General features: G+C 44.6%; 61 protein-coding genes and 1 pseudogene (2 of these 62 cut by a window edge). 7 read left to right on the top strand and 55 right to left on the bottom strand.

Annotated features, from left to right (window positions below):
• The 7 genes from QFZ80_RS11845 to QFZ80_RS11815 all read right to left on the bottom strand — a co-directional run.
• Positions 1-218: the beginning of an ATP-binding protein gene (locus QFZ80_RS11845; RefSeq protein WP_307546465.1), read on the bottom strand. The gene continues 670 nt to the left of window position 1, outside the view; the window shows 218 of its 888 coding nt (coding positions 1-218); it begins with the start codon at positions 216-218; its stop codon lies off the left edge, out of view.
• A gap of 71 nt (positions 219-289) precedes the next feature.
• Positions 290-502 carry a hypothetical protein gene (locus QFZ80_RS11840; RefSeq protein ID WP_307546466.1) on the bottom strand — a complete coding sequence of 71 codons (213 nt, stop codon included), beginning with the start codon at positions 500-502 and terminating at the stop codon, positions 290-292.
• Between the two features lie 190 nt (positions 503-692).
• Positions 693-1,391, bottom strand: coding sequence for a hypothetical protein (locus QFZ80_RS11835; RefSeq protein ID WP_307546467.1), 699 nt, complete (start codon positions 1,389-1,391; stop codon positions 693-695).
• Between the two features lie 21 nt (positions 1,392-1,412).
• On the bottom strand, positions 1,413-1,574 hold the full coding sequence (locus QFZ80_RS11830; RefSeq protein ID WP_307546468.1) for a hypothetical protein: 162 nt from the start codon (positions 1,572-1,574) through the stop codon (positions 1,413-1,415).
• A gap of 138 nt (positions 1,575-1,712) precedes the next feature.
• Positions 1,713-2,192, bottom strand: a complete 480-nt coding sequence (locus QFZ80_RS11825) for a hypothetical protein (protein ID WP_307559014.1) — start codon at positions 2,190-2,192, stop codon at positions 1,713-1,715.
• A 38-nt stretch (positions 2,193-2,230) separates the two neighbouring features.
• Positions 2,231-2,866, bottom strand: coding sequence for a trimeric intracellular cation channel family protein (locus QFZ80_RS11820; RefSeq protein WP_307546470.1), 636 nt, complete (start codon positions 2,864-2,866; stop codon positions 2,231-2,233).
• A gap of 16 nt (positions 2,867-2,882) precedes the next feature.
• Positions 2,883-3,959 carry a Gfo/Idh/MocA family protein gene (locus tag QFZ80_RS11815; RefSeq protein WP_307559012.1) on the bottom strand — a complete coding sequence of 359 codons (1,077 nt, stop codon included), beginning with the start codon at positions 3,957-3,959 and terminating at the stop codon, positions 2,883-2,885.
• Positions 3,960-4,233: 274 nt separating this feature from the next.
• On the opposite strand from QFZ80_RS11815, the gene QFZ80_RS11810 reads away from it, so the two are divergent.
• A complete protein-coding gene (locus QFZ80_RS11810) occupies positions 4,234-4,455 on the top strand; it encodes a hypothetical protein (protein WP_171647013.1) in 222 nt (73 codons plus the stop codon).
• Here QFZ80_RS11810 and kapB read toward each other — a convergent pair.
• Genes kapB through QFZ80_RS11795 form a run of 3 tightly spaced genes read right to left on the bottom strand, consistent with a single transcriptional unit; the run spans position 4,452 to position 5,709 of the window.
• Positions 4,452-4,841: a kinase-associated lipoprotein KapB gene (gene kapB / locus QFZ80_RS11805; protein WP_307546471.1), complete on the bottom strand. Its 390-nt coding sequence runs from the start codon at positions 4,839-4,841 to the stop codon at positions 4,452-4,454. The two genes, QFZ80_RS11810 and kapB, sit on opposite strands and share 4 nt — an antisense overlap.
• Before the next feature lie 27 nt (positions 4,842-4,868).
• Positions 4,869-5,189, bottom strand: a complete 321-nt coding sequence (locus QFZ80_RS11800; RefSeq protein ID WP_307546473.1) for a thioredoxin family protein — start codon at positions 5,187-5,189, stop codon at positions 4,869-4,871.
• A 1-nt stretch (position 5,190) separates the two neighbouring features.
• Positions 5,191-5,709, bottom strand: coding sequence for a hypothetical protein (locus QFZ80_RS11795; RefSeq protein WP_307546474.1), 519 nt, complete (start codon positions 5,707-5,709; stop codon positions 5,191-5,193).
• A gap of 72 nt (positions 5,710-5,781) precedes the next feature.
• On the opposite strand from QFZ80_RS11795, the gene QFZ80_RS11790 reads away from it, so the two are divergent.
• Positions 5,782-5,994, top strand: a complete 213-nt coding sequence (locus tag QFZ80_RS11790; RefSeq protein ID WP_307546475.1) for a hypothetical protein — start codon at positions 5,782-5,784, stop codon at positions 5,992-5,994.
• Positions 5,995-6,057: 63 nt separating this feature from the next.
• Here the strand turns inward: QFZ80_RS11790 and QFZ80_RS11785 are convergent, their stop codons facing one another.
• The 26 genes from QFZ80_RS11785 to QFZ80_RS11660 all read right to left on the bottom strand — a co-directional run bounded on the left by QFZ80_RS11785 (position 6,058) and on the right by QFZ80_RS11660 (position 34,781).
• Positions 6,058-7,671 (bottom strand): ABC-F family ATP-binding cassette domain-containing protein, encoded by a 1,614-nt coding sequence (locus QFZ80_RS11785; RefSeq protein WP_307442170.1) that lies wholly within the window; start codon positions 7,669-7,671, stop codon positions 6,058-6,060.
• A gap of 117 nt (positions 7,672-7,788) precedes the next feature.
• A complete protein-coding gene (locus QFZ80_RS11780) occupies positions 7,789-9,762 on the bottom strand; it encodes an ABC transporter ATP-binding protein (RefSeq protein WP_307559010.1) in 1,974 nt (657 codons plus the stop codon).
• Positions 9,759-10,808: a M42 family metallopeptidase gene (locus QFZ80_RS11775; protein ID WP_307546477.1), complete on the bottom strand. Its 1,050-nt coding sequence runs from the start codon at positions 10,806-10,808 to the stop codon at positions 9,759-9,761. The genes QFZ80_RS11780 and QFZ80_RS11775 overlap by 4 nt, the downstream gene beginning before the upstream one ends.
• A gap of 264 nt (positions 10,809-11,072) precedes the next feature.
• Positions 11,073-11,363, bottom strand: coding sequence for a Dabb family protein (locus QFZ80_RS11770; protein WP_307546478.1), 291 nt, complete (start codon positions 11,361-11,363; stop codon positions 11,073-11,075).
• A 13-nt stretch (positions 11,364-11,376) separates the two neighbouring features.
• Complete coding sequence (locus QFZ80_RS11765; protein WP_307546479.1) at positions 11,377-12,933, bottom strand: ABC-F family ATP-binding cassette domain-containing protein; 1,557 nt, start codon at positions 12,931-12,933, stop codon at positions 11,377-11,379.
• 201 nt (positions 12,934-13,134) lie between these two features.
• Positions 13,135-14,628 (bottom strand): DUF6382 domain-containing protein, encoded by a 1,494-nt coding sequence (locus QFZ80_RS11760; protein ID WP_307546480.1) that lies wholly within the window; start codon positions 14,626-14,628, stop codon positions 13,135-13,137.
• 13 nt (positions 14,629-14,641) lie between these two features.
• Positions 14,642-15,151 (bottom strand): A24 family peptidase, encoded by a 510-nt coding sequence (locus QFZ80_RS11755; protein ID WP_307546482.1) that lies wholly within the window; start codon positions 15,149-15,151, stop codon positions 14,642-14,644.
• Between the two features lie 34 nt (positions 15,152-15,185).
• Positions 15,186-15,851 carry a TadE/TadG family type IV pilus assembly protein gene (locus QFZ80_RS11750; RefSeq protein WP_307559007.1) on the bottom strand — a complete coding sequence of 222 codons (666 nt, stop codon included), beginning with the start codon at positions 15,849-15,851 and terminating at the stop codon, positions 15,186-15,188.
• Positions 15,852-15,867: 16 nt separating this feature from the next.
• Positions 15,868-18,159 carry a hypothetical protein gene (locus QFZ80_RS11745; protein ID WP_307546486.1) on the bottom strand — a complete coding sequence of 764 codons (2,292 nt, stop codon included), beginning with the start codon at positions 18,157-18,159 and terminating at the stop codon, positions 15,868-15,870.
• A 14-nt stretch (positions 18,160-18,173) separates the two neighbouring features.
• Positions 18,174-19,202: a TadE family protein gene (locus QFZ80_RS11740; RefSeq protein WP_307546488.1), complete on the bottom strand. Its 1,029-nt coding sequence runs from the start codon at positions 19,200-19,202 to the stop codon at positions 18,174-18,176.
• On the bottom strand, positions 19,168-19,395 hold the full coding sequence (locus tag QFZ80_RS11735) for a Flp1 family type IVb pilin (RefSeq protein ID WP_171647036.1): 228 nt from the start codon (positions 19,393-19,395) through the stop codon (positions 19,168-19,170). The genes QFZ80_RS11740 and QFZ80_RS11735 overlap by 35 nt, the downstream gene beginning before the upstream one ends.
• A 15-nt stretch (positions 19,396-19,410) precedes the next feature.
• Positions 19,411-20,265, bottom strand: a complete 855-nt coding sequence (locus tag QFZ80_RS11730) for a type II secretion system F family protein (RefSeq protein WP_307546490.1) — start codon at positions 20,263-20,265, stop codon at positions 19,411-19,413.
• A gap of 16 nt (positions 20,266-20,281) precedes the next feature.
• Positions 20,282-21,154, bottom strand: a complete 873-nt coding sequence (locus tag QFZ80_RS11725; RefSeq protein ID WP_307546492.1) for a type II secretion system F family protein — start codon at positions 21,152-21,154, stop codon at positions 20,282-20,284.
• Positions 21,151-22,413 (bottom strand): TadA family conjugal transfer-associated ATPase, encoded by a 1,263-nt coding sequence (locus QFZ80_RS11720; RefSeq protein ID WP_307559005.1) that lies wholly within the window; start codon positions 22,411-22,413, stop codon positions 21,151-21,153. Before QFZ80_RS11720 ends, QFZ80_RS11725 begins: the two co-directional genes overlap by 4 nt.
• Complete coding sequence (locus tag QFZ80_RS11715) at positions 22,410-23,525, bottom strand: nucleotide-binding protein (RefSeq protein WP_307559002.1); 1,116 nt, start codon at positions 23,523-23,525, stop codon at positions 22,410-22,412. Before QFZ80_RS11715 ends, QFZ80_RS11720 begins: the two co-directional genes overlap by 4 nt.
• Before the next feature lie 259 nt (positions 23,526-23,784).
• The gene (locus QFZ80_RS11710; protein ID WP_057302375.1) at positions 23,785-24,297 is read right to left on the bottom strand and encodes an acyl-CoA thioesterase; all 513 of its coding nucleotides are present in this window, start codon (positions 24,295-24,297) and stop codon (positions 23,785-23,787) included.
• A gap of 106 nt (positions 24,298-24,403) precedes the next feature.
• Complete coding sequence (locus tag QFZ80_RS11705) at positions 24,404-26,044, bottom strand: serine/threonine protein kinase (RefSeq protein ID WP_307555549.1); 1,641 nt, start codon at positions 26,042-26,044, stop codon at positions 24,404-24,406.
• Positions 26,045-26,130: 86 nt separating this feature from the next.
• On the bottom strand, positions 26,131-27,168 hold the full coding sequence (locus tag QFZ80_RS11700; RefSeq protein ID WP_307546498.1) for an SAM-dependent methyltransferase: 1,038 nt from the start codon (positions 27,166-27,168) through the stop codon (positions 26,131-26,133).
• Between the two features lie 23 nt (positions 27,169-27,191).
• Entirely contained in the window at positions 27,192-27,965 is a 774-nt protein-coding gene (locus QFZ80_RS11695; protein WP_307546500.1) for an ABC transporter ATP-binding protein, read from the bottom strand.
• A gap of 21 nt (positions 27,966-27,986) precedes the next feature.
• Positions 27,987-28,340: a cyclic-phosphate processing receiver domain-containing protein gene (locus tag QFZ80_RS11690; RefSeq protein WP_307546502.1), complete on the bottom strand. Its 354-nt coding sequence runs from the start codon at positions 28,338-28,340 to the stop codon at positions 27,987-27,989.
• Between the two features lie 42 nt (positions 28,341-28,382).
• On the bottom strand, positions 28,383-29,210 hold the full coding sequence (locus QFZ80_RS11685; RefSeq protein ID WP_307546504.1) for a deoxyribonuclease IV: 828 nt from the start codon (positions 29,208-29,210) through the stop codon (positions 28,383-28,385).
• A 15-nt stretch (positions 29,211-29,225) separates the two neighbouring features.
• Positions 29,226-30,035, bottom strand: coding sequence for an Fpg/Nei family DNA glycosylase (locus QFZ80_RS11680; RefSeq protein WP_307546506.1), 810 nt, complete (start codon positions 30,033-30,035; stop codon positions 29,226-29,228).
• Between the two features lie 458 nt (positions 30,036-30,493).
• Entirely contained in the window at positions 30,494-31,870 is a 1,377-nt protein-coding gene (locus QFZ80_RS11675) for a ribonuclease H-like domain-containing protein (RefSeq protein WP_307559000.1), read from the bottom strand.
• On the bottom strand, positions 31,867-32,079 hold the full coding sequence (locus QFZ80_RS11670) for a hypothetical protein (protein ID WP_307442138.1): 213 nt from the start codon (positions 32,077-32,079) through the stop codon (positions 31,867-31,869). Before QFZ80_RS11670 ends, QFZ80_RS11675 begins: the two co-directional genes overlap by 4 nt.
• Entirely contained in the window at positions 32,076-34,322 is a 2,247-nt protein-coding gene (locus QFZ80_RS11665; RefSeq protein ID WP_307449670.1) for a DEAD/DEAH box helicase, read from the bottom strand. The genes QFZ80_RS11670 and QFZ80_RS11665 overlap by 4 nt, the downstream gene beginning before the upstream one ends.
• A gap of 165 nt (positions 34,323-34,487) precedes the next feature.
• Positions 34,488-34,781: a hypothetical protein gene (locus tag QFZ80_RS11660; RefSeq protein ID WP_307442137.1), complete on the bottom strand. Its 294-nt coding sequence runs from the start codon at positions 34,779-34,781 to the stop codon at positions 34,488-34,490.
• A 77-nt stretch (positions 34,782-34,858) separates the two neighbouring features.
• Here QFZ80_RS11660 and QFZ80_RS11655 point away from each other — a divergent pair, with 77 nt between their 5' ends.
• Positions 34,859-35,461: a nitroreductase family protein gene (locus tag QFZ80_RS11655; RefSeq protein ID WP_307442135.1), complete on the top strand. Its 603-nt coding sequence runs from the start codon at positions 34,859-34,861 to the stop codon at positions 35,459-35,461.
• A gap of 104 nt (positions 35,462-35,565) precedes the next feature.
• Here QFZ80_RS11655 and QFZ80_RS11650 read toward each other — a convergent pair whose 3' ends face one another.
• From QFZ80_RS11650 to QFZ80_RS11640, 3 genes are read right to left on the bottom strand one after another with little or no spacing between them, the layout of a single operon-like run.
• Complete coding sequence (locus QFZ80_RS11650; protein WP_307442134.1) at positions 35,566-36,561, bottom strand: metal-dependent hydrolase; 996 nt, start codon at positions 36,559-36,561, stop codon at positions 35,566-35,568.
• 35 nt (positions 36,562-36,596) lie between these two features.
• Complete coding sequence (locus QFZ80_RS11645; RefSeq protein ID WP_307442132.1) at positions 36,597-37,589, bottom strand: lysophospholipid acyltransferase family protein; 993 nt, start codon at positions 37,587-37,589, stop codon at positions 36,597-36,599.
• A gap of 20 nt (positions 37,590-37,609) precedes the next feature.
• The gene (locus tag QFZ80_RS11640; RefSeq protein ID WP_307558998.1) at positions 37,610-38,380 is read right to left on the bottom strand and encodes a GNAT family N-acetyltransferase; all 771 of its coding nucleotides are present in this window, start codon (positions 38,378-38,380) and stop codon (positions 37,610-37,612) included.
• A 200-nt stretch (positions 38,381-38,580) separates the two neighbouring features.
• Between QFZ80_RS11640 and QFZ80_RS11635 the strand changes: the two genes are divergently transcribed.
• Positions 38,581-39,318 (top strand): class I SAM-dependent methyltransferase, encoded by a 738-nt coding sequence (locus QFZ80_RS11635; RefSeq protein WP_307558996.1) that lies wholly within the window; start codon positions 38,581-38,583, stop codon positions 39,316-39,318.
• 77 nt (positions 39,319-39,395) lie between these two features.
• Here the strand turns inward: QFZ80_RS11635 and QFZ80_RS11630 are convergent, their stop codons facing one another.
• Both QFZ80_RS11630 and QFZ80_RS11625 read right to left on the bottom strand, forming a co-directional pair.
• A complete protein-coding gene (locus QFZ80_RS11630; protein WP_307546524.1) occupies positions 39,396-40,085 on the bottom strand; it encodes an LrgB family protein in 690 nt (229 codons plus the stop codon).
• Entirely contained in the window at positions 40,075-40,425 is a 351-nt protein-coding gene (locus tag QFZ80_RS11625) for a CidA/LrgA family protein (protein WP_307546526.1), read from the bottom strand. Before QFZ80_RS11625 ends, QFZ80_RS11630 begins: the two co-directional genes overlap by 11 nt.
• Before the next feature lie 134 nt (positions 40,426-40,559).
• On the opposite strand from QFZ80_RS11625, the gene tlp reads away from it, so the two are divergent.
• Positions 40,560-40,775, top strand: a complete 216-nt coding sequence (gene tlp, locus QFZ80_RS11620; protein ID WP_057302361.1) for a small acid-soluble spore protein Tlp — start codon at positions 40,560-40,562, stop codon at positions 40,773-40,775.
• A 45-nt stretch (positions 40,776-40,820) separates the two neighbouring features.
• Here tlp and rnz read toward each other — a convergent pair whose 3' ends face one another.
• Both rnz and metH read right to left on the bottom strand, forming a co-directional pair.
• The gene (gene rnz / locus QFZ80_RS11615; protein WP_307546529.1) at positions 40,821-41,750 is read right to left on the bottom strand and encodes a ribonuclease Z; all 930 of its coding nucleotides are present in this window, start codon (positions 41,748-41,750) and stop codon (positions 40,821-40,823) included.
• Positions 41,751-41,854: 104 nt separating this feature from the next.
• Entirely contained in the window at positions 41,855-45,292 is a 3,438-nt protein-coding gene (gene metH / locus QFZ80_RS11610; protein ID WP_307546530.1) for a methionine synthase, read from the bottom strand.
• A 219-nt stretch (positions 45,293-45,511) separates the two neighbouring features.
• Here metH and QFZ80_RS11605 point away from each other — a divergent pair, with 219 nt between their 5' ends.
• A complete protein-coding gene (locus QFZ80_RS11605; RefSeq protein ID WP_307546531.1) occupies positions 45,512-46,054 on the top strand; it encodes a 1,2-dihydroxy-3-keto-5-methylthiopentene dioxygenase in 543 nt (180 codons plus the stop codon).
• 76 nt (positions 46,055-46,130) lie between these two features.
• Here the strand turns inward: QFZ80_RS11605 and QFZ80_RS11600 are convergent, their stop codons facing one another.
• The 3 genes from QFZ80_RS11600 to QFZ80_RS11590 all read right to left on the bottom strand — a co-directional run bounded on the left by QFZ80_RS11600 (position 46,131) and on the right by QFZ80_RS11590 (position 47,697).
• Positions 46,131-46,922 (bottom strand): HAD family hydrolase, encoded by a 792-nt coding sequence (locus QFZ80_RS11600; RefSeq protein WP_307555554.1) that lies wholly within the window; start codon positions 46,920-46,922, stop codon positions 46,131-46,133.
• A gap of 43 nt (positions 46,923-46,965) precedes the next feature.
• The gene (locus tag QFZ80_RS11595) at positions 46,966-47,148 is read right to left on the bottom strand and encodes a DUF896 domain-containing protein (protein WP_047677001.1); all 183 of its coding nucleotides are present in this window, start codon (positions 47,146-47,148) and stop codon (positions 46,966-46,968) included.
• A gap of 141 nt (positions 47,149-47,289) precedes the next feature.
• On the bottom strand, positions 47,290-47,697 hold the full coding sequence (locus QFZ80_RS11590; protein WP_307546534.1) for a LysM peptidoglycan-binding domain-containing protein: 408 nt from the start codon (positions 47,695-47,697) through the stop codon (positions 47,290-47,292).
• 148 nt (positions 47,698-47,845) lie between these two features.
• Between QFZ80_RS11590 and lexA the strand changes: the two genes are divergently transcribed.
• Positions 47,846-48,463 (top strand): transcriptional repressor LexA, encoded by a 618-nt coding sequence (lexA, locus tag QFZ80_RS11585; protein ID WP_047676998.1) that lies wholly within the window; start codon positions 47,846-47,848, stop codon positions 48,461-48,463.
• Between the two features lie 573 nt (positions 48,464-49,036).
• Here the strand turns inward: lexA and QFZ80_RS11580 are convergent.
• The 9 genes and pseudogenes from QFZ80_RS11580 to lplA form a co-directional block, all read right to left on the bottom strand.
• The gene (locus QFZ80_RS11580; RefSeq protein ID WP_307564094.1) at positions 49,037-50,275 is read right to left on the bottom strand and encodes an aminopeptidase; all 1,239 of its coding nucleotides are present in this window, start codon (positions 50,273-50,275) and stop codon (positions 49,037-49,039) included.
• Between the two features lie 110 nt (positions 50,276-50,385).
• Positions 50,386-51,726: a type I glutamate--ammonia ligase gene (gene glnA / locus QFZ80_RS11575; RefSeq protein ID WP_307546536.1), complete on the bottom strand. Its 1,341-nt coding sequence runs from the start codon at positions 51,724-51,726 to the stop codon at positions 50,386-50,388.
• 40 nt (positions 51,727-51,766) lie between these two features.
• The gene (locus tag QFZ80_RS11570) at positions 51,767-52,177 is read right to left on the bottom strand and encodes a MerR family transcriptional regulator (protein WP_047676992.1); all 411 of its coding nucleotides are present in this window, start codon (positions 52,175-52,177) and stop codon (positions 51,767-51,769) included.
• Positions 52,178-52,272: 95 nt separating this feature from the next.
• On the bottom strand, positions 52,273-53,493 hold the full coding sequence (locus QFZ80_RS11565) for a methionine gamma-lyase family protein (protein ID WP_373460395.1): 1,221 nt from the start codon (positions 53,491-53,493) through the stop codon (positions 52,273-52,275).
• A gap of 32 nt (positions 53,494-53,525) precedes the next feature.
• Positions 53,526-54,851, bottom strand: coding sequence for a GTPase HflX (hflX, locus tag QFZ80_RS11560; RefSeq protein ID WP_307546541.1), 1,326 nt, complete (start codon positions 54,849-54,851; stop codon positions 53,526-53,528).
• Positions 54,852-55,097: 246 nt separating this feature from the next.
• Positions 55,098-56,075 carry an AAA family ATPase gene (locus QFZ80_RS11555; RefSeq protein ID WP_307546543.1) on the bottom strand — a complete coding sequence of 326 codons (978 nt, stop codon included), beginning with the start codon at positions 56,073-56,075 and terminating at the stop codon, positions 55,098-55,100.
• Between the two features lie 85 nt (positions 56,076-56,160).
• Positions 56,161-56,306, bottom strand: a pseudogene (locus tag QFZ80_RS11550) (antibiotic biosynthesis monooxygenase); the annotation flags it as partial.
• Between the two features lie 26 nt (positions 56,307-56,332).
• Positions 56,333-56,959, bottom strand: a complete 627-nt coding sequence (locus QFZ80_RS11545; RefSeq protein WP_307558991.1) for a histidine phosphatase family protein — start codon at positions 56,957-56,959, stop codon at positions 56,333-56,335.
• A 24-nt stretch (positions 56,960-56,983) separates the two neighbouring features.
• Positions 56,984-57,671, bottom strand: partial view of a lipoate--protein ligase gene (gene lplA / locus QFZ80_RS11540; RefSeq protein ID WP_307558989.1) — the 3' portion only. It continues 317 nt past the right edge of the window; 688 of the gene's 1,005 nt are visible here — the last part of the coding sequence; the start codon falls outside the window, past its right edge — the gene reads right to left on this strand; the stop codon is at positions 56,984-56,986.

The following is a 57,671-nucleotide window of genomic DNA, read 5'->3' as shown; positions in this document are numbered from 1 at the left end:
GCCAGCTTCGTCTTTCCTGACCCGGTTGGACCCTTCAACAAGACATTTTTGCCCAAGTAAAGAGCAATTATGGCATCCGTTAATATGTCTTTACTAGGGGCTTCGAAAGCTGCCGTTCCAATGAGTTTATGTTCTTCTGCTGAATGTTCTGTCTGTCTTTGCTGCTTATTCTGCTCTATATGCTCACGTATTTCTTGTGGTAATGTGTCTGTCATCATGATTTTATGGTCCTTTCCTGATCCCTTTGTCCTCTTACTATTTATCAGGAAAGCTTAGATTGTCAAGCTTTTCAGGGCAGCCACGGTTCATCAATAATCGAGTGAGAATAAAAAGCCATCGATTCTCCGCATTTCGGACAATTCGGTTTGGAAGGGATATCATTATAATACAGCGCCAAACCGTATGCGGTTTCAAAGTTAATCGCTTGGATCACATCATCCTTATGAACATAATCACACTCTCGCGAACTACAATAAGCACGGACCTTATACCGATTACTCATTCATCCTAATAGACGCGTGGCAAGCATTCAAATACTCGGAATGTGTTAACATCGTCGTACTCCTTTTATAAAGTCATTAAAACATCTCAAGAACCCAAATAAATACGACAAAACCCCCAGCAGACAGCTGAGGGAGAGCGACTATAGGGCAACTATGGAATAGTTACGCATTTTGCTTTTTTAAGTATCCTTAAGGTAACTCGTTTCTTTGTCCTGAGGAATAGGTTGGGAACGCATATTGGACCATCGTGTTAAATTCATTCAAATACGTATCCATTCGTTTATTATTTCGCTGCTGCGTATCATAGTACAACATCCGATTCACGAAATATGGATTCGACGAGATGAAAATATTCGTTTCCGGATAAATACGAGTTAACAAATGTCGAATGGCATTGGAACTTTCCGCTGGAAGCGGTTTGGCCGAGAGCCAATCCATCTGTGCGCCTACCCCCGAGCCGAATAAGCCTGCTTCATTTTCCGGGTCATTATTTTTACTTAACATCTTAACACCATCATTGGCGCCCATCGCTTGCATGCCTCCCGTATCAACGGCGACATAAATGTTGTTATCCGTTACGGCAACAGCTGTAGATCCTAGGTGTGCTGCTTGAATAAGCTGATCCGCTAAATCCCGATTCAGCTGCAAGTGCGTGTTGATATGTGCTTTCACATTATCTATTGTAGGTTGAAGTATCGTAGGCTGCGGTGATTGATTAACACTCTTTGCACCCATCGAAGGATTTTCATTGTTTCTTAATCCTGTATCCCAACTGCCAGCATTCGGGTTAGAAGAACTTGCGCCTGCTTGATTTTTTGGACTCGCACAGCCTGCTGATAGGCAGACGAGTATAGCGGTCACCACGATTTTGAACATCGTTTTTTTCATATAGTCCCCCCTTCTAGTAGCTCATACTTTACTTTTCTTACTCTCATCATCTTCTTGCGTGTAAGCAATCAGGGCGACTTCATACCCCAGTTCATCCTTCATGCGGGACTCGAGGCTGCGCAGATCTTCCAGCAAATCTTCACGTGTGCCAAAGTTAGCAAAATGGTAGGACTCTGTATCCATGATTCTCCCTCCTCTCCTAAGCAAAAGCCATTAGAGTTAATATGGACATTTATCCTGATTTTTACTAAACAAAAAAAGCCCGCCGCCGAATCATCGGCAAGGCTCCTGTAAAACATATATGAATGCATTCAATCATGGCTATTCCTTTTTATTACGTGTTTCATCCAGTTCTTCAAGCAACTTACGAACTGCTTCCGGATCTACATTCCCATTTTCACGAAATTCTCTCAGCTTATTTAATAGGTCCTGTGCAATCGCATCATCCTCGGATTGCTGCAATTCATGTGACGGGTCAAACCAAATGTAAAATCCCTCTGGACCATTTCGCAAAAATGATTTGTGCCAATGCTCTGGATAGGCATAACCCTGTTCCCCAAATATCAAACCTAGCACATCATCACTGTCAATGGGCAGCAAATAATGAAAGGATTCCGACTCACCGGTGTTCGTAAAATCTCGATGCATGTAAGCATAATGAAGATAATGCTCACCCGTTTCTACATCCTTAGACACCTCATACATGTCAAGCTCCGTTTGCAGCAATTCTTTCACCGAAATAATCCGCGATGCAATCGTCTCTGCCGAAATCTTTTGCTGGTGTAACAATGATGTTTCCATTTTAACCATCCTCCTTTCGAACTTTAGATAGCTCTATGCTACGAATCGGATCTGCGTGTTGCCTCACCAATGGCACCCCGCAAGGATCGTTTGGGCAGTTTCCATTTATAAAAGACCGATAACATTCTAAGAACCACGATTAGCACAAATAGAACAGCTAATTGCCAAGCGCCTTGTGTCCAACCAAGTCCGACTAGCGCGCCAGCCAGCATGCCCCAGACAGCATAAATTTCATCCTTGAGTACGAGCGGCTTTCGTCCCGCTAATACATCCCGAACCATCCCTCCGCCAATTCCAGTCAGAACAGCAGCAACAATAATGGCACTAAGCGGATGTCCCATATTCGTTGCATACAGCGCACCTTGAATGGAAAAAGCAGCCAAACCAATCGCATCAAAGAAAGCTTCCCAAGTTTTCCATACTCGGATGTATCGAACTGGCATACAGAACACAAGTGTCATTGCAAACAAGGCAATTTGAAAATATAGTCCTTGCTCCCATAGCAGGACAATCGGTTTGCCGATCAGTAAGTTTCGTATGACTCCGCCGCCGAAAGCTGTAACAAGTCCGAGTACATAGACGCCTAATATATCATATTCTTCTTCCATCGCAACTATGGCACCACTCACCGCGAATGCAATCGTTCCGATGATACTAAATAACTCCCAATTCACTTCCTGCAGCCCCTGTCTACTCGATGTCCCAGTCCAATTTCACTTCATTACCCGTTTGCGACGAACGGTAGATCGCATCCAAGATCAAGTTATTCGTATAGCCCGTCATGACGGATGTCAACGGCTGTAAGCCACTCTCGATACATGACAAGAAATGTCTCGCCATCCGAACACGAGGTCCTTCATCGAATTCAGGCACCGTAAGGTCAATGTCAGCTTCGCGGTCGAACATTTCTGCGAACAGCTTCCCTTTCGTTCCACGAATCGAGGCACCGCCTTCACTTCCAAGCAGCTGAACATAAGGCTGGTTATCTGTTTCAATGAGAGCTGCCCAACTTACATCCAGAGATAAGGTAGCGCCATTGTCAAATTTAATCAGAGCCGTTGCCAAATCCTCCACATCATATTGACCATCCCAGTTGGGCGCCCCCCATGATCCAATCCCTTTTTTACGCGGACCGAATTCAGCGTAGGTCGCTCCATAGACCGATACAGGTTTCGGATTCCCCATCAGATACAAAGATAAATCCAACATATGCACACCAAGATCAATCAGAGGTCCTCCGCCAGATTTCCCCATTTGGGTAAACCAAGTTCCCCAGCCAGGAATCCCTTTGCGTCTCAACCAGCCTGCTTTTGCATGATAAATGTGTCCAAGCGCACCTTTCTCAACCTGCTGCTTCACAGCTAGTGATAAGGCATCCCAACGCAGTTGGTGCGGAATCATCAGAACTTTACCCGCTTTGCGCTCCGCTTCAACAATTTGTTTAGCCGAAGCAAGATTTAATGCCATGGGTTTCTCGAGCATGACGTGCTTACCGGCCTCTAGCGCTTGTACCGCGATAGGTGCATGCCATTCATTAGACACAGCAATGATTACCGCATCTATAGATGGGTCCGAGAGCAGCTTGTCCGTACTTTCATAAACACGTTCAATGTTATGTTCTTTTGCTCTAGCTTCAGCAAGTGGCAAAAATACATCCGTAACGGCGGTGATTTCAGCCTCCGGCACTTTCTTCAGCACTTCCATATGTACATTTCCGATATTTCCGGAACCTATTATACCTATACGAATTGGCTTTCCAGCTGTCATTTCTATATCCTCCAGAACGTGTTTAGATTTCAATCTTTCTTATTATAATTGTGGTTATCCTTCCCCGCAACAGCCAATCTCTTGTGCTCAAATTAATCTTTGAGGAACTGGCCCACTAGAGCTATTTTTTACATATAATAAATTGCTAAAACTTTTTTAATAGTTTGACCCTAACATATCTAACATTTGAAATGTATCCTTAATGAGTAGACCAGACGTAATGAAAGCGTATGAAGTAAGTTTTCCCAAAGGAAAACTCGAAGGAGGGCTTAACATGCAAGCATTAACCATTAGATTCAAAAACAAATCCATCCCCGTGCTTAATTTCACACATAAACGATCACATATGGAACTGTTGTCCAGTAAACTCAAGGAACTTGAGCTGAATTTTGAATTTCGCAAAAAATTAAAAATGATCTCGATGATCGAGATCATTGGTGATGTCGCCATTTTCAAATATAACGACGGCACGAAATTGTATCTGGAAGTTTCTTAATCTTTCGTTGGAAAATATTCTTTCTGTAACTGATCAAGCTCCTGCAGAGAGCGTCGGGCCCACGCTTCCATTTCCGACAGCTTACTGATTTGCGTGAGTAGCGCTCTCTTCAGAGAATCTTGGTAATCTGGAATCTGACCTGCATAAGGACGTATTGTCGTAATAGGCATTAGTGCAATTTCTTGATAAGACAACGCCCGTCGTTGATGAAAAAAAGCTACACTTGGATCCATCGGGTTATGTAAATCCCCCTGTGTTGGGTGCTCTTTTACAGCCAGAATGCGGACTGCCGCTTTCATCGAATTGCTTATCTCTACAACCTCACCAAAATAAGCGCCTGTTTTATACTCCGCAGTTACGCGATCTCCTATTTGAAAACTACTCATTCGTCAACAACTCCATTCTTCTCAAATTCACATGCGGTTAAGAGGCAGCAGTTTACGATACAGCTCATCCACCGATTGCATGCGGTATATAAATTCTTTCTCTTTTCCCTGTTCTATGATGACTATACACGGTACACTACTAATTTGCCATTCACGAGTAATTTGAGGAAGAAAGTTAATATTACTCTTTACAAGCGGTAAGGAAGGCAGCATTGTCATGATAATGTCTAACATCCGTTCCGTCACTTTGCATGTACCGCAAAAAGGTGTGTACAGAAAAACAGCAAAAGAACCCTCTTGCGTTCTATCTAGTCGCTCTAACAGCTCCTGCCCAGTTAATTCCTGCATACTAACTCCATCTTTCATCCAACCAAGCTAAACTATCTACGGCATAAGAAATGAGATGAGGGAAATCATCTATATGACTTTCATCTACTTTGCGTCCGAAGGATAATGTGATTTGATTATGATAGGAAATTGGATCTAGGCCATATTCATAAGAAAGCAGCTGAATGACTTGGGGACGCTGCTCCCAAATAGCACCTAGTTGCTCTTCGATATAGGGGCACTCGATATCTGGGTCTTTAACTTTGGTAAAAAGCTTAATGGTCAATGTACAGCCTGGCTTGGCTGATGGATTTTCTAAAATTTCAGCTGCTAAATCACTCAAATGAACATGCAGGTTAATTTCAGCTTTGCTGGGTTTATCGATCTTTCGGGCAAATTCAATCGCATAAGTGCGTGACATCGAGGATAGATCGACTTGATCTTGCCGCCGCGTGATGATAATTTTACCGTCCAAATCCAAGTCATAGACAGCTCCCTCAAGCACAACCTTAATATTGTCATAGATCGTTGGATCAAACATCCCGTACACCTTCTTTCATCTTTTCTTAGATTCGATTATACTAAAAGCATACCACGTAAAGAAGGTGTTCCTATGTCAGACAAGCCTGAAGATCAATTGGGTGAAGAACAAGGCCTCAAGAAAGTTAGTTTAGCTGATGCCATTAAGCAGAAACTTGCCCAGAAGAAAGCGGATCAAGCCGCTGCACGCGCAAACCCGAAACAAGCTGGAAACAATAATCAAAGCGGCAAAAGTCAAATGACTAAAAAAGTAAACAATCAACGCCGTCGTACCGGCGGCAGCTAAACGTCGCTTTGCGTAGGCAAAAGCGCCCTGAGAGTAATACGTCAGGGCGCTTCTCATTTATCATTACGCGTATTGCGCTTCGCGTTGTTTTTGCACATCTTCGCTTTCTAGGTATTCATCATAAGTGAACATTTTATCGATGAGTCCTTTAGGCGTGATTTCCATAATGCGTGTAGCAATCGTTTGGATGAACTGATGGTCATGGGAGACGAATAGAATCGTTCCGTCGAAGTCAACAAGACCATTGTTAAGTGCTGTAATGGATTCCAAATCCAAATGGTTCGTAGGCTCATCAAGAATGAGGACATTGGATCCGCTTAGCATCATTTTGGAGAACATGCAGCGTACTTTCTCTCCACCCGATAGCACGTTTGCTTTCTTCAGCGCTTCTTCGCCTGAGAACAGCATACGGCCTAGGAAGCCGCGTAAGAAAGATTCATCTTGGTCTTTGGAGTATTGACGAAGCCAATCCACCAAAGTTAAATCAGAGTTGAAATAATCTTGGCTGTCTTTAGGGAAGTAAGCTTGGGAAGTTGTAATCCCCCATGTATACGTACCCTCATCCGCTTCCATTTCACCCATCAGGATTTTGAAGAGCGTCGTTTTGGCGATGCCGTCCGGGCCAACAAAGGCAACTTTATCCCCTTTATTGATAGTAAACGAGATGTTGTCTAACACTTTTACGCCATCTATCGTTTTGGACAATTTCTCAACAGCCAACAGCTGCTTACCCGCTTCACGCTCACCTTTGAAGTGAATGAACGGATATTTACGGCTGGATGGTCTAATATCTTCAAGAGTAAGCTTCTCGAGTTGTTTTTTACGGGATGTAGCTTGCTTCGATTTGGACGCATTCGCGCTAAAACGTGCGATAAAGGCTTCCAACTCTTTACGTTTTTCTTCGGTTTTCTTGTTCGCGTCTCTCGTCAAACGAAGTGCCAGTTGGCTGGACTCATACCACCAGTCGTAGTTACCAACGTACATTTGAATTTTACCAAAATCAATATCCGCAATATGCGTACATACTTGGTTCAGGAAGTGACGATCATGGGATACAACGATAACAGTGCCTTCAAAGCGGGAAAGGAAGTTCTCCAGCCAACGAATGGACTCTAAGTTCAAATGGTTGGTAGGCTCATCCAGCAGCAAAATATTCGGATTGCCGAACAAGGCTTGCGCTAAGAGGACTCGTACTTTCTCATTGCCATCGAGGTCTTTCATTTTCGTGTCATGAATGGAAGTCGGGATACCTAGACCGATGAGAAGCTCAGCTGCATCCGATTCCGCCTGCCAGCCATCTAGATCCTGGAATTCACCTTCGAGTTCAGCGGCTTTCATGCCATCTTCTTCTGTAAAATCAGCTTTGGCATACAAAGCGTCTTTCTCTTCCATAATTTTAAACAAGCGAGCATGACCCATCATGACGGTTTTCAAAACTTCGATTTCGTCAAACTCGTAATGATTTTGTTTCAAAACAGCCATTCTCTCGCCAGGTGTTATGTTGACTTCGCCTGTGTTAGGTTCAATCTCTCCGGAAAGAATTTTCAGAAAAGTTGATTTACCGGCACCATTTGCTCCGATTAGTCCGTAGCAGTTACCCGGTGTGAATTTGATATTGGCATCCTCGAATAAGGCTCTCTTGCCGTAACGAAGCGTCACGTTATTAACATTAATCATGTTTAGTACATACCTGCCTTTATAGTAGTTTGTTCTATCATATCATATATAGGGATCTTTAATCGAAGATTAAAGTCTCTCCTTTTTGGGATCCCTGATCGGAGATCGAAGTCTCTCCTACTTGTTTCGTTCTATTTCCTCTAGCAACTCAGATAAATAAGTCCATCTTTCCATCGCCGCTTCCAAATCCACTGCCGTTTGCTGCTCTTGCTCATACAGTTCGCGAACACGGTCAAAGTCGCTGCCTGCCGCTTCAATTTGCTTTTTCAAGCTAGCCGCTTTGTCTTCCAGAGAAGCTATCGTACTCTCAATTTCGTCCCATTCCTTCTGTTCTTTGAAAGTTAGCTTCTTGGGACGGTTCGCATTCGATGTGCCCCCTGCTGCAGCAGGACTACTAATAACGGCTGCTGAAGCTTTGTTGGAACCGCCATTAGACTTGGAAGAGCTTTCATGACGTATCAACTCTTTCCGATTCTGATCAGCTTCTGCCTGCTCCTGCTTCTCTTCCAAGTAATCGGAGTAGTTACCAATGTAAGGCTCGATCTGACCTTTGCCATCAAAAGCAAATAGATGCGAAACCGTACGATCCAAAAAGTATCGATCATGGGAAACCGTTATAACGGCTCCAAGAAATTGATCCAGATAATCTTCCAGTATGGTCAAAGTTTGGATATCCAAGTCGTTGGTCGGCTCATCTAGAAGCAGTACGTTGGGTTCTCCCATAAGTGTACGAAGCAAATAAAGTCTGCGCCGTTCACCTCCGGAGAGCTTTCCGATTGGCGACCACTGAAGGGTTGGCGAAAAGAGGAAGCGTTCGAGCATTTGCGACGCCGAAATCGTCTCACCATCAGCTGTGCGGATCTGCTCAGCAGCCTCTTTGATGTACTCGATGACGCGCATCTTCTCATCCATCTCGACGTTCTCTTGCGTGTAGTAAGCAAGCTTCACCGTCGTGCCGGTCTCGATCGTCCCGCTGTCGGGTTGAATACGCCCGGCGAGCATGTTCAGCAGTGTCGATTTGCCGCTGCCATTCGGACCGATGATACCGAGGCGATCCCTCGGCATCACGATGTAGCTGAAGCCGCTCAGCAGCGGCTTCCCGCTCTCGAAAGCTTTGGTGACGTCTTCCAGCTCCATCACCTTCTTGCCAAGGCGGCTGCCAGCCAGCGCCATGTCAAGCTTCTCCCCGGGACCGTCCACCTTGCGGTCCCGTAATTCCTCGGCGCGCCCAATGCGCGCCTTTTGTTTGGTCGTGCGCGCCTTCGCGCCGCGACGAAGCCAAGCCAACTCGCGGCGCAAAAGATTCTGCCGCTTATCTTCGCTGGATGCTTCGGACTCCATCCGCTCCGACTTCTTCTCGAGGAACCACTCGTAGTTCCCCTCGTAGCTGTAGATCTTCCCCCGGTCCAGCTCTAGAATGCGGGTGGTTACCCGCTCTAGGAAGTACCGGTCATGGGTAACGAGCAGCAAGGCGCCGCGCCATTTGCTAAGGAATTCCTCGAGCCAGATGGCCGTCTCGTTATCAATATGGTTCGTCGGCTCATCGAGAATGAGCAGGTCAGCGGGCTGAATGAGAACACGCGCCATGGCAATGCGTTTGCGCTGACCGCCGGACAGCTGGCCGACGGGCTTGTCGAACTCGCTGATGCCTAGCTTCATCAGCACGGTTTTGGCCAAGGTGCTGGCTTCCCAGGCACCTTGCTCATCCATGCGCGACTGGGCGCTGAACAGTCGCGTTTGTTTCTTTTCATTGGAGGCGTCCAACTCCAATTCAGCAAGCGCAAGCTCATAATCGCGCAGCGTCTTCATGAGCGGCGTATCGCCGTGGAATACTTGCTCCAGAACCGTGGAGTTCGGATCGAACTCCGGGTTCTGCGGCAAGTATTCCACGCGGAAATGGTTTGCGTGCACGAGCTTGCCGCGATCCGCTGTTTCCATCCCCGCCAGCAGTTTCAGCAGCGTGGACTTGCCTGTTCCGTTCACGCCAATGAGACCGATGCGCTGCTTCTCGTTCACCGTGAATGAAATATCATCGAACAGCACCTTGTCGCCGAATGTTTTGGTTATATTGACTGCACTAAGTATATTCATGCGTGGGCCGGCTCCATGATATAGGCCACAAGAAGAGCTGCTGTATTCACTACAGCATCCATATGCGTTCTTTCCATGCTATGTGACGCATGAACACCTGGTCCTATCAACGCAGCACGAATATCGCGTCCGCCTCTAAGCGCGGCAGATGCATCTGAACCGTATCGCGGATAAATATCAACGGCATAACCGATTTCCAGCTTCTCGGCCAACTCAATCATTTTCGAAGTCATCTGATAATCATAGGGTCCTGAGGAATCCTTCGCGCAAATCGATACATCACGCTCGCTTCCGCTCAAATCATCACCAAGAGCACCCATATCTACAGCAATAAAATCTGTAATATCATCAGGGATAAAGGAAGATCCATGACCAACCTCTTCATAATTGGAGAAGAACAGCTTGATCGTATATTCAGGCTTCAGGCCCTCATCTTTGATTAGCTTTAAAAGCCCAAATAAGGAAGCAACACTCGCTTTATCATCCAAATGACGCGACTTCACGAAGCCATTTTCCTTCACTTGTACGCGCGGATCGAACGAAATATAATCCCCCACTCGAATGCCTAGATCTTGTACCTCTTTCTTGGACTTTACAAGCTCATCAATACGCACTTCCATGTTGGCTTCATCCCGTTTATACTCTCTTGCGTCTTCATACACATGCACAGATGGCCTCGAAGTCAGGATAGTCCCATCATAAACACGTTCATCGCGCGTATGAATTTGAACATATTCATTTTCAATAGCGCCCATCATAAATCCGCCTAATGAAGTGATTTTCAAAGTGCCATTATCTTTGATCGAACGCACCATAGCGCCGAGTGTATCCACGTGTGCAGAAATGCCAATGACACGGTTTTGATTGGTACCAGGAATCGTCACAATGCCGCAGCCCTTATTCGTATATGTAAGCTCAAATCCGAGCTTATTCACTTCTTGTTCAACTTTTTGCATAATGTGGTGCGTGTAACCAGTTGGGCTTGGAGTCCGCAGAAGCAGCTCTAGAATTTCTGTCATATAAGCTTTATTTAAGTTCGTTTTCAATCGGGATTCCTCCCTTTTCTATTTATTAGATTTCCTCTAAAGACATGAGAAAACCTCTATCGAGGCCATTCAAAGATGAGCGACCGCGTTTAGAGGTAGGTTTTATCGCCAATAAGAAAGCGGTTTTCGTGATCCGAAAACTTATACTTTCTTATGTGGTAAAAAACAGTGCAGCCTAGGTTTCATAAGCAAGTTAATGACATAGGTCACAAACAAGTCTCTTCTAGTGATACTACACTGTTCCCCTATGTTTTTCAAACTAGATTAGCTTACATAATCAACGCAAATGGACGTTCCATCAAGGACTGTCTTCATATGGGCCTTCACTTCTTCATGAACGGGATGAGTGTCATAGACCTTGAGATCCTCTAAGGAATCAAATTTGGTAATCAAAGCAATATCATACGAGCGTTCCAGATGCAAAATGTCGGTTCCAACTTCGATATGCCGCAGGACCGGGATTTTACCTTCCATGTTCGTAAGTATAGCCTTTGTTACTTCAACCGCTTCCGGACTGCGATCTTTGAGCTTAAAAAACACAACGTGAGTTAACATGAATGATTTCCCCCTAATTGGTTACTTTTGCAGACCACTCTTCAACATCCCACACTCTTGTTACCCAACCTTCATAAAATTCAGGTTCGTGACAAACAAGTAGAACGGTACCTTTATATTCTTTCAAAGCCCTCTGAAGCTCTTCTTTGGCAACGACGTCCAAATGGTTCGTCGGCTCATCGAACAACAACCAGTTGCTTTCTCTCATAAGAAGTTTACAAAGCCTTACTTTTGATTGTTCACCACCGCTAAGCTTACTCATAGCACGTGTGATGTGCTCATTTTTGAGCCCTACCCTTGCAAGTGCCCCTCTGACCTCATTTTGAGTCATCGAAGAGAACTCGTTCCATACGTCATCGATCGGAGTCATGTTCGGTGCTTTAATTTCTTGTTCGAAATAGGCAGGACTCAAGTAATCTCCACGGAATGTTTTGCCGTTAAACGGCTCAAGCTTACCAAGAATCGTTTTGAGAAGTGTAGATTTACCAACACCGTTGCATCCGACAATAGCAATTTTCTCGCCGCGCTCAATCGTTACATTCATCTTCGGTAAAAGAGGACGATCATAACCGATTTCCAAGTTTTCCGCCTCAAAAACCACTCTGCTGCTTGAACGTGATTCCTTGAACACAAAAGTCGGCTTCATAGCCGTCTCTGGACGCTCAATTCGGTCAATTTTATCAAGTTGTTTCTCCCGGCTCTTGGCACGGGTTGAAGTTGACGCCCGCGCTTTATTACGCGCGATGAAATCTTCTTGTTTTTTAATGTACTCTTGCTGCTTTTCGTAAGCGTCAATATGCTGTGTTTTGTTCATTTCAGCCATATCAAGGAATTTCTCATAATTCGCTGTATAACGTGTCAGCTTCGTGAATTCCAAGTGGTATACCACGTTAACGACTTCATTCATGAATTCCGTGTCATGGGATATCAGCATAAAGGCAAACGGGTAATCTTTGAGATACATTTTCAACCATTCAATATGCTCAACGTCCAAATAGTTGGTCGGCTCATCTAAGAGAAGAACAGTCGGTTTCTCTAGGAGCAATTTAGCCAAAAGAACTTTCGTACGCTGTCCACCACTAAGAGAAGTAACATCACGGTCTAGACCAATGGCATTAAGCCCAAGACCGTTACCCATTTCTTCGATTTTCACATCCAGCATATAGAAACCGCCGATATCCAAACGCTCTTGAATTTCGCCCATTTGCTCCAGAAGAACCTCAAGCTCTTCCGGTGTGGCATCACCCATTTTTTCGGTAATCGCCATCATCTCCTTCTCCGCTTCAAAGAGAGGAAGAAAAGCATCGCGCAGAATATCACGAATGGTTTTGCCTGGTTCTAACACGGAATGCTGGTCCAAATATCCGTAATGTACGCGCGGCGTCCATTCAACCTTACCTGTATCTTTAAGAACTTTTCCGGTTAATATATTCATTAACGTGGATTTCCCCACGCCATTAGCTCCAACAATACCGACACGCTCGCCAGCGAGCAGACGGAATGATACATTTTTAAATAACGTACGATCTCCAAAGCTATGGCTTAAATCTTCAATTGTCAAAAGACTCATCTCTTAATTCCAAACTCCTGTCTATTTCGAAGATAATCGCACATACTCGCGACTTCTTATTATAACACTGCTCATGCAAGACAGGAATAGGTAAATTCATCTGGGAAGCGTATTCATTCGCTTTTATACAAAACTATGCAGAAAAACGCCCCCATTGGGACGTCGCAGTTAATGCCAAATGATCGTGATATTGCCTTAATCTCACAACCGAAATCTAATCTCCTGCCGCACAATTCGAATCTCGTCCCCATCTTTCAACGGGTAGGACTGATAAGTAACTAATGGTTCGCCATTTAAATAGGTTCCATTCGTTGATCCTGTATCTTTAATCACATAACCTTCTTCAATCTTAATTATTTCAGCATGTATTCTGGAAGCTCCCGCTTCCTCCAAAACATAATCGACCTTCAAACTGGCATCGCCTCTGCCCATTGTAAAATGATCGTTATTCAGAGGAAACGTTTTAGTAGTGCCTTCGATTTGCCATTCAATTCTTGCTCCTAACGGTTGATTCATTAGCCTGCCAAGGAAAACGGTAGCGTTTGGCTTTTTTTGACTGAGCAAGGTCGTATGCATATGTAAATTTTGATAATAATTTTGTATATTGGTCGGTTCAGGTGATGGTGCTTCTAGCTTTTGATCCAGTTGCCTTTCTACAACCGGGAAGATGGGCAGGTTAACACCACTGCTTTCTTTCGTGTATCGTTGAAAGCGAGGTAATCCTAAAAATCGAATAACAAACCAAACATTCATGAGTAAAATTGAGATTCCTGAGGTTATTTGCAAAGTACTTGTAGATGGGTATGTAAAATAATTCTGCCATAGAAACGCTATTAGCAGAATAACAACAGCAAGGACTATCGTTCGTGACCGCCCCGATAAAGAGGTAAAGGAGACCGGAAGTCCCTCACTTCTTTCTTTCATACTCGCCTCTTTTTTGGGTTGAAGCTCCTCAATTGAGTTGTTTAGAATAACTGGCTGATGTAATTCATTCCGATTCCATAGTGGCTTAGGCAAGCCGTTTACTTTTACAGGAGGCATTTGCGTATTAGGACGAATTTCTGGCACTTGCTCGTTATCATGATTAGATGCCTGATAAGCTTCTTGCACGGGTAGATGTTCGTCCATCAGAGCGAGCAGATTCTCCTTATATCCTTGCAAGCTCCGATTCCGCGATAATGACTCCATCCACGAAACTACCACGGTCCTCTCCTCATTGTTCAATTTATGTGAGAGTTGTTTCATCAAAGACTCAAGTGATTTGGATACGGATTCTTCATCAGCGGTAGGTTCAAGCGGCACATAAGTCAGAAATACATCCGACCAATCACTGCCAATGAAGATGAAATTATCCCTCAAAACGTATCCAGATTCAAAAAGCATGTAATTTTTACTTTCTCCTAGTGCACAAACAATTGCATACATAAGCTTTGCAAAATGCTGTTTAGACAGCCCCTCCACTTTCAGAACATGGGACAGCATTCGTTTAGCTGACAAGTTATACAGTAAACTGATGCGGAAATCCACCTCTTGTATTTCGAGCTGTAGAAGGTTCGGTACATCGTTAGCTTCAAGCATCCTGACCTGCAAAGTCGAGAGCGTTTTCGAATCCAAACCATCTTCCTTATACAACACCATATAATGACCATGTCGATATACAAATTCATAACGAAGTCCAAATACTTCTTGCGTCATGGATTCACCTCTCTCATAAAAACGAATAATACCAAGTCAGTGCAACGCCCGGTACAACTGCGTACATAAACGGAAATTTCATGTTTTTTTGATGCTTCATTCCTAGCAGACTACCCATGTCTTGACATACAACAATTGAAACCAGCCATGTGGCAATTTTATGACCTGTTTTTATCATCTGTTTGCGGATAAAGAGCAAAATAAGTCCGATAACACCTGCACATAAAATGGCATAAAGCATCGATTGAAGGACGAATGTAAAACCCATCATCGCCCCAATGGCAGCAAATAGCTTTACATCACCTGCACCAAGAGCACCAAAAAAATAAAGCAAAAGAAGAGCCGTAAAACCAGTAATTGCACCAATCACAGCAAAAAACACTCCGCTCCAACCTTCCGTACATGCGTGGAATATGAAGCCAATCATTGTTCCACAGAAAGTAATCTTGTTTGGGATCCGTGATTGACGTACGTCAATCACAAATGCAATGGCTATTAGTATAAATAAGATCCAATGAATCAAGGAAAAAGGTCCCTCCTAAAAGTTTCTAAAGGTCTTAGGCGCCTATCCATGCCCGCTCAAAAGCCTTCTTCTTTAATATGATCGTGTGACTTATGAACGGCAGAGGAAGCTTGTAGGTTATTTGAGCTTCTATACCAAAAAAAGCATCGCCACCGCTTTCCATACCCGGGAGAGTCACAGAAATGACCTTAAATTTCTCTTTCTTCATGATGGTTTGTTTGCAAAATGCATAAACAATCGGTGTGAAGGCCGCATGAATACGCGGCTTAACTTGACTCTCGTAAAGCTCATCCAGTTCTTCTTGAGCCTTCCCCTCTCCTAATTCACGCTTTTCTTTTTCCCATTTAACAAGCTCTAGGAGTGAATTCGGGATGTAAGCGGCATATTCATCAGCCAGATTCTCAGTGTTCTTCACTTGATCTCGAGCCGTTTGTACACGATCTACAACTGAACTCATCATTTCACCTGCGTGGCTCTGATCGAATTTCGATTTGGCTTCTTGGACAAGAAGCCGTACAGGGTATAATTGACCGGCAACCGACTTTGTTGCCTCCGATACCCCGGCTTGCAGCTCCATTTCTAATACGGCAATCTGAATACATATGATAAGACCAATCACAAAGGCTAAAAAGAACGGCAGCACCAAAGAAGCCTCCAACACCACGCCGCCATTCTGCTCATGGTGAAACTTTCGAAGCATAAACAGCCCCCTTTCTTCAATAAGCTACAGCTGAAGTACTGCTGAACTGGCACCGATTCCCTTGCACTTTACACCCTAGTAACCCAGTTCCATCCAGCATCTTCATGATTTGGGGGATAAACCACAACCTCACTTCGCTTGCTCCGTTTCCCTGAATATAAGTCGTTTCTTGAACCAAATACTTACCAGTATCCAGTTCTATAAGTGCCTGCATTCTAGCCATAAGTTTCGTATTATTACTGTGTAAAAGTAGAAAAATGCGTAAATAGTCTTTGTAGGTCAAACTTAAAGCTGATGTTGTGATTTTCGCAGATAACTCTACCGCTTCACCTTTTGTTAATTTATTCATGTCTTGAAAAGCTTCCAGCGCGCCTTCCGCGGCAGCCGCCAAGAGCACGAGTAAAGGTGAGCCTATACCGAGCAGCTCTTTTTTCGGATCTAGAAGTGCCTCTACTGTGCGGATCGCCATACGGAATGCAAACATTTCCGCATAGGCGGACGAAATATTAGCAACGCAAGAGGAAAATCCATATAACAGATATTCCACCTCTTGATTTGCCAACTTATGCGAACCTGGATCCACCAGCTCATTGGATAATTTGGGCTGACCCGCAGAGTCTTTTTCCAATCCATATGTGCGGTAATTAAATTTCGTAAGCGCAAATTCATTCACATAAAGCTCATTTCTCATCGATTCCGCTGCGTTATTAAACGCCTCAAGCATCCCCATCGCTTTTAGGCTTACGGGTTCTGGTTTCTCTAAATCATAAGCAATCTCGCTGCCAACCATCGTATCTTGAGCATTTGCTTCCCTATACTTTTGGTACAATCCTTTATCCTCTTCTACTTGTCCGGCATCCCCCTGAAGGCGGTTGTACAGTTCAGTGTCAGTACTTTGAGTATTCGGCAAGCTGCAAGAACCGATTGATTGTTTCGCTTGATCCAAAATGGCTTGAATCTTGTTTTTTTGCAGAAGCTTATTCGTTGCCATTGCCTCATTTTTGTCCATTCTTGTCTTTTCCAAAACACTTTGCTGTTTATTAAATTCACTAGATTCAGAAAAATAAGCATTATTCGCTAGGTTTGCTCTACTTGTATTATCAGATGTGTATAGATATACGGAGGTAACAACTTCTTGGAACGCAGTAAATAACGCACTAATGCTGGCTATGGCTGTCTGATATCTGTAGAAATAATCATCACCCATAACAGGAACATGTTGAAACACTTCATAGGCACCAGAGGCTCCACCTTGTGCTCCACTTCCCGAACTTTGAGCTATCTCATTTAATTTCGTACGTATCTCGTCATTTCGCTGCTTTGCTAATCGTAGAGCTGGTTCAATGGTTTGCTGTAATAGTTGGATTTCTCTTCCGTTAGCCGGCACCTCCAGCTTCGTAGCAGCTAGGAGTGCTGCGTATTTAATGATCAGTTGCAACAACGCTTCTAGCTCATTCAACTTCTGGGCGAAGACCTGTGCCTGAGACCCTAATATTTGTTTAGAAGCTGCGAGGGATTGTATGCCAGCCACAGCGCCAGGTCCAGCTTGGCTTAGCGCTGCTATTGACATATCCAGATCTCTCATGGAATCTTGAATAGATTTCAGCTGATTTTTCACTTCTAGAATTTCGCTTCTCACTTCATCTGCTGTATGAATGCCGATTTGGGCAGCTAATTCGTCTAATTCGGTGATGCGTTTTTGATAATAAGCATGATACTTCGATATTTCTTCAATCAGCTCTTCGCTGCTCTGCCAAGCTTCATCTAACGCACTTTCTCTTTGATCAATGAGTTTTTCAAGCACCGCCGCTTCTTTAGAAAACTGGGACCCAAGCTGAAAAGGGGCTTTCGTCCCGCTTTTCCGAAACTTATCGGTAATTTCAAGTGTAAACTCGATGGGAGCCTTGATCTTCATATCCTCCAGTACCTGCCGCTCAAAAATCGTATGACTTGCCAATGTGTACACAGGGGTAACACGCATGCCATTCGCTACGGGTCTTGTATCCACATAATGAAATGCGCCTGGCGACACTTGATTTGACAAATTACTTGCAAAAACCTTGCGAAATAACGCCTCTGATTCATCCTGCGAAATGCCAAGACCATAGAGCCCCATCGCTTGCAGCTCTGTATCGTAAGCTGACATAACCGATCGCGCTGCGGCCTTGACCGCTGATTCCGTCTCTTTTTCCGCCAGTTTAATTCTTGCGAAGTCAATGAGTACAGCTTGAAATAAGAAAATTGGCACAATAATGAGAATCAGATAGACAGAAACTGCACCTTTCTCTGACCGAATAAATTTCCTCAAAAACTCCCCCCTTCCTAATTGTGGATGACAACAACTATCCCTTTACGCTCCAGCTCCTTGCGAAATGAATGAGAGGGCATTCCTTTACCGCTGGTATCTTTTTTGAAAAAGTGCCATACGATGCCCTTCACTTGTGTCCTTTCATTGAGAAGCTCTATATCCTTAGGCATTTGCTCGGTGCGAAGCTGAAACTCCGTCATATTGTAAAAAGCTTGATGACCAATACCTCGAGCATCCAACGCATCTACTGTTCTGCTTTTTCCTGATGTTGTGGTCAAAATAACCTCTGTACCTCCAACCAGTGCCTTCAAATAGGCCGCGGCTTGGCGCTCTGATTGTATGGACACACTGGGGCCTGATAATCCACCTTGAATGGGCTCTACGAGAGCCTCTCTCGCCTTTTGAGGGGAAATTCGGCCTTTAATCGCTTTGAAATACGTACGTGTAATATCCGTTAATCGAATGAGTTCAACAGGCTCCACAACATGTGAAACGGCCCTGCCAGTTGTTTGCTCAGAATCCAACCATCTCTTTAGCTGCGTCGGCATAAGAAATGACTTTTGCAATTTCACTTCTACCTGATGGTCAAAAAGATAGTTGGCGTATTTTGCAGTTCCCGTCACACCTTGCGGCAGTAAAGCTGAGGTTTTGGCAAGTTTGCTCTCCACGTGACCACTCGCACTGCTCGAGGGAATAATGACTTCTGTTGCGCCACTCCCACTCAGCATTCCGAATAAATCTGACACACTATCATGTGTAAGTCGCCAATAAAGACCATCTGTTTCACTGGGGTTATAGTTTCCTGTCACCAAATCTTTGTGGCTGTTATTCCACGTAAAGGCAAGACGCTCTGCCGCAGTCCTCGCAAGCTGCTGAACAAATACGCTCTGATACGCATACATGCCCACAAAAAGAAGCGTAACCGTACAAAGTAGAATCAGCGGAAATACAAGAGAAGCTTCTAAAGTAAAGCTTCCTTCCTCATTTACACGGAGACTCAGTAAACGCCTATGGCGCACAGCTAGTTGTTGGACTAGGCGCACAAGGAACAACCGCGCTGTTGTCTTTTAAATCAGAGTTGGCATCCCCAATTAGCTTCTGGAACCACGAGACGATCCATTTTCTGAATATAATTGCTATAGCTACAAGCACAGCAACAATCAATAAAATCTCTAAAGTGCCTAATCCTTCTTCATCTTCCCAAAACTGTTTCAGCCAATCTAACGCCGTTTTCATCTCTACATACCTCCATTATTGTTTCATCATAAGTAAAGCTGGGGCCGCTACGATGACCATCACGACAACGAAAATGAGGACCATGGGAAATACAAGCTTCGATGATGCTTCTTCACCTAATGTTCGTGACACCGACTTCCTTCTTTGCCAAAGATCCAACGAAAGTGCATGAAGCGCTACAACAAAATCGCTACCACCTCGCTTATAGTTCAGCAAAAGAGTAGAAGTAAACACTGACACTTCATGAAGGGCACAGCGTTTGCTGAAATCCTCCATTACTTTTGCAAAGGATACATTCATCTCCAGTTCATGAACAGCTTGTGCAAGTTCTTTGTAAAGTGGTGTTTGTGCTTTATGCGGCCGGGCCTCTACACAACGAATCCATGCCCGATTTACAGTCTCTCCTGCGTTTACGAGCAGCACGATCGCACTCAATATTTCAGGCAATTCAAGGATCATCAGCTGCTGTTTCTTGCGGATTTTCGCATCTAAATCACGCACCATGATCATGGGAACGATAGCCGCGGTTAGCAAACCAAATCCAAACAGAGAACTATCTCCACCGGCAAGAATGGATAGCAGAGTTAGAATTACTAAGCATAAAGTCGAAACCGAGATAAGCTCTGCAAGAAACCATTTACTGCCATGTGCAGCGAAGCTTCTCCCATGCAGTGTAATTAATTTATGATGTACTTTTGCCGTAAAATCGGGTAATTTTTCCATCAAATTAAGCTTGTCTATGAGCAAGTAACTGTAAGGTAACAGCAGCTTTATCTGGAACGGATAAGGGTGAGCTTTGATAATCTCAGCATACTGGACTCGCCCCCAAAGGAATAATAGGATACAAACGGCAATCTGAGTTATAAACACAATCGTGATCCACATGCTACACCTTGATATTCATGATTTTTTGAGTGAGTACATAGCAAGAACCAAGCAGCAACAAGCTTGCAGACATGATAAGTACACCACTGCCTGTATAAAGAGGATCCATATACTCTGGAGAAGAGAACGCAAGCACGGCAACAATAACGATCGGCGCAAAGAGCAGTACCCTTGATTCAAAACGTTTCTGTGCAATCATTACGGAGATATCCTGTGAAATTTCAAGCTTTTCGCCAATCACCGCAGCAGTTCGTTTCATGACCTCCACCAAGTTGCCACCCGTCCGCTTACAAGTTAAGAAAACGTCTGTGAAGCTTCTTACATCTTCTAGATGACTGCGATCCGCTAAATTTTTCAGAGCTGTTTCAATGGGCTCCCCATTCTCTACTTTTCGGCAGATAATACTAAATTCAACGACGATCAGGCAAGCGGGATCTGGATACAGCATCTTCAAATCTCCTAGTGCCTCTCTAAATGCTGTTTCAATCGACTTACCAACCGTCATGGAGGAGGATAGGCAGCTTAGTGCTTGTTTAAACTGTACATACAATTTGTTTTTACGTAATTGAATTAATTGTTGCTTACGTATTCGGGGAAATGCGAAGCCTACCGCAGCCAATACTGCAGCAAGAACGAAGCTTTTGTAGAAAATGTAGCCTACAATGAACGCTGGTATGGCAAGCATCAGGATAGCACTTACTTTTTCCTTGGAGGTTAGTTGATAGTGGTTATAGTCAATTAAATGGTTAATTGCAGACGGGTGCTGGATGGGCTGAGATTCAGCTCTCTTAGATGTTCCTTTTCTTCGTTCCAAATACAAAAGAAAAAACCAGCTGAACGCTCCAATAATGAGGAGAAGCAACAAAATCTTCATCCTGTATCACGTTCTTCCTGAACCTGTTTAAACCAATCTGGCAGCTTCTTTCCAGCCATTCGAATTTTGTGCATATGGTGCAGTCGGTTTCCGGTATAAGCGAGCTCACCAATGACCTTACGATCCACCGTTTCCCCTTTTTCAACAAATAGGAAAAGTGGATGCAGTTGAACCTCACCATCCTTCACACCTAGCACCTCATGAATTTCTGTGACTCTACGGGTACGATCACGAATTCTGCTTACATGAACCATAACATCCAGCGCTGAGGCAATTTGCTTACGAATGACGTCTACTGGAAGTTGGGCTCCACTTAGCACCATCGTCTCTAGTCGGCTGAGCATGTCAACAGATGTATTCGCATGTCCTGTGCTTAAACTTCCGTCATGCCCAGTATTCATCGCAGCTAGCATGTCGAGTGCTTCCGCTCCTCGAACCTCCCCAACAATTATCCGATTGGGACGCATTCGCAGCGAAGAACGAATAAGCTCTCGAATCGTGATTTCTCCTTTCCCTTCGGTATTGGCATTTCTAGTTTCCATTCTCACCAAATTAGGTACAGTCTGTATCTGAAGCTCAGCAGAATCTTCAATCGTAATGATGCGTTCGTGTGGGGGAATCCAAGCACTAAGTGCATTTAGAAATGTCGTCTTCCCAGAACCTGTTCCGCCACCAATAAAGATATTAAAGCCTGATTCAACCATTACTTGTAGAAGTTCTGCTGCCTCCTCCGAGATACTTCCCATACGAATCAAATCTGCCATTAGCAGGGGCTTTTCCGGAAACTTACGAATCGTTAAAGTGGGACCACTCAAAGAGGCCGGCGGAAGTACGATGTTGACCCTCGACCCGTCAGGCAGACGCGCATCGACAATTGGTGTTGCTTGATTGACGATCCTGTTCACTTTAGACACAATCATCTGAATGAGATCCTCAAGCTTCTCTGCACTTTCCAAAGGATACGGATATCGCTCAACGGCGCCCTTCCTTTCGAAAAAGATGCACTCATGCCCATTTACCATGATCTCTGTCACGGATGGATCATCGATCAACGGTTGAAGAATATCCAAGCCCCTGAATGAATCAAAAACTCGCTTTACCAAAGCCTGCATCTCGCTTGAAGTCCAACCGTGTTCTCCTGCTGCGCTGAAAACGGTCTCCTCAATAAGCTCAATTAATGTGACATCGCTGACCGTGCTGGAAAGATCAATCCTCTCTTTAATCTGCTGTTTCAAAGTGAGAAACAAATCATGATTCATGAAGCAGCAGCCCCTTTCCTATCCGAAGAAGAATGTCCTTTTCCTATGTGAATAGCAGTGAACATGTCATACGTCTGTTCTGAAAACAAGCCGGATTGCCAGATCTGTTCTGGGGCGCTTAAAATTTTCCACTCGGGGATATACGGAAGCCTATACGTTATTTCCTTACCCAAACCCGAGAAATCATTCGTTTCTTTGCCTGTATATTTATTGATAACGAAATGTACATTCTGCAAGGAGCCCATTTGCCTCTGGAGCGCCTCTGTTTTATATAAATCATTTAAATCGTCCCGCACAATCCAGATGATATGGTCACTGACATCCAAACTTTTTACAATTCTCGGATGCACAGTGGCATCTAAATCAACAATGATGAAGTCATATTCGTTCAACGAGATCAATGATTCAATAAGAAGACGGACATGCTCGCCGCTCATTTCTTGCATCTCCCTGATTTGATCTTTGGGAGTCAGATAATCGATACGCAGCCTAGAGTCGTGGGATTTGAGCAGCTGCAGCTTAGGTCCCAACAAGTCAGGCGTGCTTTTCATGTAGTATAAAAGCTGTGAAAACCGTCCTAAATCCCCCTGCAGCCACTGAGAGGCTGAACTAACCAACTCCAGGCTGAGATAAAAAACCTGTTCACCGCGAAAAGATAACTGCTTCGCCAAATGAACGGCGGTCATCGTTTTCCCACTATTTCCGCTGCTGCTGTACACAGATAGCACTCTAGTTTTTTTCGTCCCATGACCCGCATCAAATCTATGCTTTTCCGTATAAAAGGCCTGAAGGTGCGATATTAATTGGTGCAGTGATTGAAAACGATATAAGAACGGAATCTTCGTCTCCGCTTCTTTGGAATTTGCAATCGTTTCACTCAAAATCATTTTGCATAAGGATGTACTCCGATTCATCAAATAGGGGTAATATGCCTCGGATAGTAGCAAAACACCTTCTAATTGCTGATTCTCAAGCACCTCTAGGACCAATTCTAATTTCGAAAAAAGCTTAACTTGTATTCTCTCCGCAAACTCAGAAGACCGTATGAAGGCAGCAAGTCGCTCTGCGTAAACGATGTCATCATCTAAGACGTAAAGTTGAAATTTTTTCATTCCTACCTCCTTTATATCAGTTATGAAACCTTGGCATACACACCACTAGCAATTAGAACAAAGCTAATAACGGTGAGCACAATGGCAATGCGAAGGGTCGTCTCAACCTTCATGCATCAGCCTCCTTCGTGATTCGGAGAAAACAAAAAAAGCACGCGCCGATTGAGGAGATCTACGATCTCCACGATCAGCGGTGCTTCCGCTTGTCCGATTTAATTTATCCAAATTGTACCACATTTTAAAAGAAAATCAATCCCTTTTATTCCCAAGGGTATTTCATTGTGAAGAAGCTCGCCAGCTTCTTACTTTCAACTCTTCGTAGACGTCTCATTTCTGCTCGATGTGGCGCTGATTCATGCAGCTTTTTCTCTTCTTCCGTCTCTGGAACCACATCTGGAACTTCAACAGGAACTTTGTTATCATCGAGTGCAACGAATGTCAGGAAGGAGGTTGCTGCTATTTTTCTTGCCCCTGTTTTCAAATCTTCAGTTACAACTTTGACGAAAACCTCCATCGAGCTTTTGCCTGTCCATGTCACGAATGACTCCAAGCAAACCGAGTCTGACGTATGTATAGGCGACAAAAAGTCAACAGAATCCGTTGAGGCTGTCACAACAGACCTCCGGCAATGTTTATGTGCGGCAATCGATGCGATATCATCAATATAGGACATCAGCTTACCACCAAATAGCGTGTTGTGATTATTTACATCGGTCGGAAAAATTCGTGACGTCTTGAAACATCTGGACTCTCTAGCAAAGCGTTGTTCCATATGTATAGCCCCCTCTATCTGCTTCTAAATGAAATATGACTCATCATAACACAATTAAGGTCATTTGGTTATAACTTGAGAATCGATTTGCAATTTATTAAAGGGGCTAACTAAGCTTTTTGAATCGTGAGAATAATGATTTACTCCCCTTCAGACTACTTTTTCTAACTGTCTCATTCGGCAGAATTTCTCTAAGCAAAGGGCTCAGTGCATCTTTCAACGTTTCCAATACTTCAGTCTGATCTTGAATACATTCCCCTTTCCAAACAGCACGCATAACCTCAGCACGCGGTATTTCAGGCAAGGTGCATAACGGTGCCGTAGGAAGCGAATCTACCCATTCATTCCGGAAGTGTCCCGGCATCGTACCGTTCGCCACATAATGCACCTTTTTGCCACGCTGCTGATACGTATCAAATCGATTGAAATGTGCTCGCGAACTTGGGCGATTACACTTTCCGGGAGAGGCGTCTACAACTACAATGATCTCATCCGCACTGTGACAAAGTTCTTGAACAGAAGGATCTTCCCAATGCGTGGATACGTCCCAGATGACGATCGGTTTTTTTATCGTATGTAGAAGTTTGAAGGAATCCGAAGGATGCCATGAGCTTTGAAACCCCTCAGGATGAAGGGGTACCCATGTCGTAAACCCGTTGGTCCATGCTGAAATCGCTACTGACGTTTGGTCACTTATGAGATTCGACACGAAGGAGTAATCCTTAGGAGCCTTGCGATCGCCGTAAAGGAGCATATACAAATCAGGTTCAATTGTTGGCTGCTCAACTAGCGCGTTTGGAATGTGCAAAGAATGAAGAATTCTTGCCAATGTAATTGCCATGAATGTCGCACCTACCCCTGCAAATAAACCGCCAATAACAATTAATTTATCAGTTGTTGAAGTGATGAATGGCGTGTGCGGAGTCAACGTATCTGGGGTCATAGTTGATTCGGAATAGATGGAACGAAGTCTCATTTTTACTTCCATGGCAGATTGACAGCGGTTTTGCGGGTGCTCTTGCAGGAGTAATCGTACAGTGGAGGTTAAGACATCTGGTAAATCTGTTCGTATCTGTTCCAACGGCTTTTGAGTGATATACGCATATTGGCCGCCCGATAATAAGTAATACAGCATGGAACCGAGCGTAAATAAATCAGTGCGCGCATCGGTCTGTAAGCCTAAAAACTGCTCGGGAGCCGCAAAGCCAATCGTACCCATTTGCATGGTATCAGATTGTTTACCGTGTTTGAATTGTCTGGCAACACCAAAATCGATTAATCGAACTTGGTTCTGCTCATTTAACATCACATTGGAAGGCTTGAGATCGCGGTAAATAATCGGACGAGGCTGAAACGTGTGCAAATAGTGAAGTAAATCGCATAGCTGAAAGGCAACATGAACAATTTTCGCTATGGGTAACTCGCGACCCCTATCTTCGAATAAATCTTGCAACGTTGGCCCTTGAATATAATCCATAACCAAGAAGCCTTTTCCATCCTCGGTTGTAAAATAATCAACTAACTGCGGCAGCTGGGGATGTTGAAGCCTAGCGAGCATTTCCGCTTCTTCCAGGAAGAATGTCATATCATCGGCTTCGAAAGGCAAACATTCTTTCACTGCCCATTTCTTCCCTTTTAGCTTCAAATCTTCTGCTAAATAAACATGACTCATTCCACCTTGACCGAGCAAGGCTTCAATTCGATATCTTCCCCCTATACATGTTCCAATCCAGTTTTGTTTATTCATCAATAAATAAATGACCCCCTTATCAGGTAAGATTTACCTTGATTATAAGAGGGTCTTCTTTATAAATCTACATTTTTTTTCACATTCTACGTCTTTTGCAAATAAAGTGTCAATTCTTCCCGATTGTGAAACAATTGTTTGGCTTTTAGCAGAAATAGCGTCGGCTCCAAAATCTTCAAAACATCACGAACCGTTTGGAACGGTTTTTTATGCATGAGCTTGACCGTAATGATTGCCGTTCCCCCACTTTGTAAGGAATAGAGCAAATCAGCGACTAAACGCCCCATTTGACGTGGATCCCAGCTCATATCACAGACGAGCAAATCAAACTCATTTTCCCTCAGCTTTACATCGCCAGCATTTTTCTTAAGAATCGCGAGAAGTGGGTTGCCCTGAAGTCTGGGACTCATGGATGCAGGGTCAATAGCCGTAACACGCAAGCCGCGCTCCAAAAGTAACGATGTCCATCCACCAGGAGCAGCGCCAATATCTAGTGCCGTACGGGCAATGCTGAAATCAATACCGAATCGTTGTTCCGCTTCCAAAAGCTTGAATTTAGCACGCGAGATTTGATCCTCTTCCTTCATAAATCGGATCGCACCGCCTGACCAATCAGACAAATTGTCGGTAGGCTTGGACAGCCCCACGAATAGCTTCTTGGCGCTAATATACACGGAAATGATTTGATCCGCATACCGAACTACGGGCTCAGCCTGAATCTCAGAAACCAATATTTCATCTAAAGCTGCCTTGACGGTGAAAGGTGCATAAGGTACATCCGCCCGCTCTTCTTTGCGCACTTGGGTGGCTATTTTCTCGCCTGAACCAATAATCCCTGAAGAAATGGCATCTCTTAACCAAGACTTGAGATGTTCGATATCCGCATCCGTACGGCTCAGGTCCCAGTCTTGACTCACAGGCTGAACGTGCCTAAGAAACATAGGCTCCTGCTCTTTAAGCGTTGTGATCATATCTTCTGTACCCTCGGGCACTTCGAATATAAACACCTCAGTCGGCACCAACAAAGTAAACTTAGTTAAGGGAAATAATTTACGAATTTCATCTTGTGCATATTGAGCGAACCCGTGATTCGAGGTACCAATGTATGTCGTTAAGTGTGTCATAGCCGCATCCTTTATGTAATGTACTATCTTGATTCAATAACCTTAAGCCATGGTCGTTCTTGGAACCACTCCAACGTGATATCGATTCCAAAGGCTCGATGAATATTTTCTGGAGTCAGTACTTCTTCTTTGCGCCCCGCCGCAATGATTTCACCTTGTTCAATAATAGCAACATGCGTAAATAAAGGGATTATTTCTTCGATATGATGCGTCACGTAGACGACCGTAATGTTTTGCTTGCTGAGGTCGTTGACATCTGTAAGAAAACGTTCTCTCTCGTATAAATCTAATCCAGCCGCTGGTTCGTCCATAATGAGAATGGAAGGCTTCATCATGAGCGATCTGGCAAGCATGACTTTTTTACGTTCTCCTTGCGAAAGACTTCCTAAAGGCTGATGAGCTAAATGAGGAATGCGGACACGCTCCAACATGACTAGAGCACGATCTTTCACCTCTTGCGGTATTTCCTGATAAAACCGTAGGTAGGCATATTCACCCGTAGCGACAACTTCGAGAACGGGGTCATTTAGGTTCAATTTTTCGAACAAAGACTGTGAAATATAGCCGATTTTCTTGCGAACTTCCCTCACATCACATTGACCATACCGGTTACCCAGCACGTCTACCGTTCCCCGACTTGGGAACTCGTATCCATTCATCATTTCAAGCAATGTTGTCTTACCTGAACCATTACGGCCTAACAATACCCAGTGTTCACCTGGCTGAATGTGTACATTCACATCCTGTAAAATATGACGTTCTCCTCTAATAAAATGAATACCGGATAAATGGATCATTTGCGGTCGATTCCTTTCTGACTACGGCTCACTCGTATATGTACCTTGTGCAATCTGCATGAGCAAATCGTCAGGAATTCGGTGAGGGTATAGACTCATCCCTTCGGGTTTGGCCGTGTAAAGCATTTGATACATTGCCGTACAAGCCGAGGGACTGGAAGTATGAATATAAATTGTTTTGGGAAATTTGCGCTGTTGCGTTAACCAAATGACGACGTCCATGCCAGTCTCCATCGTAGACCAACCCAAATCATGATCTAACGATAAAATATCAACATCAAACTCCTGGAGCAGTAAAATGCATTCTTTGACATCTTTGGCTAAAGTAAATCCTTGGGGACAAGGTCGCAAGTCATCTAAGTATACATGAATCATGATCGGATTTCCTTTCCTATTCATGATGAAATGAATGAAGTACTAGTATACCAAAGATTTCACCAGTGCAATTTCCTGAGCATGTGTACCGTCACTTCCTGAACCTGTTTCAAGAACGATGGGAATTTGTTTCAAATAGGAAGAGCCTAGCATTTGCTGAAAATTCTCACGGCCAATATAGCCAGCCCCAATATTTGCATGGCGGTCTCGGCGGGAACCATAAGGATGGACAGAGTCATTCAAATGAACAGCCTTCAGATGCGGAAAATAGTCAAGCTGTTTCCCCTTGGTCTCAAGCTCTAACCAATTATGCCCTTGCCATAAACCACTTGCAAATGCATGACACGTATCCAAGCAAAATCCAATCTTTTCTGGAACTCCGCTAAGTTTGCGCACTTGAACCATTTCTTCCATGGTTAGCCCAAGCTGAGCACCTTCCCCAGCTTGATTCTCAAGCAAAATCAATGAAGAACCCTCATATCCCTGAGCAGCGCTATTCAAACATTGTATTATATTTTTATAACCTTGTAACGGGTCTTTTCCAATATATTTTCCAAAGTGCACCACTAATCCTACCGAACCGCAGGCATCCGTAATTTCCAAACCATTCCTCAAAAGCTTTATCATATGTTCGCGTTCAGCCTCATCAGCCGCTGGGTTCAAGGGATACGGAGCGTGCCCAATCGACAACATGCCGTGTTCTTGGCAAAATTGCGCGCATGCGCTTGTATCTCTTTGATTAACTAATTTGGTAGAAAGACTGCGCGGGTTCATGGGAAAGTATTGAAATGCATTTGCCCCTATAGACAGAGCGGTTTTGGCCGCACCTAAATAGCCGCCACGCGTACTAACATGAGCGCCAATAAACATCAGGAATCAGCCCTTTCACGCTTGACAATTAGCACAGTAGAAGCATTTGCGGCTCGAAACTTCTGTCTTTATTAGTGGATGTCCGCAGCGCAAACAAGGCTCCCCTTCTCGATCATATACGCGACACTTAGCATCAAATTGCCCTGTCAAACGGTCCCCAACAAACAGAGGCTCGTCTATATATCCCCCGAATTGAATAGCTTCGAGAAGAACCGAGCGCATGGCCTGAAATAAGCGATTTTGCTCTTCTTCTGTCAGTGAGGACAGTTTACGAAGTGGGAGAATACCCGCATAAAAGCATATCTCATCGGAATAGCAGTTCCCGATCCCTGAGAGAAACGATTGGTCAACAAAGGATAATTTCAAGTTGCTTTTCTTACTTTTCAACACCTGCTGGAACTGTGGAAAAGTAAAGCTGGAATCCAGTGGCTCAGGCCCAAGCTTGCCTAAAAGCAGATCAACCTCAGGCCGTGTATGCATGTGCAAATATCCTAACCGCAATCCAATGAAATATAAGTGCTTCGTGCCAAAATGGATCACAACTTGCGTTGTCCGGTCCGGCTTCTCATCCTCCGTTCCATAGAACATCCAACCACCAAGCATTAAATGCAATAACAAAACTTCACCTGATACCAAGTGAAACAGCAAATGTTTAGCTCTGCGATCTATCCGTACAATACGGTTTCCAGTTAGCTTCCGAATGAAACTATCCGGCTCCACATTCAATGATTTCGGACGCGTAACTTCCGCCCCAGTGATTGGCGCGCCTTGGATCAATCGCGTCAACTGCTGACGATACGTTTCCATCTCTGGAAGTTCGGGCATGGTGAACTCTCCTTGCCTTTTTCTTCCTTGTATAACCAAATGACTGGGAAAGTAAACGGAACTACCTTACACAACCTTCTGGATGGTGTTGGAGAATTCTTGGTGCTTTTGGTGTTTCTTTGTGCTCGTAGTGCTGCTTAGCTCTTCTTAATGCTTCTTGCTTTAAACTAGGCGCTCCCCTGATTTCTCTTTTGACAAAACATAGATGCTGCCTTCGACATGAATTCAAAAATAAGAGCCCCTAGAGACTCTTATTTCAATCTTAATCGTATGAAAATGAGCAATAGCAGTCTTTAGGGACTTCTATTGCTATGGAATGCTATCAAAACTGGTGAAAATGCTTAAATTAGGAGCCTCTAGGAGCTTCTATTTCTTGTTCATTGATGAAAAATGAAATTTAGCAGTCTCTAGAAGCTCTTATCAATGTGTTAAATAACTAGAATTGGCGTCCATCCCCATTAAATTAGGCCTTCACTAACGTAAATCGGCTTTATTTTGCGTGTCTTGGTTATCTCTTTCGATGTGTTCTTACCCTTCACAGCAAGTGATTTCATCTCAAACGGATGACTTTCAGCTTTCCTCAACTTACCTTTCAATCGATGGATACGTTTCTCCAGTGCTTCCTCGACTTCGTTTTGACGTTTATCTCCACGGTGAAGTGAACGGCGGCGCCAGAGCTTCGCCCAAGCCTCCTCAGCGTAAAATATCGCCTGAGCAAAGTTCTTCTCTCGATGCTCGTAATACATCGCTAGCTCCAAATAAGGCTCCAAATGAAGCGCAATGCTCACGTTTTTGATGAGAATCCATCGTTTCCATAGTTCAACTGCGCGAAGATGCTCACCATTTTTCTTATAAAAAGCTGCTAACAGAAGAATGGCTGATTCTTTATCAGCAGGATTAGATGATTCCAGATCATTCATTAACCTAGCAAACAATTCTTCGAAATATGTCTCTGCTATTGTAGAACGACCCATTTTGTCTAGCCACAGTCCTGTTCGAAACAGTTCTTCTAGTTCGATTTCGGGTTCGATTTCGATTTTTTCACTCAGCAGTTTGCCGAAATGTATGGCAAGTGCTGCTAAAGTAACGATATCGTGCTCATTATGAACGAAAACACCTTCGAGTATAGATGGATTTTTCTCGGCCAGATATTGAAAATATAAAGCGGGTGCCATGGATCCCGGCACATCATCTACACGTTCAAAACCGAGGCGGCTCTCTTCAACTTTACTGAGACGACAAGATGGCAGCGTGTTTCGCCACAGGCTTCTCGAGGGGTAAAGAAGATCAAGCTGAAGCAGCTTCGTATCGTCCAATTGGAGTCGATTAAGAACATAACGATTTTTTAGAATAGGCCAATCGAATGTTCGGCCATTGTAGGAAATAATATGCGTGAAGCGCTCGAGCAGTTCTTGCAAATAAACAAGCATAGCATGCTCTTCCGCTGGGTTGCGAATCAAGAGCTGTTCTACCGTGAACAACTCACCGGTATAAAAGCCGATGCCGACCATGAACGGCACGTTACCTGCACCGACGCCGAGTCCGGTCGTTTCGGTGTCGAAGAAGAGCAGCTCTTCGAGCCGGACGACGGCGTCACGGTCGTGAAAGCAGGACAGCTGCTGCGCAACATCGGCCAGCTCACGCAGCCGATACTTGCCGTGCACGCTGTCCGCGCCGTACACACGGCGCCGCATGACGAACGAGCCGGCCGGGCTCGTTTCTACATGGGCGCCGAGCTGCGCCCACTCGCCGTCTGCCGCAGGCAGGGTCGGCGGTGCAACCTGAGCCGCCGAAGGTCCCCGCAGGCGGCCCAGCCTCTCGCGGAGCCCGCTCATCGGGCACCGCCTTCGAGCTGCGCAATGCTGAGCAGCACATGCTGCTTATCATTGGCCGAACGCCCCGCCGACATCTCCTCGTCGACGGTAAACCAATAAGATCTCGTAAGCAGCTCTTCTTCGGGCAACCGAATAGGGCCAGCATCTATGTTCTTGTGCGTTCTCAAACGAAATTTAATGTAGCAGGGTACAGAACCACGTATTTTCATATTACCCCCAACAATTCTATACTTTTTTGTTTTGCGTTAAGTCCCTCTATTTCCGTACCAATACATGAAGGGCAGCCGTCTTCACAGAGACATTTTCGTATTAAATTTCTTGCCGCAGCTTTTATATCGTCAAAACGCCTATAAACGTCTTCGGCAAGTCCAATGCCGCCGGGGTAATGGTCATATATGAAAATCGTAGGCAGCTGCGTATGCTCGGCCCTTATTTGTGAAACTACGTGTATATCGCTTCGGTCGCACATTACATGAATTGGTACTATATGCCTCAGTACATTCGAAATTCCTAAAAGCAGTTGTTCCAGCGTTTTCGTCCCTAATGTCGGGTCTACCTCTTTTAACTCTATCCAGGTCGCGCTGGTATGCAGTTCTTCTTCGGGTAGGTTAATTGGACCGTATCCGATATTTTCGAAACTGGTTAAGCGTATTTTCTTAAACAGTGTTGGCATCGCGTTTACTCGAACATCGCCATAATGAAGTGATGTGGTTCGCCTGTTTTCCGTCCGGTCAACTTCTAATACTATAAGCTTTACCGCTAGGTTTGCGTCCGTGTAATATTCTACATCGACTTCCCGTACGTAGGCCTTCTTATGCTCCCAGTCCAGCTTCTCAACTTGAAACTGTACCCCTTCATGAAGATAAATAGCTTCGTCATGTAACAGGGTCATAGCGCTAAATCTGTCCATTTCCCCAATAATTTTTACATTCGCTACGTCCGACTGGTCGATTATGACTACATTTTCTTGTGCTGCCGAACGCAGACTTACTTCGCTTGCTGGGAAAGACTGATTCGCCCAGAAAAAAGAATCCCCCGCCTGATGCAGTACCCTTTCTTCTACCAGGTATTCCAAAATGTCGGCTATCTCTAAAGGCCCGAATTCTTCCCCCTTTTTCATTGGAAGTTCATAAGCAGCGCAGCGTAAATGATCAACAAGAATAATTAAATTTTCCGGGTTAATTCTTGCTGATTCCGGGGAACGGTCGAAAAAATATTCAGGATTTTGGACTATGTACTGGTCTATGGGTGTATTGCTTGCTACCATTAGGACCAGGGCTTCCCCATGCCGTCTACCTGCCCTGCCTGCTTGCTGCCAAGTACTTGCTACACTTCCAGGGTAGCCACTCATAATGCAGACTTGCAGTTGACCTATGTCTACTCCCAATTCTAAAGCGTTCGTGCTTACTACGCCTAAAATTTCCCCGTTCCTTAACCCTCTTTCAATTTCCCTCCGCTGACTTGGTAAGTAACCGCCCCTATAACCCCTTATAGATTTTGCCCCTATTTCATTCTTAACCAGTTCTTGTATGTGGCTTAAGATTATCTCTACTCGTACCCGACTTCGGGCAAAAACAATAGTCTGTACTTTATTTGCTAAGAATTCCCTGGCTAAATGGTTTACTTCTACTGTTGCGCTTTTCCGAATGTTTAACGCCTTATTAACAATTGGCGGGTTATAGAAAACAAAATGCTTCCTTCCCCTAGGAGCGCCGTTATCGTCAATTAGCCGCATAGGCTTTCCTGTAAGCTGTTCTGCTAGTTCCTTTGGATTTGCTATTGTCGCAGAAGTACAAATGAAAAGAGGGTTGCTGCCGTAAAATTTGCAGATTCGTTGTAATCTACGAATAACATTTGCTACATGGCTGCCGAAAACGCCCCTGTAAGTATGTAGTTCATCAATGACAATGTATTTAAGATTACTAAATAAACTTACCCATTTCGTATGATGGGGAAGGATTGCAGCATGTAACATATCTGGGTTAGTAATTACAATATGCCCTACAGTTCTAACAAGCTGCCTAATTGCTGGGGAAGTATCGCCGTCATATGTGAAGCTTTTTATATCAATGCCCATTTCCGTAATGATTTCGTTTAATTCGCTTTTTTGGTCTTGCGCCAGGGCTTTCGTTGGGAATAAGTAAAGCGCGCGGCTTCCGTCGTCTTCGGCTACTGCCTGTAATACAGGAAGGTTATAACAAAGTGTTTTACCCGAAGCAGTTGGGGTAACAGCAACAATATTTTCACCTTTACGTACAGTTTCATAAGCTGTGTGCTGGTGAGTGTATAACTGTTCTATTCCTCTTTGAGTTAATGCGGCCTTTATTCTTAGGTCTACGCTTTCAGGCATTGAACGGGTCTTTGCTTCTTGCGGTTCAACTTCATGCCAATTAACTATATTTTCATTACTTTTTAATCCTTGTATTAAATCCGATAGGGATTTTTTTCTTATCATATTTTCACCACTCCGCATAGAACGATTGTTCCCCTATTATAAACGTCTCACACAAAATAAAAAAGCCCCATTTATTTACTAGGGCCTCATTTTGTTTAACCTACTATTCATTTTTTTGCTTCGGTTTCCCGCCGCAGCCTTACAGAATATACGTTCGTATGTCTACATGAGATCGGATGAATCATCATAATCATACCGAATTCCTTCATGTTCTATGGTTGCCTGTTGAGCATTGACGGTGAGCGCCTGCTCCACATTCTCTTGCATTTTGAGCAAAACTTCATGATAATCTCTTGAACGATGCTCTTCCCTATCATGTTTCATCGCTGTTCTTAGCGCTCTTTCAATTATAATAACATCATGACTAGTAAAATTCACGGTTTCTCGCACCTCTTCTTGGTCCATCATTTCATAACCACTAGTTTTTCCATAATCATGAAAAACCATACCGTTCAAGAGGATTTTCAGAAACTCGTAATCGACTTTGAAATCAGGTAATATAAGGAAGATTACAAAATAAGGAGGAATTTATCGTGACAACTTCTTTACCTGCTGAAGTCGAATCCAATCGTCAACCTGACCACGAAATCAACCCTCAATTCCTAACACGTTGGTCGCCACGCTCCTTTACCGATCAAGAAGTGACAGAAGATGTTCTCCTTAGTCTTTTTGAAGCCGCAAGGTGGGCACCTTCCGGAAGCAACTTGCAGCCATGGCGCTTCATTATTGCCCGCACACCTGAACAGCGAGCTAAATTTCACAACTTCATTATGCCGGTCAACCGGGAATGGTGCGAAAAAGCCCCCGTCCTCACCCTTGTCATTTCACATACCAAAACGCCTAAAGGCGGCGATAACCCAAGTCACGCGTTCGATGCTGGTACAGCTTGGGGTTACCTCGCTCTAGAAGCCAACAATCAAGGTCTAATCACTCACGCCATGGGCGGATTCGATCGGAATCAAGCCCGCGAAGCCCTTCAAATCCCTGAAGAGTACGATATTCATGCTGTGATCGTCATTGGTTACCGCGGCCCTGTTGAAGCTCTCGACGAGAAGTTCCAAGAGCGCGAAATCCCATCAGGCAGACGAGAGTTAAGCGAGCTTTTATACGGTGGAGAATTTGGTCAGACGCTTTAAGTTTATGAAAAAAGAACACTTCATCACGAGTGTAAAATACCGTGTCATGAGGTGTTCTTTCTTTTTATATGAATATTCAACCTTATCCATTCATTTCAAATCTATCAAACATACGGCGGGTCCCAAGCCTTCTTATCCCAACCGAGCGTGTCGCTGACCACGTTCATGTCCCGGTCCAGCAGCACATTGACGCCGAAAGGGAGCTTACGTTTATGCCAGAATCGCACATCGCGCCACTGCACCTCATAACCATCGTTCTTCTCTTTCCAACACACGTGAATCCGTTGTGCGAAGTGCAAGAAGGCACGAACACCATCCGTGGCCATGGTTGCCTGAACAATAGGATGTGAATCGTTCTGATTGTAATCCGCTTTACTATACTCCTCCTGAATCAATACGTGACCATGTCGGATCTCACCTAGATAGAAACATGTGTCATCCTCAAGTACGAATTGCCATTGAAACCAACTGAGGCTAGGAATGAGATGACAGATGCCATCTGCGAGGTTCAATTTACTTTTTACGAGCTTAACGAAACGATTGCGCTGCGAGGTTCTTATTGCAATATAGAAGAAGGTTGCCGCATATATCAAAGCGAATACCTCTCCGATATGGCTGCCACCATTTCCTTGCCAGATGAACAACCATAGTAGGACACCAAGGCCATGAAGAACAAATAAGAATGGTTCATAGAGACAGAGGGTGTCGAGATGGAACCATTTCTGCGAAAATGGACGGAAGCACTGGACGCCATACACATTGAACAAATCTAGAAATACGTGGAACATTACAGCTGCAAAAGTCCATAGATATAAGCTAATCAGATGCTCCCATACACCAAACAAGGCAGCAAGGGGCAAACTTAGAAGGATGGGCCAAATGAACAAAGCCGGCAACGAATGTGTGATCCCTCGATGAACGCGAACATAGTTCGCATATCCTCTCAGACGTGCAAAGGTGTCAAAATCAGGGGCATGCGAACCAATGAGTGTTCCTGCAAGTATGGCATGGGCCAGCGCTGGTTCCTGTGCAACGGCCGGTTCCAAACATGCCAATCCCGCTAACGTGACGCCGAACAATAAGTGGCTTCCAGTGTCCATGTGTCGATCACCAATCCTTTTGGTCGTTGTGTGAGTCATCCTGCTGCTTCCGTAGTCAAATCTATACTTCCGATCACATCGTTACTTGTGTTATTAGCAGCTGATGATGGGACCTTCTCCCACCGTTCATGAACATTAAACCAATAAAACCATGCCGAAGGCTGCTCACGGATCACACGCTCCATGAACGCATTCAAAAGCAAGTTTGCCTCTGCACGTTCTGAACGTCCTGAACGTCCTGTACGCTCAAATTGTTCGTGTAAATGCATAGGAGATCCAAAAACTAACCGATGTTTAAACCCTTTGACGCGATATCCATAGAAAGGTACAACTGGCACTTGATGCTCTAGCGCTAACATGGCTGCACCTTCAGGTGTACGAGTCAGTCGGCCAAATAACCTCGATAAAGGAAATGTCGGTCTCCAGAAGTCACCGAGGATGAAAATAACTCCGCCGCTCTGCACGTGCTTTTTCAATGTACGATACAGCTCCAACGGGGGGACACTGTCGTAATCTAAGCCATTACAACCCATAGCGGCAAACTTCATATATAGAGGTTTAAGTTCAGGACTTCCAGCTGAAGCCACTGTTAAGCAATCGAACTTCTGAGTCAAATACCAATAATAGTTGAAAAAGTTGCCAACATGAGGTGCATAAACAATGAATCCCTTACCCTCCGCTTGATGCTGTGCTTCTTGTAGATGTTCCTCACCTTGCACATTAAAGTGACTAGCATAAAGCTTTTTCAACCGAACAGAAAGGAAAAGAATTTCATAAAGTGTATACACGACATTTTGAACATAATGCTTGGAAATAGCCTTTAATGAACTCTTAGGCATTTCACCTAGTAAGTCTATTAAATTGTGTTCCACTCGCTTTAGAAACCCTTTTCGGAATACCCGATAAAGCACAAACGCTAACATAGAACAAGCAGCCGACATCATCCACATGGGATAAACACAGAGCACTCTCTCGATGCGATGCAGCCTACGTTCATTCAACGTCAGCTTGGCAATCCATTCATACAAGGTAAGTCCTCCTTACCTGCTTAAGTAGTCAGAAAGTGGCGTTTATAACGACGTGTAACCCGATCTTTTTGTAAAATAATAAAGAAATCTACGGTCTCAAATAGCTCATCATATGCCGGGTCTCCGCCAATCTCCGCTCCGAGCCATTGATAGCCTTTCATCAGAGGCGGCAGTTTACGGAACAGCTCTTTTTCATTGCTATCGATTTCCATTCGAGTAAGGCCAGGGATTCGATGCGTAGCAAGTGGTTCAATACCGAATCGGTCTGTTATCACTTGCTTCTGGCGCAGCATCGAGTAGATCAAATTGAGTTCCTCCAAATTGCCCACATGCACACTCGCACAACCAATTAAATGCGTATAATTCCGCTCGCTAATATAACCAGCAATGCCTTCCCAAAGGAGTTGAATCGCTTTTCCACCACGATATTCGGGAGCAATACAGCTCCGTCCAAGCTCCAGCGTTTGACTTTTCAAATCTGAATAGGCCGTAAGATCAAATTCAGTTTCGGAATAGAACCCGATCCCGTTCAAAGCTCGATCCCCAGGAAGCAACCGATAAGTACCGATCACTTGCTCGGTTTCGATGTCTTTCACAATGAGATGGTCACAGTAAGCATCGTAGACGTCTTGCTCAAGCCCCTGCTCATTCAGCATCCTCATGTTTTTCTCTTCCTCAACGAACACTTGATACCTAAGTCGCATAGCCTGCTCAATCTCTTGTGCGCTGCTTGCAAGCTTAACCGACAGCTTGGCATGCTGGGGCGCCGTATTCAGAAGTGGTCCACTCATCTTCCTCACGCCTTTCAACTGGAGTCTAATAACTCAAGGTTAGCAGAGGATTATTAAGTGTTCGTTTTCGTGTTATTAAGAATTTGTAATATTTCGTGAATGACGCACCAAAAAAACGTCATTATCCTTGTTTAGATATCGATGACTTGAGGTATATAAACGTATACAGAACTTTCTATTTCAGAAGCGGAGGTATCCTCATGAACAAAGCTCGATTACAACGTATTCGTGAAGAAGAAAAGCAATATCATGAAGATTGCTTCGAGCAGCATCGCCTTTATAACAAGGGATCATGGCTGGACAAGCCCATTCCGCTGATCATGGAGCTTGTAAAGCTGATTGACCATAAGCACCCGCTTTCCATTCTGGACTTGGGCTGCGGGGTAGGACGCAATAGTATTCCTCTGGCGCAATGGCTCAAGTCATCTTTGGGCCATGTTCATGGTGTAGATTTGCTTGATTTGGCTTTAGAGAAACTGCACACCTATAGCAAAGAGTTTCGCGTAGAGCATTTGATCAGTACCGAACAAGCAGATATTAGCACGTATAAGATCCCGCCAAATAGCTACGATTATATCCTTGCTGCCTCTAGCCTGGAGCACGTAAAATCCGACACTGCTTTTAAACAAGTGCTCCGAAGGATGGCCGAGGGCACCAAGCCAGGTGGCATTAACTTTATCTTGATGAATACGAATATTGAAGAATTCAACCGTCAAACGGGCAGAAAGCGTGAAACGCTAATCGAAGTTGTCATGCCGAAAGAGAATGCCCTGGCGATCCTTCAAGCGAATTACGAGGGCTGGGAACAGCTTCATCTCTCAGACACACCGATGCGTCTGGATATTACAAGACATGAGGTTCCTGTTATACTCCAAGCAGATAGTCTTACTTATGTGGTAAAGCAGCCTAATAAAAGTAGGATGCCCCCTCCTTACTGACGAACAATCAGCATATTTAGGGTGTAAAAAAAGAACAGAGCTCTTATAACGAGCTCTGTTCCTCCATATGCACGGCACTATTTTAACCACATATAAATGGGTATAAATAATATCGAAGTCATAATCCCACAAATCCCCATGGATAATCCAGCAAATCCTCCCTGCTGTTCAGAATCCTTGAATACTTTGGCTGTTCCAATACCATGAGCGGCTGTTCCAATTGCTATGCCTATCGAGATATCATCTCTAATTCTAAACCAACTCAAGATCCGAGTACCAAACATACTGCCCAGCAGCCCAGTTAAAGTGGTTAATACCGCTGTTAATTCAGGAATCGCGCCTAATCGCGCGGCTATTTCGATTGAGATCGCCGAGCTTACCGATTTGGGAAGCATACTTAGGATAATGGAATGACTTCCTCCTAATAACCCCACAATAGCGGCACTTGCTGCAATGCCCGTAATTGAACCCGCTAAAACACTTATCAAGACACGCGCCAAATTTCTACGTATTAATTCTCTGTATTTGTAAAGAGGTACGCCTAACGCAACGGTTGCAGGCCCTAATAAAAGCGTTAGCACGTCAGCACCTCGTTTAAAGTCCTCATAAGGAATACGAAAACTGACTAGTACAATGATAATGAACCCCGTACAACTAAAAAGAGGATGCATAAACCGCCATCGTTGGTACAACAAATTGGCTAACGCATAGCTAATCACACTTAGAGTAAGACCAAACAATGGATTCTGCAGTATGCTATTTCCCATATTTGGTACTCTCCTGTCCTAACTTTGACGATACCCAACCCGTTACTACAAGAACAGCCAGCGTTGCACCTAGAGTCCCGCCGCAAATAGCAAGCCAATTAGCTCCTATGATCGGAATATAGGCAAGAACGCCAACCGTAAAAGGAATAAAAAAGAGCATCATATGCCTCGTCAACAGTGAAGCCGCTACTTCCACCCAAGACAGCTTTACAAGTTTAGTGAACAAAGCCGCGGTAAAAAGAATGAGCCCGATCACGTTGCCTGGTAGCGGCAGGTGTAGGCTCAACTGAATCACATAACCTAAAAAATTAAAGCCTAGTAATATAGCAAAACCGAGCATAAAAATTCTCCATTCCAGCTGCGAGCAGCACTATCCTGAGTCTCTGTAATGATTTCAGTGAATAATCTGATTGACCTTGTGGAATTGTATAACAGGATGTCAATCTATCGCCTCAAAGGGAGGGAAGAAATACTATGGCAAAGCCAGACAATCGCGAAGATAATCCAGCTCGTTTGCAGAACGCCATCGATCATACGATAGCCAATCTGCACGAAGCTGAGGACTACTTGGACGAACATGCTGATGAAATAACTGCCGAGGAAAAACAAAGCATCGAATCCAAGAATGAACGCCGCAAAGAAAGCATCAGCGGCTTCATCGAGGAGAAAAAAGACGAATCGAACAGATAAGAAAAGTGAGAAGCCCCTTCCATAATTGGATGAGGCTTTTTTTCTTTACCCTTTGCGCGGTACTTCAAAGCTCCAGAAATCCTTAGCTATGTAGCTATTACTGTGAATCTCCTGAGCCTCCTGCAAAAGCTCCATTACGGCATCCCCCTGATAGCGCGAGCTAATATGTGTCATGATCAGCGTATTCGCTCCCGCTTCCTGAGCAGTTCTTGCCGCGTCAATTGAAGTGGCATGATCAAACGAATACGCAAGCTCCTGCTTATCCATGGCGAATGTAGCCTCGTGCACAAGCACATCAGCGCCGCGTGCTAAGTGCTGAGCCCCGTTGCAATAACGCGTATCACCAAGAATTACAACGATGCGTCCGGGTATCGGCGCACCTAGATAATCAGTTCCATGAAGCGTACGACCATCCTCCAACTGGACGGATTGACCTTGCTTCAATTTACCATAAATCGGACCTGCCGGTATGCCGAGTTCCGTTAGTTTTTCCTGCATAAGCTTGCCAGGTTGATCCTTCTCTACGATCCTGAAACCAAAGCATTCGATACGATGCTCTAGTCGTGCCGTCTCGACTTGGAAGCTTTCATCTTCGAAAATCAGACCTTCTTCCTCGATTTCCACGATCTGCAGCATATACGTTAAGTGAGCCCCGCTTACTGAGAGGGCTGTCTCAACAAAACTCTTAAGACCCCGGGGTCCATATAGCGTAAGAGGTGTATCTCCTCCTAGATAGGAACGACTCGTTAACAAACCAGGCAGACCGTACAAATGATCCCCATGCAGATGCGTGATGAAAAGCATCTCCGTTCGCCCCAATTTCACTGGAGAGTTCAGAATCTGCTGTTGCGTCCCTTCTCCACAGTCGAACAGCCAGTAGGTTCCACGTTCATCCAGCAGGTTTAAAGCTATTGAGGTAACATTTCGTTGTTTGGAAGGCATTCCCGCCCCCGTACCCAAAAAATACAAGTCCACGATCTAAACTCCATTCTATCTAAAATCACGATGCCAAAATGGAAAGCGAGGACGCCGACGAACCATGTAGTTCGCACAAGTGCCTCGCTTTATACATAAACTTTCTATCCTACGTTGAAGTAACGAGCTTCCTTATGGGCAAATACGATCGCTGAAACCGACGCCTCAGGCTCCATCATGAACGACTCCGTTAACTCCACGCCAATATCCTCTGGCTTCAATAGGTTGAACAATTTCGCTTGGTCCTCGAGATTCGGACATGCCGGGTAACCGAAGGAGAACCGTTGCCCGACATATTTGGCCCCAAATCTCTCCTGCATTGTCATATCTACGCGATCGGCTATCCCCCATACATCTCGCATGATGTGATGAATCCGCTCGGCAAATCCTTCTGCCATTTCCAGTGCCGTAGCCTGAAGGGCATGGGATTTCAAATAATCCCCTTTATCCCGCCATTCTTTAGCCAATTCATTAATATCATGCCCTGCCGTAACCAGTAAGAAACCGACGTAATCCATTTGCCCGCTTTCTACTGACTTAAGGTAGTCGGATAAGCAAAGATATGGTTCTTTATCTTGACGCGGGAAAGTGAAGGTTTCAAGCACTTTACTGTGATCCTGCGGGTCATACACGATAACATCGTTACCGCTGGACTGTGCTGGGAAGAAACGGTACATCCCGTGGGCTTTGATAATCCCATTATGCTGTGCAGCATATAGAATTGAATCCACTGTATCCTTCAGCTGAAGGGCTTTCGAATCTTTGTCGCTAAGCAGCTGCTCTACTTTACCTTTCAAACCAAGATGATGTCCAAGCAGCATCTGCATGTTGACATAAGGCATCAAATGGCTAATCGGGTACTCTCTCATGATATGTCGCTCAGTATCCTGCGGCACTTGAACAGGTAGATCCTTGGATACAGCAGACGAACTCACACGTGTGAGCTGCGGCAGTTTCTCTTCCTTCTTACTGGTATCCATCACATCGGACTCCAGGCTCTCTCTCAGCTCCTGAATGAGTCGCTTGCGCTGCTCAGGATCACTTAACCGGTTGGCGATATCTAAACCGTCCATCGCATCCTTCGCGTACAGAACAACACCCTCATATTCAGGCTGAATACGCGTTTTGGTGAATTTACGTGTTAGTGCAGCACCACCAACCAAAATCGGCACATCCACACCTGCTGTGCGTAAATCTTGAGCCGTAATCACCATTTGCTGAGCCGATTTCACAAGTAATCCAGATAAACCAATCGCGTCCGGCAGCTCTCTTCGATAGGCTTCGATGATTTGATCTGGTGGTACTTTGATCCCGAGATTAATAATTTTGTAGCCATTATTCGAAAGGATGATTTCGACGAGATTTTTACCGATATCGTGTACATCACCTTTGACGGTTGCTAGAATAATTTTCCCCTTAACCGCTGTTTCGGATTTCTCCATGAATGGTTCCAAGTAATTAACTGAAGCCTTCATTACTTCCGCACTTTGTAAAACCTCAGCCACAATCAGTTCATTCCCATTAAAGAGGCGTCCAACTTCCTCCATCCCCTTCATGAGCGGCCCGTTGATGACTTCAAGCGGCGAATAAGTCTGTAAAGCAATTTCCAAATCAGGGATCAGTCCTTCCTTGGTCCCCTCCACGACATAAGAGCCGAGTCTTTCTTCCAGAGACAGATTCGAAATCTTCTCTTTCTTCTCCACTTTTTTCTCACGGAAATGGGCAACGAATTGCGCCAGTGTCTCATCATTCGTATTGTAAATAAGCTCTTCAGCTAATTGACGTTCTGTATCCGGGATGGAAGCATAACGCTCCAGCTTTTCTGTATTCACAATGGCATAATCTAAGCCTGCCTTCGTACAATGATACAGATAGACGGAATTCAGCACTTCACGCCCAGCATCCGGTAAACCGAAGGAGATATTACTTAACCCTAGAATTGTTTTGGCTTTAGGATACTTTTCTTTAATCAGCTTGATGCCCTCAATCGTCTCTACGGCGGAACCGATATACTGCGGATCTCCAGAGCCTACTGGGAACATATTAGGATCAAATATGATATCCTCGGGATTCATGCCATACTTCTGAGTCAAAAGCTCGTAAGACCGCGTCGCGACTTCGATCTTCGCTTCACGCGAAACCGCTTGGCCTCGTTCATCAATGAGAATACAAACAACGGCAGCCCCGTAACGTTTGATTAAAGGTAAAATGCCTTCGAACTTCGTTTCACCATCCTCCAAGTTAATGGAGTTAATGATCGCCTTGCCTTGGGAGTACCTAAGTCCAAGCTCAATGATGTGGTCATATGTCGAGTCAATCATTAACGGAACCTTGACTTTCTTCACAACCTGCTGCATAAACTCTTCAACGGCATAAGCTTCGTCAATGTCTGTATCTTGCAAGTTAATATCTATAACGTGAGCGCCGTTCTTAACTTGATTACGTGCAATCTCAGAGCCTTCTTCAAACTTACCTTCTTTAATAAGACGTTTGAATTTTCGTGAACCTGAAATATTGGTCCGTTCGCCAACCATGATCGGACGGTTTTCTGGCTCGATAAATAACGTTTCAATCCCTGAGACAGCAGGTAAATGCGAACCATATTGCGTTCTTGGCTTATACTGAGATAGTGTCTCTGCCATTGCACGAATGTGATCCGGCGTTGTCCCACAGCACCCACCGGCAATATTGAGCCAGCCTTGCTCTGCAAAACCAGCCATCTTTTTAGCCAATGATTCAGGAGACTCGTGGTAATGTCCGTTCTCATCCGGCAAACCGGCATTCGGATAACAACTAATCGCTGTTTCAGCAATATCAGACAACGTTCGGATATGATCCCTCATAAATTCAGGACCTGTAGCACAGTTCAGACCCATTGAAATAGGCTTCAAATGCTCCAAGGAAATATAGAAGGATTCAATATTTTGACCGGCTAATGTTGTGCCCATCGGTTCAATGGTACCCGAGATCATAATCGGAAGTTCAACACCCAATGTTTCATATGCTCTGCGAATTCCGATACTGCCTGCTTTGACGTTCAGAGTATCTTGGGAAGTTTCCAAAAGAAGTGCATCCACGCCCGCTTCAACAAGAGCTAAAGCTTGCTCGTAATAGCTCTCCTCTAGTTCAGCGAATGTTACTCCACCGGTTACCGACAACGTCTTTGTTGTAGGACCCATGGCACCAATAACATAACGAGGCCACTCTGGTGTCGAATATTTATTCGCTGCCTCGATAGCAATTTTAGCTGCAGCAAGATTTAACTCGCGATGTCGGTCTTGCAAATCATATTCCGCTAGTACCACACTCGTGGTCCCGAAAGTATTGGTTTCTATCATATCAGCGCCCGCGGCGAAGTAAGCTTCATGAATTTTGCGGATAACATCTGGCCGTGTAACACAAAGAATCTCATTACATCCGTCTAGATCATCGCTTCCGAAATCATCAGCGGTTAAGTTCTCTTGCTGAATCATTGTACCCATGGCACCATCTAGGATCATGATCTTTTTCTTAAGCTGCTCTTGAATCGGTGGTTTGGTCATTGCATGACTCCCTTTCAACTTATCCTAAAGCTATAGAGAATAAAAAAAACGACAATTTATGTTAAGATTTAGTGTAACAGAATCCGGCTTCTATGAAAAGAATTTGAATTATCATAATTTCCTATAGGCTTTATCGGAAATTCTTATGTACAACCATCGACAGCTAACTGTATTTCCACTATAATACAAGTATATTTACTTTAGAAAGAGGGATGCTGCGTGGCACAAATAAGAATACGCAATACGAATGAACGTATTGAAGGCGATGAGCAGGTCAAAGCCTTCTTGGATAGTCAAAATGTTGTTTATGAACATTGGGACGCTAACAAACTTCCGGAAACACTGCGTGAGAAATTCATTCTAAGTGATGAAGAGAAAGCTCAAATTATTAGTACTTATGAAGAAGAAATTCGTGATTTGGCTGCTAGACGCGGTTATGAAATTTGGGATGTCATCGCGCTTTCCGATTCAACGCCTAACATCGAAGAGCTCCTAAAGAAATTCGAACAGGTGCACACTCATACGGAAGATGAAATTCGCGCAATCGTTTCTGGCCGAGGGATTTTCATTATCAAATCCGAAAGCGAAGTTGGCTATTTTGATGTTGAACTTGAACCAGGCGATGTGATCTCAGTTCCTGAGAACACGAACCATTTCTTCACACTTATGGATAATCGTGAAATCGTTGCAGTTCGTCTCTTCATCGAAAAAGATGGCTGGGTTGCTTATAACATTGATGATCCCGAATTTACTAAAGCTTAATTCTATTATATGAAAAATAAACCCAACAGCGCTGGACTTATTGTCCTACAGCCGTTGGGTTTTTGTTTATTCACTGTTATCCGTTCGAAATAATCGGCAAAATATCATGAAGACGGGAAACCTCATACACAGGAACGATCTCATCTCCACTTTGAAGCCCATGATGATTAATCCAAATATTGCGCATTCCTACACGGCCAGAACCAAGGATATCGGTTGTCAATTTATCTCCGATCATGATTCCTTCCTCTGCTTCTATCCCAAGTAGTCCCATTGCATAGTTGAAAATAGATGTCGCTGGCTTACCTACACCAAATTCACCGGAGATCACAATATGATCAAAGTAGGCTGCGATATTTGGGACACCTGCTAATTTTTCCTTTTGCAAATCGGGCGAGCCATTCGTTAATAACAACAATTGATAGCTGCCTTTCAAAGCATCTAATACTCGGAACGTTTCCTCATAGACGTAAGGACGGCGTCGACGTTCTGCTGGAAATAGTTCTCCAAGCTTATACCCGAGCTCACGATCCTCTATCCCCAACGCCGTAAGCCCTCTTGTCCAAGATTCCGTACGATATCCTGGAGCTAGTTTCTCAAGCTTACGAAAGTTCTCATTCTCACCTTGTGTGAAATTTGCCCATAAGCCTTCGAAGGGATTAATCCCAATCATTTTCGTAAATGCAAAGGTTTCAAAAGATTCATATAAAGAACGCGCTTCTTTGCGAACAGAAGCTTCCAATTCCTCGGGATTCACGGCTACATGCTTTGCAGCTTCAGCACATGTCGCTTCGAAAGCTTCCTGCACACTGCGATCATCCCAAAGAAGCGTATCATCTAAATCAAAAAGTACGGCTTTCAACGTCATCATTCATTTCCCCTTTTGAATGTTGTATCTATATGAGCAGCAATTACTCTTCGTCCGTAAACTTGATGGAATCAAGTTGAACTTTGAGATTGCCACGGAATGCTTCAATATACTTCTTTCTGAGTTCGTTACGTTCATCGATTTCCGCATCTGTTAAGCCAACTGTTTTCGCTTTACGAGCAAGCTCATTAATACGTTCGATATTCTGTTCCATGTTGTCACTCATAATGATCCTCCCAGTCAAAAATTCAATATGAGTACTACTTTGCCATCCCTATTAAGGAATGTCAAGAGACAACAAAAAGAGGCATAGGAACAAGTCCAAGCCTCATCATATTTAGAGTCTATTAAAAATAGTAAAGTGAAATTACGGAAGCAATAAAACCTGTCCTTCTTTCAGGGAGCTGGTGGTTAAATGATTGATTGTCTTTAATTCATGCATATAGGAACGCACGTTCTCATCGCTTTTTTTATGTGCAGAAGCAATATCCCATAGTGTGTCTCCTCGTTGAATAACGACTTGATCTTGTACGACTGCTTTCGGAGAAATGTTAAAAGGCGTCACGGAAACTGGGGTTGTTGCGTTTGCAGCCCCTTCCCCTGCATAGGCTTGAACCATAGCACCAAATGAAAACACAGTACCAAGAATAACTGCTAATAGAATGAAGCGTACAATCGCTTTTGTATAACTAGAATTAAATGTCATCCCTTTGGATGTGCTAGCAGATCTATGAGGTGCGTGTGTTGTGTTAGTGTTTGAATAAGCCATATACATGAATGATCATCTCCCAAACATTTGTTCTGGTATTAGAATAACACGAACACATGTTTGAGTCAACCCTTTTTCTCGAACTTATGTTTGTACGAACTCGGGTTCTATGTTATACTTTGGGTAATGATTCCCAGTATTGGAGTGATAACTATTGAGTAAGATTTCGCAGCGTCAACAAGCTATATTGGAATTCATTAAGAATGAAGTGAAAGATAAGGGGTACCCGCCTTCCGTTAGAGAAATCGGCGAGGCAGTCGGACTAGCTTCTAGTTCAACTGTACATGGGCATTTGGAGCGTCTTGAGAAGAAAGGTATGATTCGTCGAGATCCTACTAAGCCTCGTGCTATTGAAATTCTAGGTCTTGATGGTGCTGAAACGCATTTTGCGGTTTCTGTAGCTCGCGTACCTCTCGTTGGTAAAGTAACTGCCGGTGTGCCTATTACAGCAACAGAGAACATTGAAGACTACTTTCCACTTCCTGTCAGCATGGTAGGAGACAATAATGTGTTCATGCTTAGCGTCATGGGTGACAGTATGATCGAAGCCGGTATTCATAACGGCGATTATGTCATCGTAAAGCAGCAGCAAACCGCTAATAACGGAGACATTGTTGTTGCAATGACGGAAGATGATGAAGCAACGGTGAAACGCTTTTACAAGGAAAAGGATCATATTCGTCTTCAACCGGAGAACTCTGCTTTGCAGCCTATCCTCTTGAAACATGTTACGATACTAGGCCGTGTCATTGGTTTGTTCCGGGATATGTAATAGCCCTACAGCCCTTATTCTACATACAATACCAATGAGAAAGGACCGAGAGGACAATAGTCCCTCGGTCCTTTTCTATGTAAACAGCCTTTGTCGTATGAAGCAATGATCAGATGGATCAACTCAATAACGTAGAGGAGCAACAGATCCAAATATGGATTATCAAAAGTTTATCATATGAACCTTGTTCCCTACTTAACCAAGAAGGTTGAAGCGGATTCAGATAAGAGTCTTAATAGACTTCTATTACGTCTTTTAGATCGCATTTTACCTAAATAGAAGCTCCTATAGACTACACTTAGACATAATCCTCTAGTTGCTTCAATATAAAGAAATGGGGCTGTCCCAAAAGTAAAATTTACTCTTGGACAGCCCCTTAAGCCCTATAGACCTTCTGGGACATTCGAATCGATATTCAGAACGGAAAGCATCCTTCCTATACACATCACAATTTTGGACGGATTAGAAGTCTCTAGAGACTTCTATCTTCCGTCTTCCTTCTTCTATCTGCTCACTATCCCCTTAAATAAAACCAGAAGTACTTCCAACTTAGAAATTAATCTAAAATTTCAACTAAAATGCAAGCGCCCAATTTCCATGACGGAAAATCGGTTCAACGGTACCATCACCACGGACACCATCGATCTCAAGATCAGCGGTCCCGATCATAAAATCCACATGAATCAAACTGGTGTTCCCACCTCGAGTTTTCAGCTCTTCACTTGATAAAGATACTCCATCCTGCAAGTTGATCGGGTAGCAGCTTCCTAAGGCCAGGTGGCAGGATGCATTCTCGTCAATGCCCGTGTTGTAGAAAATGCGATCTAGATTTGAGATCGGCGAATCAAAAGGTACGAGCGCAACTTCTCCCAAATACCGTGCGCCCTCATCCATATCGAGCAACTTAGCTAGATGCTCATAGCCGACTTCTGCCTGATAATCCACAACTTTCCCGTCCTCGAACTTGAACGAAAACCGATCCACGAGCGCCCCATTCACATTTAATGGTTTGGTGCTCGACACAGTCCCATGAACACCTGTTCGCATAGGCATTGTAAAAACTTCCTCAGTCGGCATATTCGCCACGAAACGTATTCCACTTGCGTTCTCCGTATCACCGCCAAGCCAAATGTGGCCCTCCGGCAGTTCGACTCGCAAATCTGTTCCTGCCGCTCGATATTGAAGCGCCTCGTATTGCTTCTCATTTAACACGGTGCGAACGCGCTTCAATTGCTCCATATGAACTCGCCAAGCCGCAACCGGATCATCTTCATAAACGCGATTTATCCGGAAAATTGCCTCCCACATTGCATCGATCCGCTGGTCTTCAGGCAAATCAGAGTAGACTTTGGATGCCCACGCCACCGTAGGCGCTTTGATTAAACACCAGCTGAACTTACTTGTTCTCACATAGTGCTGATACTTTGCTCTAGCTGTAGCCATAGATTTGGATGCTCTAGAAATCATACTTGCATCAATACCCGCGTACAAATCAGGATCCGGAACTTTGATATTCAGCAATGCTCCACCGTTTTCTACAAAACGTTCTAACATACTCGTATACCACTCTGGATAGTAATCGAGAGCTTCCACATTGGCATATTCGAATCTACTGCGAGTAATCATATCATCCTGCCAGTGCACTTGGACAAAATTCGCCCCTGCCTCATAGGCTTTCTTTACGATAAGTCTAGTCAATTCTAGGGATTCTATCGGCGACTCTATCATCAGATCCTGCCCTTTGTGGAGGTTAACCCCTACTTTGACTACAAGTTCAGCATACTTTTCCAAATTAGTTTGAAAGTTGTCCAACATTCTCATGATCTCCTTCGCGTGAAAAAGCCCATCAGTTCAGAAACGTTCCTGAAGGCTGACGGGCTTGTCGTATCTAATTGTAGCATCAATATCAACGTGCTAAGCGATTAATAAAGGGACAGATATTGATCTCTTTCCCATTGGTGAACTTGTGTGCGATACATATCCCACTCGATTTCTTTAAGCTCATAGAAATGAGCCAACGCGTGTTCGCCAAGTGTATCGCAAATCACGTCATTGCGAAGCAGCTCGTCCAATGCTTGTTTCAAGTTCAATGGCAAAGTAGGAATGCCATCGCTCTCTCTTTCCTCTTCAGTCATCACATATATGTTACGATCAGTAGGAGGAGGAAGCTGCATTTTGTTCTTAATGCCATCCAGTCCGGCAGCAAGCATAACAGCAAGTGCCAAGTAAGGATTAGCAGCCGGATCCGGGTTACGAACTTCAACGCGAGTGCTTAAACCGCGGGATGCTGGAATACGGATCATCGGACTACGGTTACTTGCCGACCATGCTACATATACAGGCGCTTCATAACCAGGCACGAGACGTTTGTATGAGTTAACAGTAGGGTTCGTAATCGCAGCAAAAGAACGTGCATGACGAAGTACACCCGCCATATATTGTCTAGCCACATTACTTAAGCCTAATTTATCGTTTTCTTCATAAAAAGCATTCACATCACCTTTAAATAAGGATTGGTGACAGTGCATACCAGAACCGTTCATGCCGAACAAAGGTTTAGGCATAAAGGTCGCATGCAGACCATGCTGTCTAGCAACGGTTTTGACGACTAGCTTGAAGGTTTGAATTTGGTCAGCCGCTTTAATCGCATCTGCGTATTTAAAGTCGATTTCATGTTGACCTGGCGCTACTTCGTGGTGGGATGCTTCAATTTCAAAGCCCATCTCTTCAAGCGTCAACACGATATCGCGGCGGCAGTTTTCGCCCAAATCCATCGGAGCCAAATCGAAATAACCACCTTGGTCATTCAGTTCCGTAGTTGGATTGCCTTTTTCATCCGTTTTGAACAAGAAAAATTCTGGTTCTGGACCTACGTTCATAGCCGTAAAGCCCATTTCTTCGGCTTGTTTCAGCGCATTTTTCAAAATTGCACGCGGGTCTCCCGCGAACGGTCTGCCATCTGGCATATAAATATCACAGATTAAACGTGCTACTTTGCTCTCTGTTACCCATGGGAAAATAACCCATGTATCCAGATCAGGATACAAATACATATCAGACTCTTCAATACGCACATAACCCTCAATGGAAGAACCATCGAACATCATCTTGTTGTCGAGCGCTTTTTCGAGTTGGCTGTAAGGAATTTCTACGTTCTTGATGCTTCCCATCAAGTCTGTAAATTGCAAACGAATGAACCGAACATTTTCTTCTTTGGCAATGCGTAAGATGTCTTCTTTGGAAAAATTGTTGTTGTAGCTCACGTGTGCAGTCTCCTCTCAATTTACAAGCGATTAAGAAATGCTATTTATAAAATCGGGAAAGCTGACCTTGAATCAGGGAAACCTGATCAGGGCGTTTACCTCCGCCAATCAACTGCTGCTTAAGCATTTTGTGCAGTTGGGAGTCGGTTAATTCTTTACGTTTAACTTCTGTGTGCTCATTCAGTATTGTTGCATCTTCTGAATCCTTGTCGACAGGGATAAGAACCTGCTTGATCCCAGCGATGTTCACACCTTTTTCAATTAAATCTTTAATTTCTAGAAGACGTTCTACATCATTAAACGAATACAGACGTTGATTACCAGCTGTTCTAGCTGGAATAATAAGTTCATGCTGCTCATAGTAACGAATTTGTCTTGCAGTTAAATCTGTCAGCTTCATGACGATCCCGATCGGGAATAACGCCATATTTCTACGTATCTCATCACTCATGCTAATCACTCCTGGTCAGTAAATACCTCAATCTTATTGTACCTTTGTAACAAGAATGTGTCAAGGAGTGTCAGGTTTGTTCACAGTCTTATTTTTCACAACAATCCCTTGTCTTCCATATGTTGGATTGCTGTAAGTACCCCTAACTTACAGTGTGAGTAGGTGAGTCCGCCCTGCAAATACGCGATGTAGGGCTCACGAATCGGCGCATCTGCGGATAGCTCCAGACTGCCGCCTTGGATGAACGTCCCGGCTGCCATAATGACGGGGTGCTCATAGCCGGGCATATCCCACGGCTCCGGCACAACGTGCGAATCCACGGCAGCCGCCTTCTGGATGCCCTGCACGAACGTGATCAAGTGATCCGCCGACGTGAAGCGGATCGCTTGAATCAGATCCGTTCGCGGCGTCTGCGGGCGCGGATGGCTCTCGAAGCCCAGCTCTTCGAACACCGCGGCGGCGAAGATCGAGCCCTTGACGGCTTGCCCCACCAAGTGAGGGGCAAGGAAAAGCCCTTGAAACATCGCTCGCGTAGCGCCGAGCATGGCACCGACCTCGCCCCCAATACCGGGGGCGGTCAGTCTGTATGCGGCGAGCTCCACAAGGTCGCGCCGCCCGGCAATGTAGCCTCCGGATGGGGCGATACCGCCGCCGGGGTTCTTGATAAGCGAGCCGGCCATGAGATCGACGCCAACCTGCGTCGGCTCCTGCAGCTCGGTAAACTCGCCGTAGCAATTATCGACGAAGACGATCAGGGCCGGGTTCACTTCCTTGACGAATCGGACCATTTCTCCGATTTGCTCTACCGTGAACGAAGGCCGCCACGAGTAGCCGCGCGATCGCTGTATGCCGATCACCTTCGTGTTCGGCTGAATGGCAGCCGCGATGGCCGACCAGTCTGGAGCGCCTTCCTCCGTCAGCGCAACCTCGCTGTATGCGATGCCAAAGTCCTGCAGCGATCCCATACCGTCGCCAGGCTTGCCAATGACCTTATGCAACGTATCATAAGGCTTACCTGTTATGTAAAGTAGATGTTCGCCTGGTCGCAGAACACCGAACAAAGCTGTGCCAATCGTATGCGTACCTGAGACAAAGTGAGGACGTACGAGTGCTGCTTCTGCTCCCATTGCATCCGCATAAACAAGATCGAGCACCTCTCTGCCACGATCATTGTAGCCATAGCCTGTCGATGAAGCAAAGTGGTAATCACTTACCTTATGTTTTTGGAAAGCGCTAATCACTTTCCACTGATTAAGATCAATCGTTTTCTCTATCTGGCGAAAAGCGCTCTCTATCTGGCGTTCAGCGCTCTCCATTAATGCCATAACTTTATCCCCGAATTGCATAATTAGTAAATCTCTCCCTCACCATCTTGAACCTCTTGCTGAGCATGTTGATCATAAGCCACCAATTGATAGGCCAATTTGACATAGTCATCTTTGTTCACACGGACTTTGAACAGCATATCTTCCCCGTCCACATCTGTCTCCAGGACATCACCAATTCGGTACATAAGGGAAATGATGTCTCCCTTATCAGCCGGAATGCGGAACTCTTTACTCTCACCCATCAGCTTCTCTTGAATGGCGACTCGCAGGTGTTCCAAATCATCAGAGTTGTAAGCACTGATTTTCAGAAATTCACCTTCGGTCGAAAGCATTTCCACATCTTTTTGCGAGCAAAGATCAATTTTATTGAAAACAGTCAGCTGTTCCTTCTGATGGGCACCCAGTTCTTCCAAAACCTCTGCGACAACGCGCATTTGCTCATTTCTCATATCGGTTGAACTATCCACGACATGAAGGATCAAATCAGCCTCATTGGCCTCTTCCAGCGTAGCACGGAACGATGCAACAAGATCATGCGGCAGGTTCTGAATGAAGCCAACGGTATCCGTTAGAACGATCTCTTTGCCGCTTGGCAATTCCATCGTCCGCGAAGTGGGATCCAGTGTTGCAAACAACTGATTCTCAATATAGACGTCCGCTTGAGTCAATTGTTTCAATAATGTTGATTTCCCTGCATTCGTGTAGCCAACAAGGGCAACTTGAAACACACCCGTCTTCTTACGGCGTTCACGATGCAAAGTCCGATGGCGGACAACTTCTTCTAACTGCGCCTTCAGCTCGTCAATACGGCCGCGAATGTGCCGACGATCGGTCTCCAGCTTCGATTCCCCCGGTCCTCTCGTCCCGATACCGCCACCCAGACGTGACAAGTTCTTACCTTGTCCCGATAGCCTTGGAAGCAAGTAGCTAAGCTGCGCCAACTCAACTTGAATAATACCTTCACGTGTTTTGGCACGCTGGGCAAAAATATCCAAAATCAATTGCGTACGGTCGATAATTTTCACATCTAAGGCAGCTTCCAGGTTACGTACTTGAGCACCCGATAGCTCTTGATCAAAGATAGCCGTATTCCCGCCAAGCTCTTCCAAACGAACTTTTAGCTCTTCAACTTTCCCTTTGCCAATAAACCATTTGGAATCCTTCGTTTCTTTGTTCTGTGTCATCGTCTCCAAAACAAGCACACCTGCTGTTTCCGCTAACTTGACCAGCTCTTGCAGCGAGTATTCCGCTAATAACTCATTTTTCTTCTGTTTCTGAGTGACTAGACTAACGAGCACCGCGCGGTCATCGATTTCCTTCTCAACCATATGTGAAGTTGTTTTCATAAGTGTCTCCTTTACGCTGCATTCAAACGAACGAAATAGCCCCCAGTGGGCGTATTCCTCATCATTGTGTAGGAAATGCTTGGGAAAGTCAATTTGCAGGAACGGAGAATTCGATTATACCCGTGCGTTCGCATCTGAAGAAACAAAAAACCGAAAGACCTTAGGCCTCTCGGTAGCTTTCCACCTATTTTAAGTAAATAAACTTTATCCTATATAACTTAGTTAAGTTAAATCGCTTTATTAATTTCATTTAAATTTCATATCTTCAGGCCTTATTGACATTAATTCCAATTTGGAAGGCGCGTTTACATATTGACTTAGTAACCTTACCGCTTGATGCCGCATCGCTTTCTCCAGAATGTTTCGAACATACCTCGCATTACTAAACGCACGCCATGTAGCGGCTTTCTCATCGGTTAAATGCTGCTTTAGCTTCACCAACGTTTGCGGAAGAAGAACATATTCTCTCTCTTTTGCCATAAGCTCAGTAATTTGAATCAATTGTTCAATCGGATAGTCCTCGAAATCGATTTGAATGGGAAATCTTGAAGGAAGCCCTGGATTCGTAGCCAGAAATTGCTCCATTTCGTCGCTATACCCTGCAAGAATAAGGATGAACTCATTCTTCTTATCCTCCATACCTTTGACCAGCGCATCAATGGATTCTTTGCCGAAATCCTTATCTCCTCCACGTGCCAGACTATAAGCTTCATCAATAAAAAGAATGCCGCCCATCGCCTTCTTCATCAACTCACGAGTCTTAAGAGCCGTATGTCCAATGTATTCTCCCACCAGATCTGCACGTTCCACCTCAATAAAATGACCCTTGCTCAGAACACCCATAGCATGAAACATGCGGCCCATCAGTCTAGCCACTGTCGTTTTACCAGTTCCGGGGCTTCCTTTGAAAATCATATGGTAGACGTGCGCATTGCTGAGCAGACCGGCTTCTGCGCGAAATTGCGAAATTTGTAAGAGTGCATAGATTTCATGCACCAGCTCTTTGACATTATCAAGGCCAATCAGTTGATTCAGCTCTTTGAAAACATCCGAAAGCGGACCCTCTAGCGGCGTCTTCTTTCCTGTGAGCTGCGGCTCGGCATCGGCTAGCGGCGAAGCGTGAGTCTGGCTGCCTGCTCCATCAACGGCTCGCCTATGCATGCCAGGCTCTGGCTGCCGTAAGACGATGTTGATCTGTCTGGATGGCAAGCTTCGACCACTCATGAGGATCACCTCGTTTACAGGATGGTTTGATGGTCGTATCAATCCATCCTACGCTCGTTTGATGCATTTTAGACCGCAGCAGCCGTTAATGATACTTTTGAGACAGCGAATAATGTTCGACCACCGGAAATGGGTCATAGAAATGGTGCAGCAGCTTCCGCCATTCTTGATACTCTTCAGAACACGGAAGCCTACGGTGTGATCCTCCAGTGTTTCCCAGTGAACGAGCAAATAATTCCTCCAATTGATATCGTATTTTAGAAACCGAATGCATCCTCTTGAAAATGGGACGTATCACCGTGAAGCCAGATATGAGGCTCTTTATCCATCATTTCGACAAGACTTAAGCATGTAGGGTGAAAATAAGGCGGGTTCCACAAATCTGCTAGAGCTCTTCGCTCGAAGTAAGCCATGATAATTTTCAATGTGACTGTATGTGAAATCAAGCCAATTGTTTTTCCTGCATGTTCCTCTAACAGCTGCACAATTGCAGGTATGACGCGAGCTTGTAAATCAGCATAGGACTCACCTTGCGTTGGTCTATACAGATCAGGCGCATTCCAGAATGCATGGAAGTTGTCAGGATCCAAATCCTCAATTTCTGCCGAAATCCGCCCCTCCCAGGCACCTAGATTCATTTCTTTCCATTCATCCGAGGCATGTATCGTCAATTCACGCGAGCCCTTCACGATATTCGCCGTTTGCAAAGTACGACCGCTGCTGCTCGCACATAGAACATCAAAGTGAACATCCTTCAAAGCATTTGACAACCAGGTGGCTTGCTGCTCCCCTAAAGTTGAAAGTGGTGAATCCAAGTGACCTTGCATTCGGCGCTCCACATTCCACATCGTTTCCCCATGCCGGATTAAATAAAGCTTTGTCATCGGCAGCCTTCCCCCATCCATGCACTAATTTAACATCATTAAAGCCACAAAAGACTCCAAATCCAGCGCACCACCAAAGTAACGCTGCAATTCCACGCCTGACAGCCGTTCTCGTACGGCAGACTCTTCATACCGCGAACCACGCAGCATTTCCTCTAGTTCTGCTACATCTCTTGCTCCGAAGAAGTCTCCATATATTTTTATATCATGAATATAACCTTCCTCAATATCTAAACGCACATCTATTGTACCGACACCTTCGAAGCGTTTGGAGTTTTGCATTGTACTTTTCGGTGATTTCCCGTAGTTCCAGTCCCAGTTCTGATAGCGCTCCTTAGATAGTTCGTGAATCCGGACCCAGTCCTCCTCTGAAAGCTTGTACTTGGGAATTTCCGATTCCTCGGCACTAAAAATAGAAGCAAGCAGCTTACTTCGGAATTCCTCCATCGTAATAGGCTCGCTTAGGAACTCTATTATGTTAGCGACCCGGCTGCGAATCGATTTAATACCCTTGGACTGAATCTTATCCAGATTAACCTTAAGGGCAGATACAACGTTTTCGATCTCTGAATCGAAGAGTAGTGTTCCGTGACTGAACATCCTGCCCTTGGTTGCAAATTGTGCATTGCCCGAAATTTTGCGCTCACCGACTTGGATATCATTGCGGCCCGTTAAAGCTGCTTCAACACCAAGCTTACGCAGTGCTTCAACA

This window comes from Paenibacillus sp. V4I7, assembly GCF_030817275.1.
Classification (GTDB): Bacteria; Bacillota; Bacilli; order Paenibacillales; family NBRC-103111; genus Paenibacillus_E.
The sequence above is the reverse complement of the archived record's forward strand: the minus strand, read 5'-3'. Positions and strand labels throughout refer to the sequence as shown.

Excerpts from the sequence above, each read along its gene's own strand:
- QFZ80_RS11720 (WP_307559005.1), bottom strand. The coding sequence starts at position 22,413 with ATGAATCATGATTTGTTTCTCACTTTGAAACAGCAGATTAAAGAGAGG.
- QFZ80_RS11545 (WP_307558991.1), bottom strand. The coding sequence starts at position 56,959 with ATGACAAAGCTTTATTTAATCCGGCATGGGGAAACGATGTGGAATGTG.
- QFZ80_RS11785 (WP_307442170.1), bottom strand. The coding sequence starts at position 7,671 with ATGATTAATGTTAATAACGTGACGCTTCGTTACGGCAAGAGAGCCTTA.
- QFZ80_RS11790 (WP_307546475.1), top strand. The coding sequence starts at position 5,782 with ATGTCAGACAAGCCTGAAGATCAATTGGGTGAAGAACAAGGCCTCAAG.
- QFZ80_RS11635 (WP_307558996.1), top strand. The coding sequence starts at position 38,581 with ATGAACAAAGCTCGATTACAACGTATTCGTGAAGAAGAAAAGCAATAT.
- QFZ80_RS11600 (WP_307555554.1), bottom strand. The coding sequence starts at position 46,922 with ATGACGTTGAAAGCCGTACTTTTTGATTTAGATGATACGCTTCTTTGG.
- QFZ80_RS11625 (WP_307546526.1), bottom strand. The coding sequence starts at position 40,425 with ATGCTCGGTTTTGCTATATTACTAGGCTTTAATTTTTTAGGTTATGTG.
- QFZ80_RS11735 (WP_171647036.1), bottom strand. The coding sequence starts at position 19,395 with ATGAAAACGGCGTTAGATTGGCTGAAACAGTTTTGGGAAGATGAAGAA.
- tlp (WP_057302361.1), top strand. The coding sequence starts at position 40,560 with ATGGCAAAGCCAGACAATCGCGAAGATAATCCAGCTCGTTTGCAGAAC.
- QFZ80_RS11830 (WP_307546468.1), bottom strand. The coding sequence starts at position 1,574 with ATGGATACAGAGTCCTACCATTTTGCTAACTTTGGCACACGTGAAGAT.
- QFZ80_RS11700 (WP_307546498.1), bottom strand. The coding sequence starts at position 27,168 with ATGACACACTTAACGACATACATTGGTACCTCGAATCACGGGTTCGCT.
- QFZ80_RS11810 (WP_171647013.1), top strand. The coding sequence starts at position 4,234 with ATGCAAGCATTAACCATTAGATTCAAAAACAAATCCATCCCCGTGCTT.
- QFZ80_RS11680 (WP_307546506.1), bottom strand. The coding sequence starts at position 30,035 with ATGCCCGAACTTCCAGAGATGGAAACGTATCGTCAGCAGTTGACGCGA.
- QFZ80_RS11835 (WP_307546467.1), bottom strand. The coding sequence starts at position 1,391 with ATGAAAAAAACGATGTTCAAAATCGTGGTGACCGCTATACTCGTCTGC.
- QFZ80_RS11565 (WP_373460395.1), bottom strand. The coding sequence starts at position 53,493 with ATGGAGAGCGCTGAACGCCAGATAGAGAGCGCTTTTCGCCAGATAGAG.
- QFZ80_RS11765 (WP_307546479.1), bottom strand. The coding sequence starts at position 12,933 with ATGAGTCTTTTGACAATTGAAGATTTAAGCCATAGCTTTGGAGATCGT.
- QFZ80_RS11675 (WP_307559000.1), bottom strand. The coding sequence starts at position 31,870 with ATGAGCGGGCTCCGCGAGAGGCTGGGCCGCCTGCGGGGACCTTCGGCG.
- kapB (WP_307546471.1), bottom strand. The coding sequence starts at position 4,841 with ATGAGTAGTTTTCAAATAGGAGATCGCGTAACTGCGGAGTATAAAACA.
- QFZ80_RS11795 (WP_307546474.1), bottom strand. The coding sequence starts at position 5,709 with ATGTTTGATCCAACGATCTATGACAATATTAAGGTTGTGCTTGAGGGA.
- QFZ80_RS11570 (WP_047676992.1), bottom strand. The coding sequence starts at position 52,177 with ATGAGTGATGAGATACGTAGAAATATGGCGTTATTCCCGATCGGGATC.
- QFZ80_RS11715 (WP_307559002.1), bottom strand. The coding sequence starts at position 23,525 with ATGAAAAAATTTCAACTTTACGTCTTAGATGATGACATCGTTTACGCA.
- QFZ80_RS11840 (WP_307546466.1), bottom strand. The coding sequence starts at position 502 with ATGAGTAATCGGTATAAGGTCCGTGCTTATTGTAGTTCGCGAGAGTGT.
- QFZ80_RS11690 (WP_307546502.1), bottom strand. The coding sequence starts at position 28,340 with ATGATTCATGTATACTTAGATGACTTGCGACCTTGTCCCCAAGGATTT.
- QFZ80_RS11640 (WP_307558998.1), bottom strand. The coding sequence starts at position 38,380 with ATGAGTGGACCACTTCTGAATACGGCGCCCCAGCATGCCAAGCTGTCG.
- metH (WP_307546530.1), bottom strand. The coding sequence starts at position 45,292 with ATGACCAAACCACCGATTCAAGAGCAGCTTAAGAAAAAGATCATGATC.
- QFZ80_RS11590 (WP_307546534.1), bottom strand. The coding sequence starts at position 47,697 with ATGTATATGGCTTATTCAAACACTAACACAACACACGCACCTCATAGA.
- QFZ80_RS11825 (WP_307559014.1), bottom strand. The coding sequence starts at position 2,192 with ATGGAAACATCATTGTTACACCAGCAAAAGATTTCGGCAGAGACGATT.
- QFZ80_RS11815 (WP_307559012.1), bottom strand. The coding sequence starts at position 3,959 with ATGACAGCTGGAAAGCCAATTCGTATAGGTATAATAGGTTCCGGAAAT.
- QFZ80_RS11710 (WP_057302375.1), bottom strand. The coding sequence starts at position 24,297 with ATGGAACAACGCTTTGCTAGAGAGTCCAGATGTTTCAAGACGTCACGA.
- QFZ80_RS11555 (WP_307546543.1), bottom strand. The coding sequence starts at position 56,075 with ATGAGTGGTCGAAGCTTGCCATCCAGACAGATCAACATCGTCTTACGG.
- QFZ80_RS11725 (WP_307546492.1), bottom strand. The coding sequence starts at position 21,154 with ATGAAGATTTTGTTGCTTCTCCTCATTATTGGAGCGTTCAGCTGGTTT.
- hflX (WP_307546541.1), bottom strand. The coding sequence starts at position 54,851 with ATGAAAACAACTTCACATATGGTTGAGAAGGAAATCGATGACCGCGCG.
- QFZ80_RS11760 (WP_307546480.1), bottom strand. The coding sequence starts at position 14,628 with ATGACGCAAGAAGTATTTGGACTTCGTTATGAATTTGTATATCGACAT.
- QFZ80_RS11705 (WP_307555549.1), bottom strand. The coding sequence starts at position 26,044 with ATGAATAAACAAAACTGGATTGGAACATGTATAGGGGGAAGATATCGA.
- QFZ80_RS11595 (WP_047677001.1), bottom strand. The coding sequence starts at position 47,148 with ATGAGTGACAACATGGAACAGAATATCGAACGTATTAATGAGCTTGCT.
- QFZ80_RS11630 (WP_307546524.1), bottom strand. The coding sequence starts at position 40,085 with ATGGGAAATAGCATACTGCAGAATCCATTGTTTGGTCTTACTCTAAGT.
- QFZ80_RS11780 (WP_307559010.1), bottom strand. The coding sequence starts at position 9,762 with ATGAATATACTTAGTGCAGTCAATATAACCAAAACATTCGGCGACAAG.
- QFZ80_RS11800 (WP_307546473.1), bottom strand. The coding sequence starts at position 5,189 with ATGCAGGAATTAACTGGGCAGGAGCTGTTAGAGCGACTAGATAGAACG.
- QFZ80_RS11750 (WP_307559007.1), bottom strand. The coding sequence starts at position 15,851 with ATGCTTCGAAAGTTTCACCATGAGCAGAATGGCGGCGTGGTGTTGGAG.
- QFZ80_RS11670 (WP_307442138.1), bottom strand. The coding sequence starts at position 32,079 with ATGAAAATACGTGGTTCTGTACCCTGCTACATTAAATTTCGTTTGAGA.
- QFZ80_RS11695 (WP_307546500.1), bottom strand. The coding sequence starts at position 27,965 with ATGATCCATTTATCCGGTATTCATTTTATTAGAGGAGAACGTCATATT.
- QFZ80_RS11770 (WP_307546478.1), bottom strand. The coding sequence starts at position 11,363 with ATGTTAACTCACGTTGTGTTTTTTAAGCTCAAAGATCGCAGTCCGGAA.
- QFZ80_RS11650 (WP_307442134.1), bottom strand. The coding sequence starts at position 36,561 with ATGGACACTGGAAGCCACTTATTGTTCGGCGTCACGTTAGCGGGATTG.
- QFZ80_RS11685 (WP_307546504.1), bottom strand. The coding sequence starts at position 29,210 with ATGTTTATTGGCGCTCATGTTAGTACGCGTGGCGGCTATTTAGGTGCG.